The organism is Cupriavidus sp. F041 (assembly GCF_057814235.1).
Window position 1 is genome coordinate 625,575 of record NZ_JBVASY010000001.1, and the last position, 55,756, is coordinate 681,330.

Annotated in this window: 52 protein-coding genes and 1 pseudogene (2 of these 53 only partly in view); 21 read left to right on the plus strand and 32 right to left on the minus strand. The window is 66.3% G+C overall.

The features are described 5' to 3' along the window. From ACZY0R_RS02830 to ACZY0R_RS02840, 3 genes are all read left to right on the plus strand, one after another. Positions 1-752, plus strand: partial view of a Bug family tripartite tricarboxylate transporter substrate binding protein gene (locus tag ACZY0R_RS02830; protein ID WP_488859483.1) — the 3' portion only. It extends 178 nt beyond the left edge of the window; the window shows 752 of its 930 coding nt (coding positions 179-930); its start codon lies beyond the left edge, outside the window; the stop codon is at positions 750-752. Between the two features lie 96 nt (positions 753-848). After that, positions 849-2,048 (plus strand): CaiB/BaiF CoA transferase family protein, encoded by a 1,200-nt coding sequence (locus ACZY0R_RS02835; RefSeq protein WP_488857034.1) that lies wholly within the window; start codon positions 849-851, stop codon positions 2,046-2,048. Beyond that, positions 2,045-2,884, plus strand: a complete 840-nt coding sequence (locus ACZY0R_RS02840; RefSeq protein WP_488857035.1) for a citryl-CoA lyase — start codon at positions 2,045-2,047, stop codon at positions 2,882-2,884. Before ACZY0R_RS02835 ends, ACZY0R_RS02840 begins: the two co-directional genes overlap by 4 nt. Positions 2,885-2,893: 9 nt before the next feature. Here ACZY0R_RS02840 and ACZY0R_RS02845 read toward each other — a convergent pair whose 3' ends face one another. The 8 genes from ACZY0R_RS02845 to ACZY0R_RS02880 all read right to left on the minus strand — a co-directional run bounded on the left by ACZY0R_RS02845 (position 2,894) and on the right by ACZY0R_RS02880 (position 9,784). Then, the gene (locus tag ACZY0R_RS02845; protein ID WP_488857036.1) at positions 2,894-4,123 is read right to left on the minus strand and encodes a GGDEF domain-containing protein; all 1,230 of its coding nucleotides are present in this window, start codon (positions 4,121-4,123) and stop codon (positions 2,894-2,896) included. A 278-nt stretch (positions 4,124-4,401) separates the two neighbouring features. Continuing rightward, a complete protein-coding gene (locus tag ACZY0R_RS02850) occupies positions 4,402-5,130 on the minus strand; it encodes an IclR family transcriptional regulator (RefSeq protein ID WP_045239828.1) in 729 nt (242 codons plus the stop codon). A 101-nt stretch (positions 5,131-5,231) separates the two neighbouring features. Beyond that, a complete protein-coding gene (locus ACZY0R_RS02855; protein WP_488857037.1) occupies positions 5,232-6,845 on the minus strand; it encodes an FAD-binding oxidoreductase in 1,614 nt (537 codons plus the stop codon). Positions 6,846-6,866: 21 nt separating this feature from the next. After that, positions 6,867-7,334, minus strand: a complete 468-nt coding sequence (locus ACZY0R_RS02860) for a hypothetical protein (protein WP_488857038.1) — start codon at positions 7,332-7,334, stop codon at positions 6,867-6,869. Positions 7,335-7,546: 212 nt separating this feature from the next. Beyond that, positions 7,547-8,329, minus strand: a complete 783-nt coding sequence (locus ACZY0R_RS02865; protein WP_488857039.1) for an anti-sigma factor family protein — start codon at positions 8,327-8,329, stop codon at positions 7,547-7,549. Further along, entirely contained in the window at positions 8,326-8,865 is a 540-nt protein-coding gene (locus ACZY0R_RS02870) for a sigma-70 family RNA polymerase sigma factor (protein WP_488859484.1), read from the minus strand. Before ACZY0R_RS02870 ends, ACZY0R_RS02865 begins: the two co-directional genes overlap by 4 nt. Before the next feature lie 46 nt (positions 8,866-8,911). Beyond that, the gene (locus ACZY0R_RS02875; RefSeq protein ID WP_200876776.1) at positions 8,912-9,067 is read right to left on the minus strand and encodes a hypothetical protein; all 156 of its coding nucleotides are present in this window, start codon (positions 9,065-9,067) and stop codon (positions 8,912-8,914) included. Positions 9,068-9,427: 360 nt separating this feature from the next. Next, the gene (locus ACZY0R_RS02880) at positions 9,428-9,784 is read right to left on the minus strand and encodes a hypothetical protein (protein WP_488857040.1); all 357 of its coding nucleotides are present in this window, start codon (positions 9,782-9,784) and stop codon (positions 9,428-9,430) included. A 45-nt stretch (positions 9,785-9,829) separates the two neighbouring features. Here ACZY0R_RS02880 and ACZY0R_RS02885 point away from each other — a divergent pair, with 45 nt between their 5' ends. Genes ACZY0R_RS02885 through ACZY0R_RS02895 form a run of 3 tightly spaced genes read left to right on the plus strand, consistent with a single transcriptional unit; the run spans position 9,830 to position 15,812 of the window. Further along, the gene (locus tag ACZY0R_RS02885; protein ID WP_488857041.1) at positions 9,830-11,080 is read left to right on the plus strand and encodes an efflux RND transporter periplasmic adaptor subunit; all 1,251 of its coding nucleotides are present in this window, start codon (positions 9,830-9,832) and stop codon (positions 11,078-11,080) included. A 15-nt stretch (positions 11,081-11,095) separates the two neighbouring features. Beyond that, entirely contained in the window at positions 11,096-14,296 is a 3,201-nt protein-coding gene (locus ACZY0R_RS02890; protein ID WP_488857042.1) for an efflux RND transporter permease subunit, read from the plus strand. Between the two features lies 1 nt (position 14,297). Next, the gene (locus tag ACZY0R_RS02895) at positions 14,298-15,812 is read left to right on the plus strand and encodes an efflux transporter outer membrane subunit (RefSeq protein ID WP_488857043.1); all 1,515 of its coding nucleotides are present in this window, start codon (positions 14,298-14,300) and stop codon (positions 15,810-15,812) included. A 32-nt stretch (positions 15,813-15,844) separates the two neighbouring features. Here ACZY0R_RS02895 and ACZY0R_RS02900 read toward each other — a convergent pair whose 3' ends face one another. The 3 genes from ACZY0R_RS02900 to ACZY0R_RS02910 form a co-directional block, all read right to left on the minus strand. After that, positions 15,845-16,615: a class I SAM-dependent methyltransferase gene (locus ACZY0R_RS02900; RefSeq protein ID WP_488857044.1), complete on the minus strand. Its 771-nt coding sequence runs from the start codon at positions 16,613-16,615 to the stop codon at positions 15,845-15,847. 197 nt (positions 16,616-16,812) lie between these two features. Then, positions 16,813-17,808, minus strand: a complete 996-nt coding sequence (locus ACZY0R_RS02905) for a hypothetical protein (protein ID WP_488857045.1) — start codon at positions 17,806-17,808, stop codon at positions 16,813-16,815. 216 nt (positions 17,809-18,024) lie between these two features. Then, positions 18,025-19,164 (minus strand): 4-hydroxyphenylpyruvate dioxygenase family protein, encoded by a 1,140-nt coding sequence (locus tag ACZY0R_RS02910; protein ID WP_488857046.1) that lies wholly within the window; start codon positions 19,162-19,164, stop codon positions 18,025-18,027. 407 nt (positions 19,165-19,571) lie between these two features. Between ACZY0R_RS02910 and ACZY0R_RS02915 the strand changes: the two genes are divergently transcribed. Both ACZY0R_RS02915 and ACZY0R_RS02920 read left to right on the plus strand, forming a co-directional pair. Further along, positions 19,572-20,405 (plus strand): shikimate dehydrogenase family protein, encoded by an 834-nt coding sequence (locus tag ACZY0R_RS02915; RefSeq protein WP_488857047.1) that lies wholly within the window; start codon positions 19,572-19,574, stop codon positions 20,403-20,405. Positions 20,406-20,510: 105 nt separating this feature from the next. Continuing rightward, a complete protein-coding gene (locus ACZY0R_RS02920) occupies positions 20,511-21,860 on the plus strand; it encodes an MFS transporter (RefSeq protein ID WP_488857048.1) in 1,350 nt (449 codons plus the stop codon). Positions 21,861-21,915: 55 nt separating this feature from the next. On the opposite strand, the gene aroQ is transcribed toward ACZY0R_RS02920, so the two are convergent. The 3 genes from aroQ to ACZY0R_RS02935 form a co-directional block, all read right to left on the minus strand. Continuing rightward, positions 21,916-22,368 (minus strand): type II 3-dehydroquinate dehydratase, encoded by a 453-nt coding sequence (gene aroQ / locus ACZY0R_RS02925; protein ID WP_488857049.1) that lies wholly within the window; start codon positions 22,366-22,368, stop codon positions 21,916-21,918. Positions 22,369-22,437: 69 nt separating this feature from the next. Then, positions 22,438-22,680: a Gfo/Idh/MocA family oxidoreductase gene (locus ACZY0R_RS02930; RefSeq protein WP_488857050.1), complete on the minus strand. Its 243-nt coding sequence runs from the start codon at positions 22,678-22,680 to the stop codon at positions 22,438-22,440. A gap of 146 nt (positions 22,681-22,826) precedes the next feature. Then, positions 22,827-23,594, minus strand: a complete 768-nt coding sequence (locus tag ACZY0R_RS02935; RefSeq protein ID WP_035866654.1) for an IclR family transcriptional regulator domain-containing protein — start codon at positions 23,592-23,594, stop codon at positions 22,827-22,829. Between the two features lie 131 nt (positions 23,595-23,725). Here ACZY0R_RS02935 and ACZY0R_RS02940 point away from each other — a divergent pair, with 131 nt between their 5' ends. The 3 genes from ACZY0R_RS02940 to ACZY0R_RS02950 all read left to right on the plus strand — a co-directional run bounded on the left by ACZY0R_RS02940 (position 23,726) and on the right by ACZY0R_RS02950 (position 27,136). After that, the gene (locus ACZY0R_RS02940) at positions 23,726-25,609 is read left to right on the plus strand and encodes a bifunctional sugar phosphate isomerase/epimerase/4-hydroxyphenylpyruvate dioxygenase family protein (RefSeq protein WP_488857051.1); all 1,884 of its coding nucleotides are present in this window, start codon (positions 23,726-23,728) and stop codon (positions 25,607-25,609) included. A 33-nt stretch (positions 25,610-25,642) separates the two neighbouring features. Then, positions 25,643-26,464 (plus strand): 3-oxoadipate:acetyl-CoA acetyltransferase, encoded by an 822-nt coding sequence (locus tag ACZY0R_RS02945; RefSeq protein WP_488857052.1) that lies wholly within the window; start codon positions 25,643-25,645, stop codon positions 26,462-26,464. Between the two features lie 150 nt (positions 26,465-26,614). Further along, the gene (locus tag ACZY0R_RS02950; protein WP_051648559.1) at positions 26,615-27,136 is read left to right on the plus strand and encodes a shikimate kinase; all 522 of its coding nucleotides are present in this window, start codon (positions 26,615-26,617) and stop codon (positions 27,134-27,136) included. Positions 27,137-27,240: 104 nt separating this feature from the next. Here ACZY0R_RS02950 and ACZY0R_RS02955 read toward each other — a convergent pair whose 3' ends face one another. The 8 genes from ACZY0R_RS02955 to ACZY0R_RS02990 form a co-directional block, all read right to left on the minus strand. Beyond that, positions 27,241-28,128, minus strand: coding sequence for an ABC transporter permease (locus tag ACZY0R_RS02955; protein WP_488857053.1), 888 nt, complete (start codon positions 28,126-28,128; stop codon positions 27,241-27,243). A gap of 19 nt (positions 28,129-28,147) precedes the next feature. Beyond that, on the minus strand, positions 28,148-28,999 hold the full coding sequence (locus ACZY0R_RS02960) for an ABC transporter ATP-binding protein (protein ID WP_035866662.1): 852 nt from the start codon (positions 28,997-28,999) through the stop codon (positions 28,148-28,150). Position 29,000: 1 nt separating this feature from the next. Then, positions 29,001-30,035, minus strand: a complete 1,035-nt coding sequence (locus tag ACZY0R_RS02965; protein ID WP_488857054.1) for an ABC transporter substrate-binding protein — start codon at positions 30,033-30,035, stop codon at positions 29,001-29,003. A gap of 63 nt (positions 30,036-30,098) precedes the next feature. Next, a complete protein-coding gene (locus ACZY0R_RS02970; protein WP_488857055.1) occupies positions 30,099-31,025 on the minus strand; it encodes a TauD/TfdA dioxygenase family protein in 927 nt (308 codons plus the stop codon). A 268-nt stretch (positions 31,026-31,293) separates the two neighbouring features. Continuing rightward, a complete protein-coding gene (locus tag ACZY0R_RS02975; protein ID WP_488857056.1) occupies positions 31,294-33,033 on the minus strand; it encodes an IS1634 family transposase in 1,740 nt (579 codons plus the stop codon). A gap of 166 nt (positions 33,034-33,199) precedes the next feature. Next, the gene (locus ACZY0R_RS02980) at positions 33,200-33,796 is read right to left on the minus strand and encodes a c-type cytochrome (RefSeq protein WP_488857057.1); all 597 of its coding nucleotides are present in this window, start codon (positions 33,794-33,796) and stop codon (positions 33,200-33,202) included. Then, a complete protein-coding gene (soxC, locus tag ACZY0R_RS02985; protein WP_488857058.1) occupies positions 33,783-35,063 on the minus strand; it encodes a sulfite dehydrogenase in 1,281 nt (426 codons plus the stop codon). The genes ACZY0R_RS02980 and soxC overlap by 14 nt, the downstream gene beginning before the upstream one ends. An 81-nt stretch (positions 35,064-35,144) precedes the next feature. Then, a complete protein-coding gene (locus tag ACZY0R_RS02990) occupies positions 35,145-35,492 on the minus strand; it encodes a hypothetical protein (protein WP_488857059.1) in 348 nt (115 codons plus the stop codon). Between ACZY0R_RS02990 and ACZY0R_RS02995 the strand changes: the two genes are divergently transcribed. The 5 genes and pseudogenes from ACZY0R_RS02995 to ACZY0R_RS03015 all read left to right on the plus strand — a co-directional run bounded on the left by ACZY0R_RS02995 (position 35,485) and on the right by ACZY0R_RS03015 (position 39,661). After that, a complete protein-coding gene (locus ACZY0R_RS02995; protein WP_488857060.1) occupies positions 35,485-36,405 on the plus strand; it encodes an ABC transporter substrate-binding protein in 921 nt (306 codons plus the stop codon). The genes ACZY0R_RS02990 and ACZY0R_RS02995 overlap by 8 nt on opposite strands. Positions 36,406-36,409: 4 nt before the next feature. Then, entirely contained in the window at positions 36,410-37,264 is an 855-nt protein-coding gene (locus ACZY0R_RS03000) for an ABC transporter permease (protein WP_488857061.1), read from the plus strand. 24 nt (positions 37,265-37,288) lie between these two features. Continuing rightward, positions 37,289-38,110 (plus strand): ABC transporter permease, encoded by an 822-nt coding sequence (locus ACZY0R_RS03005; RefSeq protein WP_488857062.1) that lies wholly within the window; start codon positions 37,289-37,291, stop codon positions 38,108-38,110. A 40-nt stretch (positions 38,111-38,150) separates the two neighbouring features. Continuing rightward, the gene (locus ACZY0R_RS03010) at positions 38,151-38,993 is read left to right on the plus strand and encodes an ABC transporter ATP-binding protein (RefSeq protein WP_488857063.1); all 843 of its coding nucleotides are present in this window, start codon (positions 38,151-38,153) and stop codon (positions 38,991-38,993) included. Between the two features lie 61 nt (positions 38,994-39,054). Next, positions 39,055-39,661 (plus strand): annotated as a pseudogene (locus ACZY0R_RS03015) (TauD/TfdA dioxygenase family protein). 56 nt (positions 39,662-39,717) lie between these two features. Here the strand turns inward: ACZY0R_RS03015 and ACZY0R_RS03020 are convergent. The 5 genes from ACZY0R_RS03020 to cyoA all read right to left on the minus strand — a co-directional run bounded on the left by ACZY0R_RS03020 (position 39,718) and on the right by cyoA (position 44,975). Next, positions 39,718-40,830: a substrate-binding protein gene (locus ACZY0R_RS03020; protein WP_488857064.1), complete on the minus strand. Its 1,113-nt coding sequence runs from the start codon at positions 40,828-40,830 to the stop codon at positions 39,718-39,720. A gap of 182 nt (positions 40,831-41,012) precedes the next feature. Continuing rightward, positions 41,013-41,378, minus strand: coding sequence for a cytochrome o ubiquinol oxidase subunit IV (locus tag ACZY0R_RS03025; protein WP_035866677.1), 366 nt, complete (start codon positions 41,376-41,378; stop codon positions 41,013-41,015). Continuing rightward, positions 41,378-42,016, minus strand: a complete 639-nt coding sequence (cyoC, locus tag ACZY0R_RS03030) for a cytochrome o ubiquinol oxidase subunit III (protein ID WP_035866678.1) — start codon at positions 42,014-42,016, stop codon at positions 41,378-41,380. The genes ACZY0R_RS03025 and cyoC overlap by 1 nt, the downstream gene beginning before the upstream one ends. Positions 42,017-42,024: 8 nt before the next feature. After that, positions 42,025-44,001 carry a cytochrome o ubiquinol oxidase subunit I gene (cyoB, locus tag ACZY0R_RS03035; RefSeq protein WP_488857065.1) on the minus strand — a complete coding sequence of 659 codons (1,977 nt, stop codon included), beginning with the start codon at positions 43,999-44,001 and terminating at the stop codon, positions 42,025-42,027. An 8-nt stretch (positions 44,002-44,009) separates the two neighbouring features. After that, positions 44,010-44,975, minus strand: coding sequence for a ubiquinol oxidase subunit II (gene cyoA / locus ACZY0R_RS03040; protein ID WP_045239859.1), 966 nt, complete (start codon positions 44,973-44,975; stop codon positions 44,010-44,012). A gap of 636 nt (positions 44,976-45,611) precedes the next feature. Here cyoA and ACZY0R_RS03045 point away from each other — a divergent pair. Together ACZY0R_RS03045 and ACZY0R_RS03050 are read left to right on the plus strand one after the other, a co-directional pair. Continuing rightward, positions 45,612-46,580, plus strand: coding sequence for an aliphatic sulfonate ABC transporter substrate-binding protein (locus ACZY0R_RS03045; protein WP_488857066.1), 969 nt, complete (start codon positions 45,612-45,614; stop codon positions 46,578-46,580). A 110-nt stretch (positions 46,581-46,690) separates the two neighbouring features. Further along, complete coding sequence (locus ACZY0R_RS03050; RefSeq protein WP_488857067.1) at positions 46,691-47,965, plus strand: O-acetylhomoserine aminocarboxypropyltransferase/cysteine synthase family protein; 1,275 nt, start codon at positions 46,691-46,693, stop codon at positions 47,963-47,965. A 109-nt stretch (positions 47,966-48,074) separates the two neighbouring features. Here ACZY0R_RS03050 and ACZY0R_RS03055 read toward each other — a convergent pair whose 3' ends face one another. Next, positions 48,075-48,875, minus strand: coding sequence for an HAD-IIB family hydrolase (locus tag ACZY0R_RS03055; RefSeq protein ID WP_488857068.1), 801 nt, complete (start codon positions 48,873-48,875; stop codon positions 48,075-48,077). Positions 48,876-49,195: 320 nt separating this feature from the next. On the opposite strand from ACZY0R_RS03055, the gene ACZY0R_RS03060 reads away from it, so the two are divergent. Next, the gene (locus ACZY0R_RS03060) at positions 49,196-50,008 is read left to right on the plus strand and encodes a MetQ/NlpA family ABC transporter substrate-binding protein (RefSeq protein WP_488857069.1); all 813 of its coding nucleotides are present in this window, start codon (positions 49,196-49,198) and stop codon (positions 50,006-50,008) included. A gap of 130 nt (positions 50,009-50,138) precedes the next feature. Here ACZY0R_RS03060 and ACZY0R_RS03065 read toward each other — a convergent pair whose 3' ends face one another. Continuing rightward, positions 50,139-50,555: an NUDIX hydrolase gene (locus ACZY0R_RS03065; protein ID WP_488857070.1), complete on the minus strand. Its 417-nt coding sequence runs from the start codon at positions 50,553-50,555 to the stop codon at positions 50,139-50,141. Between the two features lie 258 nt (positions 50,556-50,813). On the opposite strand from ACZY0R_RS03065, the gene ACZY0R_RS03070 reads away from it, so the two are divergent. Next, on the plus strand, positions 50,814-51,812 hold the full coding sequence (locus tag ACZY0R_RS03070) for an aliphatic sulfonate ABC transporter substrate-binding protein (protein ID WP_488857071.1): 999 nt from the start codon (positions 50,814-50,816) through the stop codon (positions 51,810-51,812). Between the two features lie 49 nt (positions 51,813-51,861). Here ACZY0R_RS03070 and ACZY0R_RS03075 read toward each other — a convergent pair whose 3' ends face one another. After that, positions 51,862-52,716 carry an SDR family NAD(P)-dependent oxidoreductase gene (locus ACZY0R_RS03075; RefSeq protein ID WP_488857072.1) on the minus strand — a complete coding sequence of 285 codons (855 nt, stop codon included), beginning with the start codon at positions 52,714-52,716 and terminating at the stop codon, positions 51,862-51,864. 117 nt (positions 52,717-52,833) lie between these two features. Between ACZY0R_RS03075 and ACZY0R_RS03080 the strand changes: the two genes are divergently transcribed. Further along, positions 52,834-53,787 (plus strand): GlxA family transcriptional regulator, encoded by a 954-nt coding sequence (locus tag ACZY0R_RS03080; RefSeq protein ID WP_488857073.1) that lies wholly within the window; start codon positions 52,834-52,836, stop codon positions 53,785-53,787. Between the two features lie 37 nt (positions 53,788-53,824). On the opposite strand, the gene dmpG is transcribed toward ACZY0R_RS03080, so the two are convergent. Both dmpG and ACZY0R_RS03090 read right to left on the minus strand, forming a co-directional pair. Further along, positions 53,825-54,877 carry a 4-hydroxy-2-oxovalerate aldolase gene (dmpG, locus tag ACZY0R_RS03085; protein ID WP_441629372.1) on the minus strand — a complete coding sequence of 351 codons (1,053 nt, stop codon included), beginning with the start codon at positions 54,875-54,877 and terminating at the stop codon, positions 53,825-53,827. A 24-nt stretch (positions 54,878-54,901) separates the two neighbouring features. Next, positions 54,902-55,756, minus strand: the 3' portion of a protein-coding gene (locus ACZY0R_RS03090; RefSeq protein ID WP_045239865.1) for an acetaldehyde dehydrogenase (acetylating). The gene runs 111 nt beyond the window's last position; only the last 855 of its 966 coding nucleotides appear in the window; the start codon falls outside the window, past its right edge; its stop codon occupies positions 54,902-54,904.

The following is a 55,756-nucleotide window of genomic DNA, read 5'->3' on the forward strand; positions in this document are numbered from 1 at the left end:
GCAATATCGGCATGGACGCAGTAGCCAAGGCCCGTCCGGACGGCTACACGCTGGGCATGGGCCAGACCGCCAACCTGGCGATCAACCCCACCCTGTATCCCAAAATGCCCTACGACGCGATCAAGGATTTCACGCCAGTGGCGCTGGTTTCCGCGCAGCCGCTGGTGCTGATCGTGCGCAAGGATGCGCCATACAAGAACGTGGCTGACCTCGTTGCCGCTGGCAAGGGCAAGCAGCTCTCGATGGCCTCGGCCGGCACCGGCACCGTGGGCCACCTCACCGGCGAGATGTTTGCCCGCCGTACCGGCATCAAGATGTTGCATGTGCCGTACAAGGGCGCCTCCCCGGCACTGACCGACCTGCTTGGCGGCCAGACCGATTTCTACTTCGCCACGCCGCCCATCGCGCTGCCGATGATCAAGGCCGGCAAGCTGCGTGCCCTGGCGGTGACTTCGGCCAAGCGCCTGCCGCTGCTGGCCGACGTGCCCACCGTGATCGAAGGCGGCTACGCCGGCTTCCAGGCGGAAGACTGGAAGGCGCTGGTGGCGCCGGCCGGCACGCCGGCGGACGTGGTCAAGCGCGTCAACGAAGAAATCAACAAGGCCATCACCCAGCCCGACACCATCGCCAAGATGCGCGAGGAAGGCAGCGAGCCGCGCGGCGGCAGCCCTGCCGACCTGGCCGCGTTCATGAAGGCGGAAAACACCCGTTGGGGCACCATCGTGCGCCAGTCCGGCGCCAAGGTAGAGTAAAACCTCCCGGTCTCTACCGCCCCGACCGCTCCGCACCCCGGGGGCGGCTTCGCTGCCATGAAGCCGCCGCCGGCACTGATACCTGGAATCCGCGCCATGCAAAAACCGCTACGCCACATCCGCGTCCTCGATCTCACCAATGTGCTGGCCGGCCCTTTCTGCTGCCACCAGCTGGCCCATATGGGCGCCGAAGTCATCAAGGTGGAAACGCCGGGCACCGGCGACCTCGCCCGCCAGCTCGGTGCCGACGCCGAACTCAACCGCCGGCTGATGGGTGTGTCCTTCCTGGCGCAGAACCCCGGCAAGCGCTCCATTACCGTCAACCTCAAGCACGCACGCGGCAAGGAAGTGTTCCGCAAGCTGGTGGAGAGCGCCGACGTGCTGGTGGAGAACTTCCGCCCCGGCGTGATGGACCGGCTGGGGCTGGGCTTCGACGCGCTCAAGGTGATCAATCCCAAGCTGATCTACTGCGCGATCTCCGGCTTCGGGCAGGATGGCCCGCTCTCGGACCTGCCGGCGTACGACCAGATCATCCAGGGCATGTCCGGCGTGATGAGCATCACCGGCGACCCGCAGACCGCGCCTTACCGCGTGGGATATCCGGTTTCGGACACCATCGGCGGCATCACCGCGGCCTTTGCCGTGGCCGCCGCGCTGGCCGACCACCAGCGTACCGAGGGCTATTTCATCGATGTGTCGATGCTCGAGGCCACCCTCGCCACCATGGGCTGGGTGGTCTCCAACTACCTGATCGCCGGCAAGACTCCGGCGCCGATGGGCAACGAGAACATGACGGCCAGCCCGTCGGGAGCCTTCCACACTGGCGAGGGCCTGATCAATATCGCCGCCAACAAGCAGGAACAGTTCGAAGCGGTATGCCGCGTGGTGGGCCGCCCGGAACTCGCCACCGACGCGCGCTTCGCGGAACGCCAGGCGCGGCTGGCCAACCGCGCCGAGCTGACGCGCGAGCTGGAAGCCGAGCTGGCGAAGAAGTCCGCCGACGCATGGTGGCAGTTGTTCAACGAGGCCGGCGTGCCGGCCGGCCCGGTCTACAGCGTGCCGCAAACGCTGGACCATCCGCAGGTCAGCGGGCGCGGCATGATCGGCGACTTTGCCGACGTGCCCGGCGTGGGCCGCGATATCCGGCTGGTGCGCACGGGCTTCAAGCTCAATGGCGAGGCGCCGTCGGTCGATACGCCGCCGCCGGAACTCGGCCAGCACACCCGCGAAATCCTCGCCCAGCTCGGCTATGGCGAGGCTGACATCGAAACCCTGCAACAGGAGCGTGCGGTATGAGCGAACCCATCAACGAAGGCCAGCGGCTGTCCCAGGACTGGTGGCGCACGGAAATCATCGACATGCAGCCCGGCGAGATCCGCTACCGCGGCTATCCCATCGAGCAGCTGATCGGGCAGGTGTCATTCGCGCAGATGATCTGGCTGATGCTGCGGGGCGATCTGCCGGGCCGCGGTCAGGGCGAGTTGCTGGATGCCGCGCTGATGTCGGCGGTGGACCACGGCCCGCAGGCGCCCAGCATCGCCATCGCCCGCATGGCTGCCACTTGCGGTGTGGGGCTGAACAACGCCATGGCTTCGGCCGTCAACGTGCTGGGCGACGTGCACGGCGGCGCCGGCGAGCAGGCGGTGGAGTTGTACCAGGATGTGGCGCGGCGCGTCGACGGCGGACAAACGCAAGAAGAAGCGGTCAAGGGTGCGCTGGCTGATTACCGCGACAACCACGGCAAGTTCGTGTCCGGCTTCGGCCACCGCTTCCATCCGCTGGACCCGCGCGCCCCGCGCCTGCTGGCACTGGTGGACAAGGCCGCGGCCGAAGGCGTGGTTTCGGGCCGCTTCGCCGGCATCGCGCGCGCGGTGGAGGCCGAACTGGGCGCGGGCCGCAGCAAACCCATCCCCATGAATATCGACGGCGCCACGGCCGTGATCTATGCCGAACTGGGTTTCCCTGCCCCCCTGGCGCGCGGGCTGTTCTGCCTGTCGCGCTCCGTCGGCATCCTGGCCCACGCATGGGAGCAAACCCAGCAAGGCGGCCGCAACAAGGGCCCGATCCCGCGCCAGTACATCTGGACCTATGACGGCCATCCGCTGCGGGACGTGCCGCCCGCGGCGGACTGAGCGGAAGAACTACCGGCTCGGCGCGTGGGCTGAGTCGCCCACGTCGCCAGGTACCGGCCGCGTGGCCGGCGCCATCCAGGACGCCAGCGCATAGCGGTCCCGGCCGAACTCCTTGGCCGCATAGAGGGCTCGGTCGGCCGCAGCGAACAGCGCGCGCCACAGGCCTTCCACCCCCGCCGCCCCGCCCCGCAGTTCGGCCACGCCAATGCTCACGCTGGCGAAGGCCGTCCCGTCGCCGGGCAGCGGGATGGCACGCACTTTCTTCAGGATGCGGTTGGCCAGCGCCGTGGCCTGGCCTTCATCGGTATGCGGGCAGAGGATGCAGAACTCCTCGCCGCCGTAGCGGCCGGCCACATCGGAGGCGCGCCGCGAATTGTCGATGGCCTCCGCAATCAGCTTGAGCACGCTGTCGCCGGCATGGTGGCCGTTACGGTCGTTGACCTGCTTGAAATGATCGACGTCGATCACCAGGCACGACAAGGGCTGGCCGTGGCGCTCCCATGCCGCCACCAGGCTGGTAGCCGCCTTGTCGAGCGCGCCGCGGTTGAGCAGGCGCGTCAGCGCGTCCAGCCGGGCGCCGTCTTCCTTGGCGGCGATAACCTGCTCCATCGCCATCAGCGTGAAGCCGAACAGCCCCAGCAAGGTAGCCACAAGCGGCGTCAGCAGCAGGAATCCGTCCGCACTGCTGGCGTAGAACGGCCCCGAGGCCACCGCGCCGTTCACACCGGCGGCGAAGCCGGCCAGTTGCGTCGTCAGATGCATCAGGCTGGCGACCACCACCAGCGGCGTGCCGATGCTGCGCCGGCCGCCGTGGGCGCACAGCAGGGTGACCGCAGTCAGCGCGGCCACCAGGGCCAGGCAGCCATAGCCGATCACGTGCATGCGCGCCTGGCTGTTGGCCATGCCGGCGACCCCGAGCAGCGCCAGCCCGGCCACCGACACGCCCACTGCCAGCGAGCGGTCCCACGAGACCAGGCCGCAGTAGATCCGCACGCCACGGTAGATCAGCAGCCTGCCGGCGATAAACGTCGCCGCGCCCGCGGCGCTGACATAAACCAGGCGCGCCGACGCATTGGCGGCCAGCACCAGTCCGGCCGCCGACACCAGCAGGTGCCCCCATGCCCACAGGCGCCCGGCGGCGCTGGGACGCAAGGCCGCCAGGAGGCCCGCCGAAATGGCCAGCGCGCTGGCGTACACAACCACCATGACGACGACGATCGTTTGCTGGTCTAACTGCACGGGATTCCTTTGAAGATACCGTGTTGCCGGTGACGTTGACGGGAATGTGCGGGGGCGGGGGCGGCCTGGATACCGGGTCAATTTCGCAAAGGCGCATGATAACGTCACGGGGCCCCACAGGGCACCCCCGACAAGCCGGGCATGGTTGTCCCTGACAAACATCGTTGGTTTCGTGTCAGGTTCGGATGGAGAAAGTGATGCCGCGCTAACAGCGAACCGGCGCGCGACCGGCGACCGTGGCAAGTGGCAAGCGCCAGCGAGGGCTGGATCCCCGGGTATCAGACAGGAAACGGGAAGGTGCCCCCCAGCGCCACGGTCAGGTCACGCGCCGCAAGCAGCACATGCGGGCGAAAACCCTCGTCAAAGCGCGGCGTGGGGCAAGTCAGCGTCAGCGCGCCCTTGAGCTGGCCGTCCGGACCGAACACGGGCGATGACACGCCGGCAATGTCCGGGATCCGGTCGCCGACCAGCGCGGCAACGCCCTCTTCCCGGATCTTCTGGTAGATCTCTCCCCGCGCGCCGCTGAATGCGCGCAGCACACGGCCGCCGGCGCCGCGGTTGCGCGGCAGCAGCTCGCCCGCCTTGGCGTGGTCGCGCACCGGCTGCGGCGAATCGACACGGTACAGGCACAGGCGATGCTCGCCCTGCTCGACGTGGAAGGCGGCGCTCTCGCGCGTGGCCTGCACCAGTTGGCGCAGCACGGGCATCACCACCATCTCCAGCGAGAAGGAGGCGGAATACACCGAGTGCAGGCGCGCCACTTCGGGCCCCAACCCATAGCGGCCATCGGTATGGCGCAGGATCAGCCGCGCATGTTCGAGCGACGCCAGCAAGCGCAGCAGCGTGCTTTTGTACAGGCCCGTACGCTGTGCCAGTTCGACCAGGCTCAGCGTGGTGTCCCCAAGATGAAACGCGGAGAGCACATAGAGGGCCCGGTCCACGGCTACGGCGCCGCCTTCCGCGGCATGTTTGTCGGCTTCGGATAGCTGGGCAGCTTTACGTGGCATGTATGTTGAAACAGGAAACAGGACAGGAAAGATTGGAAGTGGCAGGCGAAGGAACGGCATATCCGCACACGGTTCCACGGTATAGAACGGTACCAGCCTTGTCAATTGCCCCCGCCGCCCTGCGCGCGGGGACGCCGCCCGCGTGGCCAGATGCCCTGCTTCCCCGGCGCCAGCGTGCCCGCCGGGTCGAGCGCATCCTTGACCCGCTCGACCAGCCGCAGCATGGCATGCCCGTTGAAATCCTGCTGTGCCGCCACGCGGTCCATCAGGTCCAGATGGGCGCGGTACAGGCCGTAGCCTGCGGCGCCCAGTTCGCCCGCCAGCCGGTGCGCAAGCGCGCGCGCCTGGCTGCGCTGATGCGGGTCGGCACGATCAAAGATGGCGGCGAAGATGTGATGCAGGCACCGTGGCGCCGCGGTGAAGCCACCGTAGTAGTCGAAGCCGTGCACCGCCGCGCGATCGCGCACCAGCAGGTATTGCCGCATGGCATCGGCACCGGTGGCCGGGCACAGTGGCGAGATATCGAGGTGCGCGCCGTCGCCGCCGCACCACGCCAGCATGCGCATGGCCGACAGGCCGGGCACGCCGAGCAGGCCCAGCGCGCCTGCGCTGTCCGGCGGCGCGCTGGCCACGCCGGCGGCGTCGTACGGCCAGGCCCGCAGGCGCGCGCCGCGAATCGCGCCGAATGCCTTGCGCGCGATGCGCCAGCGCGCCTGCACCAGCGCGGCCGGTCCGTACAAGCCGAAACGCAAGTTCCACCAGCCGATGTCCAGCGTGCGGATCATGGCTTGCAGCGCTGTTGCCGGCATGGGGCCGGCACCGTCATACCAGTCGCTGCGCGCCGACACGCCGGCGGCCCAGCGCACGGCGCTTTCGATCACCGCCGGCCCGTGCACGACCTCGGCCAGCCGCAGCGGGCGCAGCGTCTCAACCACCCGTTCCAGGTCGGATTCGCGGGCAAAGCTGGCCTGGCACAGCAAGACCGTCTCCGGCGCGGGCATCAGCCAGATGCCCATCTTGGTGACAATGCCGAGATTGGACTGCATGAACAGGCCATCGATGCCAGGGCCATAGCCGTCCCGCTGCAATTGCCAGGCCATGCCGCCGGACAGCGCACCCATGCCGGTGCGCACGATCTCCCCGCTGGCCAGCACCACTTCCATGCCGCACTGCATGGCGGCGTGATCGCCATAGGGCGTGACGCCAAACCCGCGCTCCAGCGTATTGCCGATCACGCTGCCCCAGCCGACCGCCGGCGGATCGATCCACAGCGCAATGCCTTCGCGGCGCAAATGCGCGTGGAGATCGAAATAGCTGACGCCCGGCTCCACCAGCGCATAGGCCAGCGCTGGGTTCACTTCGAGAATGCGGTTCATGCGCCGCAGGTCGAGCACCAGCGTGCCGCGCTGCCGCGGCGCGGCGCCGCCGTAGCCCAGGTTGCGGCCAATGGAAACCGGCCAGAGCGCAAGGCCCGCGGCGCTTGCCACGCGCAGCGCGTCCTGCACTTGGGCAACGCTGGCCGGCAGCAGCACGGCGGAGGGGGCGAAGGCCCCCGGACCTTCATCGGGCAGTGGCGAGTAGGGATCGAGATAGGCGGCGAGGTCGGAGGGCGCGGACAATACCGCGCCCTCCCCGAGCACCGAGGCGAAATCATCCAGGGCCCGCGCGAACCGCGCCGCGGAACAGTCCGGCGGAAGCACCTGTTTCGCATTCACGTCCGGCGCCGGCCTCCCTCCTTAATGGTGGCGGCCACCGCCACCGCCGCCCCCATGGAATCCACCCTGGAATCCACCGTGGAACCCGCCCTGAAAGCCACCGCGCATGCCGCCATGGAAGCCGCCCCCCGCGTGCGCGAAGGACATGTGGTGCATGTGGTGAAAGTGATGAAAGCGGTCAACGAAGATAAAGCTCGCGCCAAAGCCGACACCGACCGGCGCCCAGTACCACGGATCGACGTAGTAAGCCGGCTGCGTATAGATCATCGTGCCGCCGGAGCTTTCCACCATCTGCCAGGAACCGTCCGGTTGCAGGCAGGCCAGCCCGACCACTTGCTGCAGGTAGCCATCGATCTCCACCTGTCCCGCCATCTGCTGGCAGGGCGAGGAATAGCCGTTCCATGCGTCAGTGGCCATCTGCGCTGCGGCCGGCACGCTCAAGCCGAGGCCGGCAAGCAATGCCGCCACGGCACCCAGAGCTTTTCCCATGATGTCATCCCAGGGAACGAACGCCCGACGTTTGCGACGCGCCAGGGCAATGCCCAAGACACATCCCGCGGCACATCGGTTTGCCTGCAGGACCCGCTGGCGCGGCTGGCGCACGCGCCGGCCGCGCCTGCACTACGTAAACGGATTGGCGCCCCCGTTTATTCCCCTGTTCATGCCACGCTGCCTGCGTCGTCAAAGCGCGCCGCGGATCGCTATCGCCACGCCTCCGGATGCCCTCCCAGGCTGGCGCAGACATCGCCGGCGATGGCGCGCAGGCGAGCTTCGCCCAGTTGGCCTGACAGCGCATAGCCGGCCCCGCCGCTGACCCAGTAATAGGTGCGGCGGTCCGCCTGGCGCAGCAGGCCGAGCGAGGCCGAAGCCGGCGCGGCCGGCGTGATGTACAGCGTGAGCCGCTCGCCGGCCGCGTTCTGGTACATCAGTTGCGCAGCCGGGCCGGCGTCGCCCACAAGCAGCCGGCCACCCAGCAGCGCGAATCCGTATTCGTCCAGCGACGGGATGGTCAGCGTGCGCGCGAGCCGGCGCGACAGCCAGGTCTGCAAGTGTGGCTGGTCGGCAGCCGCCACCTCGACCGGATGGCGCTGCTCGGGCGCGAACACCGCGTAGGCGGCATCGGCGTGGCGCGCGAACTCGCGGGGATCGGCGCTCGCACCGGGAAGCCAGGCCACGCCAAGGGCCAGTGCCAGTCCGGCCAGCGCCCAGCCCATCGCGGCAAGGGCACGGCGCCACCAGCGCGGCCGCGCCCTGACCAGCACATAACGCAGGTCGGCTGGCAGCGGAAACAAGGCCTTGAGCGCGGCATTCTGCTGGCGATAGTGCTCCGCCAGCATTGACGCCTGCGCGTCATGCGCCAGCGCCGCGCGGGCGGCCGCCGCTTCGGACTCCGGCAGTTCGCCGTCCACCAGCGCGCACAAGCGCGCTATCGCCTCGATATCCGGTGCGGGTTGGCCGGAGCCAGTTTCCCGATCGTCGTTCATGGCGTATTTCTCACCACCCTGAGCGGCACGTGCCGCTCGCTGTTTCCACCTGCGCCGCCGGTGCCATCGCCAAGCCATGCGCGCAAGTGCTCCCGCGCCCGCGACAGGCGCGACATCACGGTGCCAGGCGGCACCTGCAATACCGCGGCGGCCTCCTGGTAGCTCAAGCCCTCCAGCACGATCAGCAGCAGCACTTCACGCTGCTCTGCCGGCAGCCGGTACAGCGCGCGTTGCACATCGCGCAGCAAGAGCCCGTCGATTTCGCCTGCCGGGGCCTCCTGCCGCTGCCACAGCGGGTCGGCCTCGTCCACGGCCACTTCGCGGCGGTGGCGCAACTGATCGATATAGAGGTGGCGCAGCACGGTCAGCATCCAGGCCCTGACGTTGCTGCCCGCGCGCAGGCGGCTGCCCTGGGCGATCGCGCGCTCCGCTGTGTCCTGCACCAGGTCGTCCGCCCACGCGGCGTCGCCGGTGAGGGCGCGCGCATAGCGCCGCAGTTGCGGAAGCCAGACCGCTATGTCATCGCCAAAGCTCACAGCTGACAAGACATGGGGCACGCATCCCGATGCATCCGCGCGGATCTCAGTACCCGCCGCCGCCCATGCCGCCGGTGCCGCTCGTGCTACGGCTGCCGTCGCGCGAGGCCGATGACTGGCCGGACCCGCCGCCATCCGAAGAGCAGGCCGCCACCGCCATCAACGCCAGCAGCAATGCTGAAACCAGTCGGAGCGCTTTCATGTTGGTCTCCTTGGCGGCAGGCCACGCGGCGGCGGCATCGGCCGATGCCGCATGCGCCACGTCCGGCTGCGCGCATGCCGCCGCCGGTCCTGCCCAACAGGTAAACGCATGGCGCCCCGGTTTTATTCCACCACAGGGGGGTGCGTCGCTGTCCGCCGCCGCAATCGCGGCGTATCGCCGACTTCCGCACCAGGCTCGTGCGGCCCGCGATACGTCGCGACGTTCCTTGCATTGTCATGCAAGTGATCTAGAGTGATGTGATGCGCCATTTCGCCCCGCCGTTCCGCCCCATCCTGCCCTGCTGTGACGGTGAATAAATTGTCACAGCGCTTCACGGCATGACGGCATGACGGCATGACGTCACGATGATGTGATCGAGCAATGGTTGGATTGAGTGCACTGACACAGGCTCGCATTCAGTTTGCGGAAATCACCTTCCTCCACCTCGTTCGCCCTGCCATTTCCCATGGCCAGGTCAGGCATCAAAGCTCTCACGGCCTTTCCCGCGCGCCGTGCGAGGCCTCCGGCCATCGCCGCCGTCCTGATCGCGGCCACGACCGATAGCCGAACCTTCAACGATGGCCTTGCGCCGCGCAAAGCCGGAATGGCTGCCGCGTTGCTTCCCCGGCGCCGGCCAGCGCCCCGCCGCGCCGCATCCGTCACCGTGCCGTCAAGCCGCGCTGCCGGCCCGGTCCGGCGGGCATCCGGCGCATGCATGTATTCGTGTCTCCAGTCCCCTACTACCGATTCCGAGGTTCTTTCATGCGCATCGAGCGGGTTCCATTTCGCCATATCAGTGCGGTGACGATTGCCTTAGTGCTTGCTGCGTGCGGACAGAAGCCAGCTGCGCCGCCGCCCCCGCCGCTTGAAGTCGGCGTCGTCACCGTCAAGCCGGCCTCCGTGCCTGTCACGACCGAATTGCCCGGCCGCACCAGCGCGTTCCTGGTAGCGCAGGTGCGCGCGCGGGTCGATGGCATCGTGCAGCGCCGGGAATTTACCGAAGGCTCCGACGTCAAGGCCGGACAGCGCCTATACAAGATCGACCCGATGCCCTACATTGCCGCGCTCAACAATGCCAAGGCAGCGCTGGCGAAGGCGCAGGCCAACGTCGGCACGCAGCAAGCGCTGGTCCAGCGCTACAAGATACTGGTGGGGGCAAACGCCGTGAGCAAGCAGGACTACGACAACGCCGTTGCCGCACTGGGCCAGGCGGTGGCCGACGCGGCAGCGGGCAAGGCGGGCGTGGAAACGGCGCAGATCAACCTGGGCTACACCGATGTCACCTCGCCGATCACCGGGCGCAGCGGCGTGTCGCAGGTCACGCCGGGCGCTTACGTGCAGACCAGCCAGGCCACCCTGCTGACCACCGTGCAGCAAATGGACCCGATCTACGTCAACCTGACGCAATCGAGCGTGGACGGCCTGCGGCTGCGCCGCCAGATCCAGGAAGGCCGGCTGCAGACCAGCGGCGCCAACGCCGCCAAGGTCACACTGCTGCTCGAAGACGGCCGCACCTACCCGCAGACAGGCCAGATCCAGTTCACCGACGTGAGCGTCGACCAGGGCACGGGCTCCGTCACGGTGCGCGCGATCTTTCCGAACCAGGACCGGGTGCTGCTGCCGGGCATGTTCGTGCGCGCACGCATCGACGAGGGCATAAACGACAAGGCCGTCGTCGTGCCCCAGATCGGTGTCACGCATGACCAGAAGGGACAGGCGATAGTGCTCGTCGTCGGCCAGGACAACAAGGTGGCGCAACGCCAGATCGCCACTTCGGGCACGTTCGGCAATGCCTGGGTGGTGGACAGCGGCCTGCAGCCGGGCGATCGCGTGATCGTGAACGGCGTGGAAAAGGCAAAACCCGGCATGACGGTCAAGCCAGTCGAGGCCCAGGTGCCGGCGCAGCCGGCCTCCGCCGCGCAGGCAATGCCACCCGCGAGCGCACCCGCGGGATCCGCTACAGCGGCGCCATCGACGGCGTCATCCCCGTCTTCCGCCCCGGCCGCGCGATAAAAGGGAGCCGCCTTCATGGCAAATTTCTTTATTGACCGGCCGATCTTTGCGTGGGTGATCGCCATCATCCTGATGCTGGCAGGCCTGGCCGCCACCGTCACGCTGCCGATTGCCCAATACCCGACGATTGCCCCGCCTGCCGTCCAGATCAGCGCCACCTATCCCGGCGCTTCCGCGAAAACCGTCGAAGATACCGTCACGCAGGTGATCGAGCAGCAGATGAGCGGCCTCGATCACCTGCTCTACCTGTCCTCCACCAGCGACGACTCCGGCACGGCCACCATCACGCTGACTTTCGCGGCCGGCACCAATCCGGACATTGCGCAGGTCCAGGTACAGAACAAGCTGCAACTCGCGACGCCGCTGTTGCCGCAAGCCGTGCAGCAGCTGGGCACCAAGGTCACGAAATCGAGCAGCAGCTTCTTGCTGATCCTCGCCTTTGTGTCCAGGGACGGCAGCATGGGACGCTACGACCTCGCCAACTACGTGGCTTCGAAGGTGCTGGACCCGGTCAGCCGGATCGACGGCGTCGGTACGGTGACGCTGTTCGGCACGCAATACGCGATGCGCATCTGGCTGGACGCTACCAAGCTGAACAACTACAGCCTGACACCGATCGATGTCAGGAACGCGGTCGCGGCACAGAACGTGCAGGTAGCCGGCGGCAGCCTGGGCGGCACGCCGTCGGTGCCTGGCCAGATGCTGCAGGCCACCATCACGGAAGCCACGCTGCTGCAAACCCCTGCGCAGTTCGGCAATATCCTGCTGAAAGTGAATACCGACGGCTCGCAGGTGCGCCTGAAGGATGTGGCGCGGATCGATCTTGGCGGCGAGAACTTCAACTTCGACACCAAGTACAACGGCCAGCCGACCGCGGCCTTCGGTATCCAGCTCGCCACCGGCGCCAACGCAATCAGCACGGCAAACGCGGTACGCGCCAAGATGACCGAGCTGCTGCGGTACGCGCCGCAGGGCGTGGTGGTGGAGTATCCGTACGACATCACGCCGTTCATTACGCAGTCGATCGAGGAAGTGATCAAGACCCTGATCGAGGGCATCGTGCTGGTGTTCCTGGTCATGTACCTGTTCCTGCAGAACCTGCGCGCCACGCTGATCCCGACGATCGCGGTGCCGGTGGTGCTGCTGGGGACGTTCGCGGTGATGTCGGTGGTGGGGTTTTCAATCAACACGCTGTCGATGTTCGGCATGGTGCTGGCCATCGGCCTGCTGGTGGACGATGCGATCGTGGTGGTCGAGAACGTCGAGCGGATCATGGCCGAGGAAGGCCTGTCGCCGCGCGACGCGACGCGCAAGGCCATGGAGCAGATCACCGGCGCGCTGGTCGGCGTGGCCCTGGTGCTGTCCGCGGTGTTCGTGCCGGTGGCCTTCTCCGGCGGCTCGGTGGGCGCGATCTACCGGCAGTTCTCGCTGACCATCGTCTCCGCCATGGTGCTGTCCGTGATGGTCGCGCTGATCCTGACGCCGGCGCTGTGCGCGAGCATGCTCGAGCCGATCCCGAAGGGCCATCACGATGAAAAGACCGGCTTCTTCGGCTGGTTCAACCGTACGTTCGCGAAGAGCCAGCAAAAATACCGTGGCGGCGTGGTGCTCGTGATCCGGCGCTCCGGCCGCTGGCTGATCATCTACCTGATGGTGATCCTGATAGTGGGCTTCCTGTTCGTGCGGCTGCCCAAGGCGTTCCTGCCGGAGGAGGACCAGGGCACGATGTTCGTGCTGGTGCAGGCGCCGGTGGGATCCACGCAGGAGCGCACCGCCAAGGTGCTGCTGGATGTGCAGCAGTACCTGCTTACCAGCGAGAAAGACGCGGTCGAGGCAGTGCTGACGGTGAACGGCTTCAGCTTCGCCGGCCGGGGGCAGAACTCCGGCCTGGTGTTCGTGCGGCTGAAGGACTACACGCAGCGCCAGTCCGCGAACCTCAAAGCCCCCGCCCTGGTCAAGCGGATCTTCGGACATTTCGCCGGGTACAAGGACGCCAACGTGTTCCCGTTGAATCCACCGTCGATCCCGGAGCTCGGCACGGCCGCGGGTTTCGACTTCGAGTTGCAGGATCGTGCCGGCCTGGGCCACGAAAAACTGATGCAGGCGCGCGGTATGCTGCTCGGCATGGCGGCGCAGGACCCGATGCTCGCGCAGGTTCGCCCGAACGGCCTGAACGACACACCACAGTTCAAGGTCAACATCGACCGCGAAAAAGCCAATGCGCTCGGTGTCAGCGCCGCGGACATCGACCAGACTTTCTCGTCGGCATGGGCTTCGCTGTACATCAACAACTTCCTCGATACCGACAACCGGATCAAGAAGGTCTACGTGCAGGGGGAGCCAAGGTTCCGCATGAATCCCGAGGACCTGAACAGCTGGTACGTGCGCAACGCGTCCGGCGGGATGGTGCCGTTCGGGGCCTTCGGTTCGGGGGCCTGGATCTATGGCTCTCCCAAGCTGGAACGCTTCAACGGCATTCCGGCGATCGAGATCCAGGGTGCGGCCGCTTCCGGCAAATCCACCGGCCAGGCGATGAACGCCGTGGAAGCCATCGCCGCCAAACTGCCGCCCGGCATCGGTTACGAATGGACTGGCCTGTCGTACCAGGAGCGCCAGTCCGGTTCACAGGCGCCGATCCTCTATGGCATTTCGATTCTGTTCGTGTTCCTGTGCCTGGCCGCGCTGTATGAAAGCTGGTCGATCCCGTTCTCTGTGATCATGGTCGTGCCGCTCGGCGTCCTGGGCGCGCTGTTGGCCGCCACCCTGCGCGGGCTCGAGAACGATGTGTTCTTCCAGGTCGGCCTGCTGACCACGGTGGGCCTGTCGGCCAAGAACGCCATCCTGATCGTGGAATTCGCCCGCGACCTGCGCGACCAGGGCATGAGCACCATCAATGCGGCGGTGGAGGCGTCCCGCCTGCGCCTGCGCCCGATCCTGATGACATCGCTCGCCTTCATCCTTGGCGTGTTGCCGCTTGCGCTCAGCAACGGCGCGGGCTCGGGCAGCCAGCATGCGATCGGCACCGGCGTGATCGGCGGGATGCTAACGGCGACCTTCCTGGCCATCTTCATGATCCCGATGTTCTTCGTCGTGATCGGCAAGTTCAGCAAGACCAAGGCAACGCCGGGGACACCTCCCCCGCCATCGCCGTCGTCCGGCCAGCCTGACCAGCCGGACAGCAACGGCGACGCCGGCATGCACAGGGAAGGACACTGAGATGCCCAGATTCGCCTCGATCACGACCGCCGTGGCCATACTGGCCGCCGGCTGCACGCTCCAGCCACACTACGAGCGCCCGGCTGCCCCCGTTGCCCCGGCCTTCCCCACCGGCGGCGCCTACGGCCAGCAGCCCGCCGCGAGCGACACAGGGAGCGGCGCGGCGGCGGCGCCGGCAACCGATATCGGCTGGCGGGATTTCTTTGCCGATCCGCGTCTTCAGCGCCTGCTCGAGCTGGCGCTGAAGAACAACCGCGACCTGCGCGTGTCGGTACTGAACATAGAAGCGGCGCGGGCACAGTACCAGATCACGCGCGCTGCGTTGTTCCCCTCGGTCAACGCGGTGGCCTCGGAAACCCGGGCGCGCACGCCGGCGAACCTGACGGCCGCGGGCAGGACCATTGTGGCCCAATATTCGGTCGGCCTAAACGCGTCGTGGGAAATCGACTTTTTCGGCCGTATCCGCAGCCTTTCGGACCAGGCGCTCGCGCAGTACCTGTCGCTGGCGGAAAGCCGCAAGGCGGCGGAGCTTGCCCTGCTGTCTTCGGTGGCGAACCAGTATCTCGCCATGCTCGCCTTCGACGATGCGCTCGCCGTCACGCGCGCCACGCTGGTGACGGCCGAGGAGTCGTTGCGCATCACCAGCCTGAAGTTTGATGTAGGGACCGGCTCGGAGCTTGACCTGCGGCAGTCCGAAGGCGTCGTCGAGCAGGCGCGCGCCAACCTGGAAACGGAAGCCCGGCTGCGCGCGCAGGCGGAGAACGGGCTGGTGCTGCTAGTGGGAGAGCCATTGCCGGAGGACCTGCCGCCGGGCCTGCCGCTCAACAGCCAGGCCCTGCTCGCCGATATCCCGGCGGGCCTGCCGTCCGACCTGCTGACGCGGCGCCCCGACATTGCCGCCGCGGAGCAATTGCTGCTGGCCGCCAACGCGAACATCGGCGCGGCGCGCGCGGCGTTTTTCCCGCGCGTGACGCTCACGGGCAATGCGGGCACGCTCTCGCCGACGCTCGGGGGCTTGTTCAAGCCCGGTTCCGGTGCGTGGTCGTTCGCGCCGCAGATTACCCTGCCGATCTTTCAGGGCGGCCAGAACGTGGCGGCCCTGGACCTGGCGCAGGTACAGAAACGCATCGAGATCGCCAGCTACGAGAAAGCCATCCAGACCGCCTTTCGCGAAGTGTCCGATGGCCTGGCCGCGCGCGGCACCTTCGACAACCAGATCAAGTCACTGGAACGCTTCACCGGCTCGCAGGAGCGCCGGCTGGTGCTGTCGGACCTGCGCTATCGCAACGGGGTGGACAGCTACCTGAGCGTGCTGACCGCGCAAAACGACCTCTACAGCGCGCAGTTGCTGCTGATCAACGCGCGGCTGCAGCGGTTGACGAACCTGGTCGATCTCTACCAGTTCCTCGGCGGCGGCTGGATCGAACGTGCGGGCGACACGCCGCGCCCGGCCGACGCGCCGGCCGACTACAGCATGACCGCACCGGCCCCGGCGCCAGGGGCGGCCAACCCATAAGCTACCCCTGGCCCGCGACCGGCCCGCGCCTGCTACCCCAGCCGCTGGCAGCTATACGCCTCGGTCCGGTAGGGAAACGCCACGCTCGGCTTGCCGGCCAGCGCCGGGCTGCCGTCGATCACGGCCTGCAGCCGTGCGCGCACCGCATCCTGCTGCGCCGGCGGCAGCGAGGCAATGAAACTGACCGACATCACGCGGTCCACGACCACCTGCTGCGCGGGACCGGCATGCTCGTAGGGGAAGGCGGACAGGGACAGTTCGCCAAAGCCGGCCGCCGGAAAGACCGCCTTCCAGTCGCCTTTGTAGAAGCGCGGCGCATCGCCCTCGAACGGCGTCATGATGGCGGTGAGCCGCGCCACCCAGTCGACCGATTCGTCGCGTACGTTCCAGACCAGGCCGAGCTTGCCGCCCGGGCGCAGCACACGGCCGATCTCGGCCATGGCGGCGCTGTTGGCGAACCAGTGGAACGCTTGCGCGCAGACCACCGCATCGACGCTGGCGCCGGGCAGAGGGATGGCCTCGGCGGTGCCCTCTAGCGCCTGCACCGAGGGCAGCGCGGCGCTGAGCCGGGCACGCATGGCCGCAACCGGCTCGACCGCGATCACAGTGGCGCCGGTAGCCAGCAGCAGGCGGCTGAACTTGCCAGTGCCCGCGCCCAGGTCCAGCACGGTCTTGCCGGCCCGCAGGCCAAGTTCCTGTTCCAGCCAGGCGCCAAGCGCCGGCGGATAGTCGGGGCGGCCGCGGGCGTAGGTATCGGCCTGGCTGGAAAAACCCTGGGCGGCGGCGTGATGGATGTCGGTCATGGGTGCGCGATTCTCTGAGTGCGTGGGACGGGCACTCCGGAGCGCCGGCAAGCGTGCAGGCGCGGCTCGGGAAGTGGCGGCACCGGGCGGCGCGCGGTCAGGACCGTGGGAGTCTTGCCGTCGCGGCGGCGGCAAGCCGACAAGCTACGCCTTCCGCGCCCCGCCCGCAAGCACCGGTGCGCACCGGCTTGGGATGCTCAGAAAGAGGGAACCGGGTTCTGGCCCTGGCTCACCAGGTACCTGCCGTCCTGGAAGCGATAGCGCACCACCGCGTCCAGCGAGCGGCGCCGGGGCTTGGCCGCGCCGCCGGGCACCTTGACCTCCTCGCCCTGGAACGTCAGCGTGAGCTCCCCCGGCGCATCCGTGCCGAGCGCGAAGGCCGGCTTGCCCTCCACCTCGTAGCAGACCTGCTCGCCATCGTCCTGGCTGTCCGTGCCGCGTTCGGCGGGCGCGAGCGGCTTGCCGGCGAGCGCGTCCGCGCAAGGTTCAAGCGCACCGCTGTTTTCCGCGCTCATTGCCACGCTGCCCAGCAAGGTCGATATCTGCCCCGGCGCCAGGCGATAGACGGAGGCCCAGCTGCCGCAATAGCCCTGCCAGCAACTGCCCCAGGTCTGGGTCAGCGCGAAATCCGTGGCTGAGATCTTCGTGACGGATGACTGTCCCAGCGAGCCTTCCACGCCGGTGTAGTCATAGCCGTCGACGCGCCGCTCCAGTTGCCAGGCTTCACCGTTGCGCGTGAAAAAATACGCGCCCAGCCAGGCGCCCGCGCCGTGGCTGTCGTTGCGCGTGCCGCCTTCATCCACGGTCACGCCTTCGGTCAGCATCACGGCGTGGGTGTCGTCCAGCCGGATTACCTGGATCGGCTTGACGTCGATGGTGTCATCCACCAGCGGCGCCTCGCCCTTGCCCTTGTACTCCTGGTCCGGCAACCGGGCGCGCACCACGCGGCCCTTGTCGTCGTCGCGCCAGCCGGGAAAGGCGAGCCGGATCAGGGCCTCGCGCTTGAGGCTGTCGGCCTGCGCGACGGCCGCGGAGGCCGGCCTGGCCTCGGCGGACGAGGCGCCGGCCGCTGCGGGCGGGGTGTCATGCCGGGAGCACGCGGGCAAGCCGAGGCAAAGTGCCAGGGCCGGCGCCAGCATCAGCCGGGCAAGGGTTGGGCATGCCGGAAAGACAGCGGGAGGGCGAAGATTCATGTGACGGCGAACGCGAGGGCCGCGGCTGCACGGCCTGAAACAAGGGAGGAGAGAGCTGGGACGACACCGGCGCCGCGCTGAGCACGGGATGCCGGGAACCGCACTATCCGCGAGCAGGTCCCTGCCGTCAAGCCAGTGCGCGCATCGCCGTCGACGGCCTGGCGTGGCCGCTGGCACTGCGCGGCCATCCGCAGGCCGGTCAGGTCGCCATGGCCGTCACGCCGGCGACCTGGGCGCGCTGGCCATGGCCGCTTCCAACGCCGGCAGGTTGCCCTCGCCGAAACCGTGGTAGCCGTCGCGCTGGACGATCTCGAAGAAGAATTCGCCGGCCTCGCGCCGGGCGAAGGCTTGCAGGAAGCGCTCGCGCGTCCCGTCGTCGCGCTGCGCGCCATCCACCAGGATGCCGTAGCGCCGCAACGCGGCCAGATCCAGCCCGTGGCCGGGCACGCGCGCGTCCACGGTTTCGTAATAGGCCGGGGGCGGCTCGACGAAACACACGCCGTTGCGTTCCAGCGCGGCCGCGCTGGCCACCAGGTCATCGGTCGCCAGCGCAATATGCTGGATGCCCTCGCCGTGATGGCCGGACAGGTAGTGTTCCATCTGATCGTGGCGCTGCGTGCCCTTCTCGTAGATCGGGATGCGGATCAGGCCACAGGGCGAGAGCAGTACGCGTGAATCGCTGGCGACATGCCAGCCGGCGTTGACTTCGTGGATCTCGCGAAACCCGAGCACCTTGCGGTAGAAATCGAGCCACTCGTCCAGGTGGCCCGGATCGACCGCCTGCGTCAGATGGTCCACGCGGGTCAGGCCGGCTGCGGTGGTAGACGCGGCGGCGTCCGCGGCCGCATGGGACAGTGAGCGGAAATCGACGTCGTAGATGGAGATGTCGCCGACATCGCCGGGCCGGCCTTCCTTGCCGCGCCAGCGGTCGATGAAGTAGATGATCGACTGTCCGATGCCCTGGATAGCGGGGATGTTCAGTTCCATGGGCCCCACCGTCCCGCCCTCGAACGGCCATGCGCCCGCATCGATCGCGCGCGCGAAGGCCGTTGCCGCATCGTTCACGCGAATGCCGACCGCACAGATCGACAGGCCGTATTCGGACGCATAGCGGGTAGCGAAGGAATCCGGCTCCGCGTCGACGATGAAGTTCATCTCGCCTTGCCGGAACAGCTTCACGTTCTTGTGCCGGTGCTGGGCAATGGCATGGAAGCCGAACCGCTCGAAGGTGCGCCCGAGCGCCCCGGGGTCGGGAGACGCGAATTCGATGAACTCATAACCCACGATGCCCAGCGGATTCTCCCAAGGCTGGAAATCGTCGCCGCGCGGGGAAAAAGCGTCTGCCGACCGGCTCATGTCTGTGCTCCTTTCTGTAATCCGTGGTGGCTGCGGGTGTGGCGTCATTCATCATAGCAAGGGCCCCGGCTTCGCTCTAGCCCGGCCGCAAGACCCGCGCGCGCCGGACCGGGTGGGCGCGGCGGCAGCCGAAGCGTATCCGCCGCCCCCGCCGCCAACAATGGCAACAGCCCCGGCCCGCCACGTTAGTCGTGCGCGGGCGAACGATGAACGCACGAAACTGGTGTAAACCCTTGCCTCGCCATGCCTCTTTGCCTGGGTGAGCGGGGCACTCGGGGCAAACCCGAATTTCGATCCATAAGCGCGCACCTTCGTCCAGCTATCGCGCATTATGCCGATTGACTCTCTTGGAACAAGCCACTTGAGCCCCTAAGCTTCGGCTATCGACATCGAACCCGGTCCACATCATGATCAACGGCAAGACCACCCTCATCGCCCATATCGGCTACCCCACCGAGTCCTTCAAGGCGCCGATGATCTACAACCCGTGGTTCGAGCAGCGCGGCATCAATGCCGTGGTGGTGCCCATGGGCCTGAAAGCCGAGGACTTCGCGAGCGGATTCCGCGCGCTGTTCCGGCTGACCAATATCCGCGGCGCGCTGATCACCATGCCGCACAAGGTCGCCACCATGGAACTGGTGGACGCGCTCACCCCGACCGCGCGCATCGCCGGCGCCTGCAACGCCGTGCTGCTGCGCGAGGACGGCACCCTGCTGGGCGACCAGTTCGACGGCGCCGGATTCGTGCGCGGCATCCAGCGCAAGGGCTGCCGGCTGGAGGGCGCCAGCGTGCTGGTCTCGGGCTGCGGCGGCGTCGGTTCGGCCATCGCCGCGTCGCTGGCTGCCGCCGGTGTGGCGCGGCTGGGGCTGTTCGACGCGCGCGAAGCGTCCGCGCAAGCGCTGGCGGCACGCCTGCAGTCGCACTATCCGGGCCTGCAGGTCAGCGTGGGCGCCAACGACCCCGCCGGCTACGAGGTGGTGGTCAACGCCACGCCGCTGGGCATGAACGAGACGGATCCCCTGCCCTTCGACGTATCGCGCATCGATCCGCAGGCATGGGTTGGCGAGGTGGTGATGAAGACCGAATACACGCCCTTGCTGCGCGCCGCCATGGCGCGCGGCTGCAAGGTCCAGGTCGGCACCGACATGCTGTTCGAAATGATTCCGGCCTACCTGGAATTCTTCGGCTTCGGCACGGCAACGGCCGATGCGTTACGCGCCGTGGCAAGGATCGCCTATTGAGCGGCGCGCTCGCCGGCCACGCAGCGGGCACGCTGCCGCAAAAAGCACAGACGCCATGCCACGGCAAGGGCGCAAGACAGAATGGAAATCCCCGGAGACACCCCCATGACTACGACACATAAGGACCTTGTCACGCCACTCGCCGTGCATGGCACGATTGGCGACAAGATACGCTCGGCCTTCGCCGTCGGGCGCATGCGCTGGGGCATGCTGGCCCTGGTGTTCTTTGCCACCACGCTGAACTACATCGACCGCGCGGCGCTGGGCGTGATGCAGCCGGTGCTGGCCAAGGCCATGAACTGGACAGCCCAGGACTACGCCAATATCAACTTCTGGTTCCAGGTTGGCTATGCCGTGGGCTTCGGGGCGCAGGGGCGCTTTATCGACAAGGTCGGCGTGAAGCGCGCGTTCCTGATCGCGGTGCTGCTGTGGAGCGTCGCCGCCGGCGCGCACGGCCTGGCAGTGTCGGCCGTCGGCTTCATGGTTTGCCGCTTCTTCCTTGGCCTGACCGAAGCCGCCAACTATCCCGCCTGCGTCAAGACCACGCGGCTGTGGTTTCCGGCGGGCGAGCGTGCCGTGGCCACGGGCCTGTTCAATGCCGGCACCAACGTCGGCGCCATGGTCGCGCCGGTCATGCTGCCGCTGATCCTCGTGGCCTGGGGCTGGCAGGCCGCCTTCTTCTGCATCGGCGCGCTCGGCCTCATCTGGGTGGTGTTCTGGGTGCGCAACTACTACGACCCCGAGCAGCACCCGCGCGTCAGCCAGGGCGAGCTGCGCTACGTACAGCAAGGCGTGGAACCCGCGCCGCAGAAGGTGCCGTACTCGCGCATCCTGCGCATGCGCGGCACCTGGGCCTTCGCGCTGGCCTATACCATCACGGCCCCCGTATTCTGGTTCTATCTCTACTGGCTGCCGCCGTTTCTCAACCAGCAGTACAACCTCGGCATCAACGTGACGCAGATGGGCATTCCGCTGATCGTCATCTACCTCGCCGCCGATCTCGGCAGCGTTGGCGGCGGCGCGCTGTCGTCGCTGTTGATCGGCCGGGGCATGGCGCCGGTGAAGGCACGGCTGCTGTCGATGCTGCTCTTCGCCGCCTGCATCACCATGATCGTGTTCGCCGCCGGCGCCAGCAGCCTGTGGATGGCGGTGGCCGCGATCTCGATCGCCATCGGCGCGCACCAGGCCTGGACCGCGAACATCTGGAGCATGGTGATGGACTACACGCCCAAGGAAGTCATCAGCTCCGTGTTCGGCTTCGGCGGCATGATGGGCGCCGTCGGCGGCATGTTCATGACCCAGCTCGTCGGCTACGTGCTGACCAGGACGCACAACAACTACTCGGTGCTGTTCACCATGATTCCCTGCGCGTACTTCCTCGCGCTGGCCTGGATGTACTTCATGGCGCCGCGCGCTGTCCCTGGCGCGATCGAGGACCAGTCCCCCGCTCACTGAAACGCATGACGGCGCGAGGCGCGGCCCGGCGGTTTTCCGCCGGGCCGCGCCGCTTTCATTTAACCGGCGTGGCTTTCAGCTTCGCGCCGATGAACTGCAGCGCGAGGCCATAGCCCTGCGTGCCGAAGCCTGCCATCACAGCCTCCGCGATATCGGACAGGTAGGAATGGTGGCGGAACGCCTCGCGCTTGTGCACATTCGAGATATGCACCTCCACGAAGGGAATCGCCACGCCGGCGAAGGCATCGCGGATCGCCACGCTGGTGTGCGTGAACGCGCCGGGATTGATCAGGATGTAGCTGACGCCCTCGGTGCGCGCCGCGTGGATGCGGTCGACGATGGCGCCTTCGTGGTTGCTCTGGAAGCAGTCCAGCGACAAGCCCATTCCGGTGGCCTGCTGCTTCAGGGCCGCCTCGACGTCCGCCAGCGTGGTCGAGCCATAGATCTGCGGCTCGCGCGTGCCCAGCAGGTTCAGGTTGGGGCCGTTGATGACGAGTACGGATTGCATGTTGTTTCCTCTTTCCTGGTGTTCTTGACGGTCGTTTGATCGTTGCCGCCTTCCTGGCGGATGCCCTGCTCAGGCGTCCACCGTTCCGACAATGCGGCCTGTACGCGCAGCCTCGGCGATGGCCTCGGTGACGCGCAGATTCTGCAGCCCATCCTGCACGGTGACAAGAGGCTTTGCGGTGCCGCGGATCACGTCGCAGAAATGCGCGAGCTGCCATTCGAGCGGGTCCTCGCGCACCAGTCCGGCCACGCTGGCCTGGAACGGTTTTAACCATGAGCGGTCCTCGTCGCGCGCGTAGGTCTTGAGGCGCATGGTCGGCAAGGGCAGCGATCCGTGCGTGCCACGGTGGTCAATGATAGTCAGCGATTTCCACGTCGTAAGCGTCGCCGTTTTTCCATACCCTAACGCGCTGCACCTAACGTCAAACGTTAAATCCCTCCTGCGGCGCGCCTGGTTGCTCAAAGCACCCTCATCACCGATATCGCCGTATCCTGCAGCACCTGCAACACCCGCTCCAGCGCCTGCTCCGCGCTCTCCTCCCCAATCTGCATATTCACGCTCAGCGCGGCGATCACTTTCCCATGGCGATCCCGCAGCGGCACGGCCACCCCCCGCACGCCAATCTGCAACTGCTGCTCGACCAGCGCGTAACCCTGCGCGCCCGCCTTCCTGATCTCGGCCAGCAGCCGGTCCTGCTGCATGATCGTGTACGGCGTGTACGGCGTCAGCACGACGTCTTCCAGCCACGCCTTGACCTTATCCTCAGGCTCCGAGGCCAGCATCATCACCCCGGCGGAAGCCAGCGGCGCCGGCACGCGCGCCCCCAGCACAAAGCCCGTATTCATCACCCGGCTCGTACCCGTGCGGCAGATAAACACCAGTTCCCATGCATCCAGCACGCTCAGGTATGCCGGCTCGCCGACCGCCGCCGTGATCTGCTGCAGGAAAGGCTGCACCGCGCGCGGCAGGCGCGCCGAGTCGAAATAGGACCAGCCCACCTTGAGCACGCGCGGGGTCAGGCTGAATAGCGTGCCGTCGCTGGTGGTATAGCCCAGGTGTTCAAGCGTGAGCAGGTAACGTCGTGCCGCGGTACGCGTGAGGCCCGTCAGCTGGGCCGCCTGCGTCGGCGTCAGGCGCGGATGATCGTTATCGAAGGCCTCCAGGATGGCCAGCCCCTTTTCCAGTCCGGCAATCCAGTCGCGCCGGTTCAGCGGTTCTTTATCCATAGCGATAACCCTAGTTCCGAGCGCCAGTCACTCTCAATGGCGCGATTATCGCACGTATGCGCGCGGATTTCGCTTGTTGATGCGTCAGATCGGTCCTAACCTTCCCCTACACGAAGCACGCAGGATCTGACATGCAAACCGCAGCCTGGCGCCATCCGAAATCGATCGCCACCGTATCGCTGTCCGGCACCTTGCCGGAAAAACTGGAAGCGGCCGCCGCGGCCGGTTTCGACGGCGTCGAAATCTTCGAGAACGACCTGTTGAATTTCGATGGCTCCCCTGCCGATGTGCGCCGCATCGCGGCCGACCTCGGCCTGGACATCCCGCTGTACCAGCCCTTCCGCGATTTCGAGGCGATGCCAGACGAATTCCGCGCCCGCAACATGGCGCGCGCCGAACGCAAGTTCGACGTGATGGAGGAACTGGGCGCGCGCATGGTGCTGGTCTGCAGCAATGTGCAGGGCATCGCCATCGACGATCCCGCGCGTGCCGCCGCCGACCTGCGCGCCATGGCCGAAGCCGCGGCGAAGCGCGGGCTCCTGGTGGGCTTCGAGGCGCTGGCCTGGGCCCGCCACACCAGGCTGTGGCGGCAGGCGTGGAACATCGTGCGGCAGGCCGACCACCCCGCGCTGGGCCTGATCCTGGACAGCTTCCACACGCTCTCGCTGGGCGACACGCTGGAAGGCATCGACGCGGTGCCGGCGGAGAAGCTGTTCTTCGTGCAACTGGCCGATGCGCCCCGCATGAGCATGGACGTGCTGTCGTGGAGCCGGCACTATCGCAACTTTCCCGGCCAGGGTGATCTCGCCGTGACCGAGTTTGCGCGCGCGGCCATCGGCGCGGGTTATCGCGGACCGCTGTCGCTGGAGATCTTCAACGACGAATTCCGCGCGGCGCCCGCGCGCCTGACCGCGCAGGATGGGCTGCGCTCTCTGATCTGGCTCGAATCCGAAGCCGGAGGCCCCGCCCTGCCAGCCGCGCCGCATTTTGGCGGCGTCGACTTCCTGGAGTTCGCGGTGGATTACGTAGCCGGACGGGAACTGGGTACGCGGCTGCGTTCGCTGGGCTTCAGCCACGCCGGCCGCCACCGCTCCAAAGCCGTGGACCTGTACCGCCAGGGCGGCGTCAATATCATCCTCAACGCCGAGCAGGACAGCGCCGCCGCGGAGCACTTCCAGCTTCACGGGCCTTCCGTCTGCGCGCTCGGGCTGAAGGTGGACGACGCCCAGCGCGCCGTCTCGCGTGCGCGTGCCTTGCTGTGCAAGGAATGGCGCGAGCGCATCGGTCCGGACGAGCGCAGCATTCCCGCGGTGCGCGCGCCGGACGGCATGCTGTTCTACCTGATCGACGAGAAGGACTCGGACCGCAGCATCTACGAGAGCGACTTCGTGCTGGAACCCGGCAGCGCAGACGACACGGGCGCGGGCCTCACGGCCATCGACCATATCGCCCAGGCCCTGCCGCCGCACCGGCTCGACAGCTTCGTACTGTTCTACAAAACGGTGTTCGGCCTGCAGGCCGAGGCCCTCCACGAAATCGCCGACCCGTACGGCCTGGTGAAAAGCCGCGCCATGGTCAGCCCGGAGCAAAACATCCGGATTCCGCTCAACGTCTCGGAAAGCAGCCGCACGGCCACCGGCAGGTTCGTCACCGCCTATGCCGGCTCGGGCATCCACCACATTGCCTTCCGTACGCCCGGCCTGAGCGCCACGCTGGAGCGGATCGTCCCCGCCGAAGCCGCCATGCTCCATGTGCCCGACAACTACTACGACGATGTCGGCGCGCGGCTCGGGCTGGACGACGCGCTGCTGGAACGCCTGCACCGGCAGCAACTGCTCTACGACAAGGATGCCGGCGGCGAATTCCTGCACGCCTACACCGAGCCCTTCCACGACCGCTTTTTCTTCGAGCTGGTGCAGCGCGACGGCTACCTCGGCTTCGGCGCGGCCAACGCCTCGCTGCGCATGGCGGCGCACGCCCTGGCCAGCCGCAACCACAAGGCCCGGCCCGCCTGAGGCGGGCACCGCAATCGTTTCCTGGAGTTTCAAATGCAAGATCCCTGCATCATCTCGGTGGCCATCACCGGCTCTGTCCCCCGCAAGAAAGACAATCCCGCCATCCCCCTCTCCGTTGCCGAACAGATTGAGAGCACGCACGAGAGCTTCGAGGCTGGCGCGACGCTGGTCCACCTGCACGTGCGCGACGATGCCGGGAACTCCAGTTCGGACCCCGCGCGTTTCGCGCAATTGCAGGACGGCATCCGCAAGCACTGCCCCGGCATGATCGTGCAGTTCTCCACCGGCGGGCGCGGACGCGCCATGGAGCAGCGCGGCGCCATGCTCGACCTGCGCCCCGACATGGCCTCGCTGGCCACCGGCTCGGTCAACTTCCCCACCACGGTCTACGAAAACCCGCCCGACTTCGTGCGCGCGCTGGCCAAGGCCATGCGCGATTACCACATCAAGCCCGAGATCGAGATTTTCGATCTGGCGATGCTCTACAACACGGCGGACCTGGTCAGGGAAGGGTTGCTGCTGCCCCCCGTGCATGTGCAGTTCGTGTTCGGTATCAAGAACGCGCTGCCGGCGCGCAAGGAGATCCTGGAATTCCAGGTGGAGCAACTGAAGAAGGTGCTGCCCGGCGCGACCTGGACCGCGGCGGGCATCGGCCGCCACCAGCTGGAAGTCAACCACTGGACGCTGCAGCTCGGCGGCCACTGCCGCACCGGCCTGGAAGACAACGTGCGCTGGGACAAGGACACGCTGGCCGCCAGCAATGCGCAACTGGTCGGCCGCGTGGCGCAGCTGTGCGCGGAGTACGGCCGCGCCGTGGCCACGCCCGCGCAGGCGCGGCAGCTGCTCGGTCTGTGAAGCCCCTTGTACCGAACCCGCCGAACCATCGGAACACCGTGCCGTTTTGAGCGGCGCCCATCTCGTGCTAACGTAGAGAAGACCGAATCCGGAGCCTGCGGCTGGCTCCCCCCACACTTGGACTTCGAAAACCTCTTCTTCGTCGGCTTCATGGGCGCCGGTAAGACCACCATTGGCCGGACGGTGGCGCGCCGGCTGGGGCTGCCTTTTTTCGATACGGATCACGAAATCGAGGCGCGTTGCGGTGTGCGCATTCCTACCATCTTCGAGCTGGAAGGCGAGGAAGGCTTCCGCCAGCGCGAAACCCGCACGCTCGACGAACTGACCCAGCGTAAAGGCATCGTGCTGGCCACCGGCGGCGGCGCCGTGCTGCGCCCGGAAAACCGCGAGATGCTGCGCTCGCGCGGCTACGTGATCTACCTGAGCGCTTCACCCGCCGAGCTGTGGCAGCGCACCCGGCGCGGCCGCAACCGCCCGCTGCTGCAAGGCCCCAACCCGCGCGCCACGCTGGAAGCCCTTTACCGGGTACGCGATCCGCTCTATCGCGAGGCGGCGCACCTGGTCATGCCCCCGCACGGCGACAGCGTGGCGAATGCCGCCGGACGCGTGCTCGAGCGGCTGGGATTGAGCGACCGGCCACTGCGGCCTCAAGAGGAACCCAAGCCAGGCTGAACGGCCCTGGTTGCCTGTAGCGCTGCCTGTGGCGTTGCCTGTGGCATTGCCTGAAGCGTGACGCGTGTGCCGTAAGCCGCACTATCGATCCGGCCAAGCGCAACTCAGTGCTGCATGCCCCAGCGGCGCACGGTCACGCGTTCCAGCGTCTTGAACACCAGGTTCTCCACCAGCAGGCCGATCAGGATCACCATGGCCAGGCCGACGAACACGCGGTCGGTGTACAGCTCGTTGCGGTTCTGGAAGATATACCAGCCCAGCCCGCCCTTGCCCGACGACGCGCCAAACACCAGCTCGGCCGCGATCAACGTGCGCCACGCGAAGGCCCAGCCGATCTTCAGACCGGACAGGATGGCGGGCAGCGCGGCCGGCACCAGGATCAGCAGCACATAGCGCAAGCCGCGCAGCCCGTAGTTGCGCCCGGCCATGCGCAGGGTGTCGGGGACCCCGCGAAAGCCCGCATAGGTGTTCAGCGCCAGCGGCCACAGCACCGAATGCACCAGCACGAACACCAGGCTCTTGCTGCCCAGCCCGAACCACAGCAGCGCCAGCGGCAGCAGCGCGATGGCCGGCAGCGGGTTGAACATGGAGGTGAGCGTGTCCAGCACATCGCGCCCCAGTTCGGTCGAGACCGCCAGCGTGGTCAGCACGAAGGCCAGCACGATGCCGCCGGCGTAGCCTTGCAGCAGCACCGACATGGAGATGCCCGCCTTGGTCAGCAGCTCGCCATTGCCGATGCCTTCGGCAATGGCGCGCGCGGTGGCGAGAAAGCCCGGCAACAGCAGGTCGTTGTCCTGCACGCGCGCAATGATTTCCCACAGGCAGGCCAGCACCGCCAGGATCAGCGCCTTGCGCAGCCAGCCTTGCTGCCACAGGCGTTGCGGCCAGGGCAAGGCGCGTGCCACCGGCAAGGCGGTGAAGGGCTCGAGCTTGCGCTCGTATTCGGCGCGGACCACCGTGGTGGACGGAAAAGATGACGTGCTTGTGCTCATGGTCGATCCTGGCAGGGGCTCAGCGCGCCTGCGCGGTGCGTGCCGGCGACGGCGCCGCGTGCGGCGGCTCGTCGAACAGCAGATGATGGATGCGTTGCGCGGTAGCCTGGAACTCCGCCCCGCCCTGGCTGGCCAGGTCGTACTGGTGGCTGTTGAGTTCGGCGCGCACGCGCCCCGGATGCGGCGACAGCAGCAGGATGCGGCTGCCGACCACCAGCGCTTCCTCGATCGAATGCGTGACGAACAGCAGCGTGAAGGCGGCGTCATTCCACAGCGCCAGCAATTCCTCCTGCATGCGCCGGCGCGTCAGCGCGTCGAGCGCGGCAAAGGGCTCGTCCATCAGCAGCACCTTGGGCCGCATCGCCAGCGCGCGGGCAATCGCCACGCGCTGTTTCATGCCGCCGGACAAGGTGTGCGGATAGGCGTCGGCGAAGTTCGCCAGCCCGACCTTGTCGAGAAAATGCAGCGCGCATGCCGAGGCCTCGCGCCGTGACATGCCGCGTGAGCGCACCAGCGGGAACATCACGTTCTGCCGCACCGTCTTCCAGGGCGGCAACTGGTCGAACTCCTGGAACACCACGATGCGGTCGGGACCGGGCGCGCTGACGGGCACGCCCTCCAGCCGGATCTCGCCCTCGCACGGCGGCACGAAGCCCGCCACCGCCTTGAGCAGGGTCGACTTGCCGCAGCCCGAAGGGCCGAGCAGCACAAAGCGATCGGCGGCATGGACATCAAAGCTGACCTGGTGGGTGGCCCGCACCACGCGCTCGCGGGTGCGGTACTCCAGCGAAACGCCGTCGACCTGCAACAGCGGCGCGGCCGCGGCGGGGCGCGCGGAAACCACGCGTAGCGGGGAAGGCTGCGCGGCCATGTCAGCTACCCTGGGCAGTGGCCGGGTCCTGGAAGAAATAGTCCTGCCAGGATTTCGGCTGGTTGCGGATGGCGCCCACCCGGTGCATGAACTCGGCCAGCGCGAACGTGTTCTGCGGCGTGACCTTGAACTGCACCTGCGGGTTCTTCAGGATCTTGACCAGCAGCGCGCGGTCGATCCTGGCTTTGTTCACGCGGATATACAGGTCGGCCGCCGCTTCCGGGTTCGCGGTGGCGAACCTGGCCGCCTCCGCCAGCGCATCGACAAAGGCGCGGTAGGTCTTGGGATTGTCATTGCGGAATTTCTCGGTGGCATACAGCACCGTGGCCGAGCTGGGGCCGCCCAGCACGTCATACGAGTTCAGCACGATGCGCGCATTGGGGTTGCCGGCCAGTTCCTGTTCCTGGAACGGCGGGTTGCCGAAGTGGCCGCTGATCTCGGTGCCGCCGGCGATGATGGCCGCCGCCGCATCCGGGTGCGGCACCGCCACGGTCCACTTGTCCAGGCGGTTGAATTCCTTGTCGCCCCACTGCCTGGCGGCGGCAAGCTGCAGCACGCGCGACTGCACCGAGACCGACACCGCGGGCAGCGCGATGCGGTCCTTGTCGGTGAAATCGGCAATGGTCTTGACCTTGGGATTATTGCTGACCAGGTAGTACGGGAAGTTGCCCAGCGACGCCACGCCCTTCACATTCTGCTTGCCGTGCGTGCGATCCCAAATCGTCAGCAAGGGCCCCACGCCGGCGCCGGCGATATCGATCGCGCCGGACAGCAGCGCATCGTTGACGGCCGCGCCGCCGGACAACTGCGTCCATTCCACCCTGACGTCGACGCCCTGCTGCCTGCCATGCTTCTCGATCAGTTGCTGGTCGCGCGCCACGTTGAGCAGCAGGTAGACCACGCCGAACTGCTCGGCGATGCGGATCTTCCCTTCCGCACGGGCCGCGCCGGACATCGCCATGCAGGCAGCCAGCGCGAGCGCGACGGCGCCACGCGGCCAGCGGGCGGAGAAGAGACGGGAACGAAGCAGGGACATGCGGAACTCCGGTGGATTCAGTGGATTCGGTATGGAACAAGATGATCCGGACGCGCGTGCCGGTCAGGCCGGCAGGTCGCCCTCGATCGTGGTGCGATACATCACGCGGCGCAGCGATTCCGGGCAGCCGGCGGCCAGGTGCAGCAGCGAGCGGTTGTCCCAGAACACCAGGTCGTGCTCCTGCCATGCGTGGCGATAGATATGATCCGGCTTCACGCTGTGCGCGAACAGTTGCGCCAGCAGGTCGCGGCTTTCATCCTCGGGCAGCCCGGCGATGCGCGTGGTGAAATGCTCGCTGACGAACAGCGCGCGGCGGCCGGTCTCCGGATGCGTGCGCACCACCGGCTGCAGCACCGGCGCCACCTGCGCGATCTGCCCGGGCGTCAGGTTGGGACGCCACGGGCTGCGCTGCTGCAACTCGGCGTACCTGGCCAGGTAGGTGTGCTCGGCATTGCGCCCTTCCACAGCGGTCTTCAGGTGCCCGGACAGCGTCTCCCAGGCCAGGTGCATGTTGGCGAACAGCGTATCGCCGCCCTCGGCCGGAAGCTCCTGCGCATGCAGCAGCGAGCCCAGGCTGGGCTTTTCCTTGTACGAGAGATCGGAATGCCAGAAATGCCCGGCGTCGCCCAGGCCGATCGGCTTGCCGTCCTTGAGCACATTCGAGACGATCAGTATCTCGGGATGACCGGCGAGCTGGAACTGATGCAGCACATGGATCTGCAACGGCCCGAAGCGGCGGCTGAAGGCGATCTGCTGTTCCGGCGTGATGCGCTGGTCGCGGAACACCACCACGTGATAGTCGAGATGCGCACGATGGATGCGCGCGAAGTCTTCCGCGGACAGCGGCTCGGACAAGTCCAGGCCGACGATCTCCGCGCCGAGCGGCGCATCGAAGGGACGGATCTCGAAAGCGGCGCTGCCGGAAGCAGCGGCTGAAACGGCGGGGGCGGCAGCAAGCGTGAATGAGGCAGTGTGGGTTCCAATCGTCATGACAGGCTCTTAAGCGGGGGACCTAAAGCGGAAGACCTAAAGTGCGGATCCGATATCGGATCCAGGTGCGATGCCGTTTCCGGCAAAAGCCGGGCCCTGCACCGCTCGTTCTCAAGCTTTGCACTGTAGAGATCCGGGCCTGAAGCGGTCAACGAATGAAATCGCTGCCGCTTATCCGTTTAACCCTAACTTTGAGTTCAGGCCAGCGTAAGGTGTTGATTTCACGCGGTTATGCGAGTGCGTAGCGAGGGCTGACTGGGTACAGGTGCTACGGCAGGGCTGCCGGGCTGATGCCCAGGAGGCGGAAGGCGCGGTCCTGAAGGGGCGTTGGCCGCGTGGTCATGATGATCTTGGCGTCCGGATTCAGCGGCGTGTGGCAGATGTTGTAGGTGAGCGTGGCCAGATCACCGAGCAACGTGCGCAAGCTGTGGACCGGCAGATCATCCTCGGTGCGCTTGGTGGCGTCCTTGGCTTTCGCCTGTTCCGAACGCCGTGCCTTGGCCACGGGCGAGGCACGGGAAGCGCGCGCTAGCTCGATGTATTCATCGTCAAAGAGCATCGGTTTTAATTTTTCGCGCATGTGCCATTCGACGTAGTAGGCCAGCATGCACAGAAAGACATGAGCACGCACGCGCTCGGCATTCCAATGGAATACGGGGCGCACGTGCAAGTCCATGGTCTTGAGCGAACGAAACGCTCGCTCGACCGCCGCCAAGCCCTTGTAGGCCGACACGGCCGCCTCGGCTGACAGTTGCGCTGCCGGCAAACTCGTGCGCACCACATACAGGCCATCGAGTGCCGCCTCTTGCTCGATCTGTAGCGTCTTGCGCGCCCAGGCAAAGCTGGTGTCGGTGATGGTCAGTTCGAAGTGCTTGGCCATCTTGAAGCGCTCGATGACCCGGCCCACGCGCAGGGCAATCGCCTCCGTGCCCTTGAGCCGGTTGCGCGCGCGCGTGGTGGCCTCGGCAATCTTGTTGAGCTCCTGTTCGGTGGCCTGCAACAGCGCCTCGCGTTTCCTGGCCCGTTCGTCGGCCAGCAGCGGATTGCGGCACACCACCAGTCGCTCGCCAGGAAACGTTTCGCTGGTGAGTTCGATGAGGTTGCGTTCATCGAACAGCGAGGGCTGAAAGGGGCCTTGTTCGCGGGCGAGTTCAGCTACCTGCGGGGCGCGCAGGCTACTCACCCAGTCCAGTCCTGCCGGGCGCAACAGCGTGTCGATACGGGCTTGCGTCAGCATCCCCCGGTCCCCTACCCAGGCGAGCTTCTCGATGCCGAAACGGTCTTTGAGCTTCTCCACCTGAGACGCCACCGTGCTCGGATCGGCAGTGTTGCCGGCGAAGACTTCGACCGCCACCGGACACCCTTGCGGCGTACAGACCAGACCGAACACGATCTGCGGCTCGTGACGCTTGCCATCGCGGCTGTAGCCGTAGGCCGCCAGGTCGCAGCAGCGCCCGGTCAGCCAGGTGGAAGTGAGGTCATAGAGCACCAGGGTGCCACCAGCCAGATGCTGCTTCGCCAGGCGCTTCTCGATGGCTTCCTGGGCCTCTCCCAGCCAGTCCAGCGCGGCGTACAACTCCTCGGGCTCCACATCGCCGATGCCGAGCATGCGCGACAGCGAATGGGCCGCGGTCTCTTGCTGCAGCATGCGGTGCGTGGCCAGCTTGGAGGCGGGCGAAATCAGGCGTGCCACCAGCAGCGCCATGACCAGGGATGGCACGCGGCCCGGCGCCGCCGCGAACCAGTGTTGCGCGCCACAGGCGCGGGCCGTACCGAGCGCGGCGGCCACATGGCCGTGCGGCAGACTGCGCTCGATCACCAGGGCCTCATCGGCCGAGGCCACGGCCGCCCCGCCGCGCAGCAAGACCTTCAAGCCCTCGATCACCTCGGGCGGCAGTGCGGACAAATTCGCCAGGGTGCGTTTCTTGACCTTGTTGCCTTCGCGATAGGACTCGCGCAGCAGGATCGCCGGCGGGGAATTGCGGTTGGGGACGTGTTCGATATACATGAACACCATTATTGGACATATTCAGCAAAAAACAAGGCTAATATAATGTATTTACATGGGTACATATGCACCCCAAAAAATAGCCGAAACCCAACGGTGGCGCGGGTTCCGGCGAGTTCAGGGACCAAAGTTAGGTTTAACGCATATCCATGTCTTTACATTGGGGTCAGGGTCGCGCGGCACAGGCGTTGCGGCATGGCACGTTGGCGGTGTCGGGCCGGCCGTCGGCAACGAAGCCATCGCGGTTTGGCATCCGCACCTGCGGCAAGGTCCGCGCATCGAGCACAGCCTCCGCGGGCAGAATGCCGTTCAGATGCAGCAGGTAGGCCGTGACCGCATAAACCTCGTCCGCTTTCAGGCTCTGCGGCGCGTTGTAAGGCATTGCGCGATTGATGAAATCGAACACCGTGGTCGCATACGGCCAGAAGCTGCCGATGGTCTTGAGCGCCGGCTTGCCATTCGCGTGCGCGCTCTTCAGGCTCCCCTGCCCGCCCACCAGCGCATCGGCCGGTTTGCCCTCGCCCTTGATACCGTGGCACGCGGCGCATGAGTTTTCGTAGACCTGTTTGCCGCGCGCCGCGCTGCCGCTGCCCGCCGGCAGGCCGGCGCCATCGGGCGTGACGTCGATGTTCCATGCGGCGAGATCGCGCTCGCTGGCCAGCAGGCCCAGGCCATAGGTCTGCGCCTGTGCCTGCTGGCACACCGCGGCCATCGCCAGCAGGACAGCACCAAGGGATCTACGGAGAGTGTCAGGCGCGCGCATTGGCAATCCTCCCGTCGGCGCCCACGCGCCACGCCTGGATGGCGTTGTAGTGATAGGTGGACTCGTAGCCGCGCGCTGCCACCAGTTGATCCGGCAAGGGCTGCACATTGCCGGCCTCGTCGATGGCGCGGCTTTGCAGCACCGCGGGGCCGCCATCCCAGCGCCACGACAGCCGGAAACGCGTGAGCGCACGGTCAAGCACGGGATCCTGCAACTTTGCCTCGCGCCAGCTGCGGCCGCCGTCCACGGATACGTCCACACGCCGGATGCGGCCATGGCCGGACCACGCGAGCCCGGAGATTTCATGGAAGCCCCTGTCGCACAGCACGTGATCCGGCGCGGGAAACGTGATCACCGATTTCACGTCCATCAGGAAGGTGAACTGGCACGCGCTACCGTCGGGCAGCGAGTCGGTGTACTTGGCGGTTTCCTCGCGCGTCATGAACGGCTCGCGCCCGAGCTTGAGGCGGCGCAGCCACTTGATGCTCATATTGCCTTCAAAGCCCGGCAGGAACAGCCGCAGCGGATAGCCGTGCTCGGGCCGCAGCATCTCGCCGTTCTGCGCGTAGACGAGCAGCGCGTCCTCCAGCGGCTTGGCCATCGGCACGCTGCGCGTCATCGCCGCGGAATCGGCGCCCTCCGCCAGCACCCAGGCCGCTTCCGGATGCACGCCCACCTCTTCCAGCACGACGGAGAGCGGCACGCCGGTCCACTCGCAGCACGACAGCAAGCCGTGGCTGATCTGTACCGAAGTGGCGCTCGGCGCGCGCCATTCGCGCCCGGTATTGCCGGAGCATTCGAGAAAGTGAATGCGCGACACCGATGGCAGCCGCACCAGGTCGTCCATGGTGAAGATGCGCGGACGATCCACCAGCCCATGCACGGCCAGGCGGTGCAGGGCCGGATCGATCAGCGGGATGCCGGCGTGGTGGCGCTCGAATACCAGGCCCGTGGGCGTGATGATGCCGCGCAGGTCCTGCAGCGGCGTCATCGATGAGTTGGCGCCGGGCATCGGCGCGGCGCCACGGTTGCGCCGGATCACGTTCTTCTCGAACTCGGCGGGCTGGCCGTAGGCGCGCCACAGCACCGGCTCGCCGGGCGCGCGCGTCCACGGCGGCACCGTCAGGGCTTCGGCACGCGCCGTGGCTGGCGCACCCGCGGCCAGGGCACCAGCGCCAAGCGCCACGCCGCCCAGTCCTGCACCCTGGCGCAGGAAACGGCGCCGGCCGGATTGCGGCTGCGCGTTCTTCTCGTTCTTGTTCGTCATGGGCTCGCCAAGGTCGCGTATCGAAAATGGCGCACTCTATGCCACCCCGCTGCCTCGCGGAACGAAGGAAAACGCATTCCCTTATGCGTGGCGGCGCAAGCATTGCCACCTGCGGCGCATATGCGCGCAGCCCATAACCAAAGCCAAAAACATTCCTTCTGCCGCGCCGGCAACGCCGCGTATCTTGAGAGCCGTCGATTCATTCTTCACCGCTTTGCACAGGGATACAGCCAAGATGGCATTCACGCGACGAACCCTTCTCAAACGCCTTGCCGTATCCAGCCTGGGTGCCGCCGCCTCCGCCAGCCCATTAAGCGCATTAAGCGCATTCAGCGCCAGCGGCGCCGCCAGGCCCGATGTGATCCGCATCGGCGTGGCGCAGCCGGCCACCGGGACGCCGCCGAGTTTCGCGGGCAGTTCGATGGCCATCGCCCATGCGCGCGGATGGCTGGAGGAAGCGTTCAAGCCCACGGGCACGCGTATCGAATGGCTCTTCTTCAAAGGCGCGGGCCCGGCCGTGAACGAGGCCATCAGCACCAATCAGCTCGACTTCGCCATGCAGGGCGACCTGCCCGCCATCGTGGCGCGCGCCGCGGGCCTGAAGACACGGCTGGTGCTGGCCACGGGCGTGCGCACCAATATCTATATCGGTGTACCGCCCGACTCCCCGCTCAAGACGGTGGCGGACCTGCGCGGCAAGCGCGTGTCGCTGTTCAAGGGCACCAACATGCATCTGCCGGCATTGCGCCTGCTCGAGGCCAACGGCCTCGCCGAGAAAGACCTGCGGCTGCTGAACCTGGACACCGCCGGCTACCTGGCCGCGCTGACGACACGCGATATCGACGGCGCCATCGGCGCGATGGACATCCTGCGCCTGCGCGACAATGGCGCGGTGCGCATCCTTTACTCCAGCAAGAACCAGTCGCCGATCTACACGCGCCAGAGCCATGTGCTGGTGACCGACGCCTTCGCCAGCAAGTATCCGGAAGCCACCCAGCAGCTCGTCAAGGCGGCGGTGCAGGCCGCGCGCTGGGCCTCCGACGAGAAGAACCGCGAAGACGTGCTGCGCGCCTGGGCGCGCGCCGGCACCCCTTACGAGCACTGGAAAGAAGACTACGAAGGCGAACCGCTGCGTGTGCGGCTGAACCCGAACTTCGACCCCTTCCTGGTCAGCCGCTACAAGGACGCCACCGAGCAGGCCTACCGCCTGCGCCTGTCGCGCGCCAGGTTCGATGTCGACCAGTGGATCGATACGAGCTTCCTCAAGAACGCGCTGAACGACCTGAGCCTGCAGAGCTACTGGCCGGTCTACCAGCCGAACGGCAAGATTCTCGGAGCCTGACGCGATGGCTGCCAACGATTCCCTTGCGCTGCCCCGGCCTGCTTCCGCCGGGGCAGCGCCCGAGCACGGCGGCAAGGCGCAACGCAACTGGCGCCCCGGCCTGCATCACGCCGCCTGGCTGCTGGCCTGGCCGGTGCCGCTGGCGCTGCTGCTGGCCTGGTACGTGGCGGCACGCTTCGCATGGATCCCGCCGCAGGTCCTGCCCGCGCCCGACGCGGTCTGGCACACGCTCGCCGAGCTGTACCAGAGCGGCGAGCTGCAGGCCAACCTGGCCGTCAGCGCGCTGCGGGTGGCGGGCGGCTTTGCCCTGGGCCTGGCCGGCGGCCTGGCGCTGGGCGTGGCGATGGGCCTGTCGCCCGCTTTCCGCGATTACGTCTATCCCACCTTCAAGGCCTTCAGCCAGGTGCCCGTGCTGGGCTGGCTGCCGCTGCTGATGCTGCTGGTAGGCATCGACGAAGCGCTCAAGATCATCCTGATCGCCAAGGCATCGCTGGTGCCGATCGCGCTCAATACCTACAAGGGCATCCAGAACGTGCCCACGCGCTATATCGAAGTGGCGCGGGTGCTGAAGTTCACGCGCTGGCAACTGCTGTCGCGGGTGGTGTTTCCCGCCGCGGCCGCGCCGGTCTGGAATGGCATCCGCTATGGGCTGACGCACGCCTGGCTGGCGCTGGTGGTGGTGGAGCTGCTCGCGTCATCCGAAGGGCTCGGCTACATGATCGTTTATGGCAGGCAACTGTTCCAGCTCGATATGGTGATTGCCGCGGTGATCGTGGTGGGCGCGGTCGGGTTCGCGCTGGACAAGCTGCTGGCGCTGGCCGAGCGCGCGGTGCTGCGCTGGCGCAAGCCGGGCCTTTGATCGCGGCAATACAAGGAAAACAAGATGGCTGATGCAATCACGACGCCGACCACCCGATCCGCCGGCGCACGTCCCGTGCGCATGCCTCGCGCGCTGCGCGGCTGGGTCCTGCCGGTCGCGCTGATCGTCCTCTGGTGGGCCTCGGTGCGCTTCGGCTGGAGCACCTCGCCGCTGCTGGTGCCGGTTTCCAAGGTCTGGGACACGGCGGTGCAGCAGGTGCGCAGCGGCGCCCTCTTCGTGGCGCTCTCCGCCAGCCTGTGGCGCGACCTGGCGGGCTTCGCGCTCGGCGCCAGCGTGGGCCTGGTATTCGGCACCGCGCTGGGGCTGTCGCGGCTGTTCGAGCAATTGTTCGGCCCGACCTTCCACACCATCAAGCAGATCTCGCTGTTTGCGTGGATTCCGCTGATCTCGGTGTGGTTCGGCCTGGGCGACACCGCCAAGGTGGTGTTCCTGTCGCTGGCGGCGTTCTTCCCCGTGGTGCTCAATACCTTCGAAGGCATCCGCGGCGTGCCCGCGGACCTGCTGGAAGTGGCCCGCGTGCTGAAGTACTCGCGCTGGCAGGTGCTGCTGCGCGTGGTGCTGCCGTCGGCCTCGCCGTCGATCTTTGCCGGCATCCACCTGGCCCTGATCTACGCATGGCTGGCCACGCTCGGCGCCGAGTACATGCTGGTCTCCGGCAAAGGCATCGGCAATACCATGACCGATGGCCGCGAGAATTTCTGGATGGACCTGGTGATCTTCGGCGTGATCGTGGTCGGGCTGGTCGGCTTCACGCTGAACTGGATCGCCAGCCGTATCGAAAGCCGCCTGCTGGCGTGGCGCGGCCGCTCCGTCGCCGCGTTCTGAATCGCCGGCTCTCCCAACAACTCACTGGAGAAACCCGCTCATGGCCCATGCCGGCACGCTCAGCATCGAGCACCTGCGCAAGCAATATGAAGTCAAGGGCGAGCCCTTGCCCGTACTGGAAGACATCACCCTCTCGATTGCGCCCGGCGAGTTCGTCAGCATCGTCGGCGCCAGCGGCTGCGGCAAATCCACGCTGCTGCGGCTGGTGGTGGGCCTGGAGGAGGACTACAAAGGCGAGATCCTGCTCGACGGCAAGCGCGTGGCCGGCACCAGCCTGGACCGCGGCATCGTGTTCCAGGAGCACCGGCTGTTTCCCTGGCTGACGGTGGAGCAGAACATCCGCACGGCGCTGCTCAACACCGACCTGACCGACACCGGGAAACGCCGCACCGTGCGCGAGCATATCGGGCTGGTCGGGCTGGCCGGCTTCGAGACCGCGTTTCCGCATCAGCTCTCCGGCGGCATGTCGCAGCGCGTGGCCATCGCCCGCGCGCTGGTCACGCGCCCGGAGATCCTGCTGCTGGACGAACCCTTCGGCGCGCTCGATGCGCTGACCCGCGCCTACCTGCAACAGGAGCTGCACCGCATCTGGCAGGCCGAGGGCATCACCATGATCCTGGTCACGCACGATGTGGAGGAAGCCATCTACCTGGGCGACCGCGTGGTGGTGATGGAGCCGCGCCCCGGCCGCATCCGCCGCATCCTGCCGGTGCCGCTGGCGCATCCGCGCGACCGCGCGGCGCTGTCCTTCGCGCGGGTCAAGGACGATGTGCTGCAGGAATTCACCGGGCGCCCGGCCGACCTGGCCGAAGCGCCCATCCGGCGCCTGCCGGATCCCGACGCCGGCGGCGGGCTGCCGCCGCATATCCGGTTCGCGATCTGATTCGCACACTTGATCGCGCACGCAAACGCGCCCTTTATTGCCACCCACAGGAGAATCCCAGATGACCCAGCAGCAATCCGCAGCCCAAGTCACACTAGACATCGACCCGGTAGCGGGGCGCATCGGCGCCGAGATCCGCGGGCTAAAGCTGGCGCCGGACCTCGATGCCGCCACCTTCGGCGCCGTGCGCGCAGCGCTGTTGCGCCACAAGGTGCTGTTCTTCCGCGGCCAGGACCACCTCGACGATGCCGCGCAGGAAGGCTTCGCCCACTTCCGCCATCTACGAAACCGAGCACCCGGTGGTGCGCGTGCATCCGGAGACCGGCGAGCGCACGCTGGTGCTGGGGCATTTCGTCAGGAAGCTGCTGGGCTACTCATCGTCCGATTCGCAGCACCTGGTTTCCGTTCTGCAGGATCACGTGCATCGCCTGGAAAACACCGTGCGCTGGCGCTGGCGCGCGAACGACGTGGCGATCTGGGATAACCGCGCCACACAGCACTATGCGATCAACGACTACGGCGACGCGCACCGCGTAGTGCGCCGTGTGACCATAGCGGGCGATGTACCGGTCAGCGTGGATGGGCGGCGGAGCGTGGCGGTGAAGTCGGGGGCGTCCAAGCACGGCGAACCGGCTAATCACACCGCCCTGGCACGCGCGGCGGCATAGGGCAGCGGCATGCGGGTCCGCGCCGGGCGGTTTCGGGCCCGGTCCCTTCACATTGCCTACCTTATGCCTTGCATGCACTCCTTCGGATCGACGACCCCCAGGCTTTTGACAATCCTGAAGCTGCCGTTGCTTGCCTGTGCGATGTACATGTTCATGCGAACGTGATGCTGGCCGGGCACCATTTCGGCCGGACCACCCGGCCCTTCAGCGATCCTTGCGTGGTCTAGCGCCTTGATGACATCCTCCTGCTTCAGCGAGCCCGCCTCCTTGACCGCAGTCTCCCAGAGCCTCAGGCCCCGGTACATGCCCGAACACGCGCTGCCGGCAGTGAACCTGGCAGTGCCCGGATAGCGCTTGTCGTACTGATCGATCAGTGTCTTGCTGAAGGCATCGCTGACGTTCTGGTAGTAGTCGAGGCAACTGTACAGGCCCTCCACATGCGCGGCCGGCACCAGGTTCAGGAAGTTCTCGTCGAAGTACGTGCAGACTATGTATCCGCCTCGCTGCGTGAAACCGGCGCGGTAGAGCTGCTCGAGGAACGGCGTGAGCCCGGGAGGGACGATGGTATTGAATACCACCTCTGCGCCGGTGGATGCGATCTGGTCGATTGTCTTGCCATAGTCGGCGTGATCGAGGGGAAAGTACTCCTCTCCGACAATCGAGCCACCGTGGGCCGTGACAACCTGACGAACCTTCTTGTTCATCGTGCGCGGCCAGATATAGTCCGCTGACGACAGGTAGAATTTCTTCGCCCCCGTTTGCTGCATCAGCCAGGGTATGAGAGGCTCAACCTGCTGCGCTGGCACCGGGCCTGTGCAGAAGATCAGCGGGTCACATTCCTGTCCCTCGTATTGCTCCGGGTAAATGTAGAGCTTCTTGCCGTTCACTACGGCAGGAGCCTTGATCGCCTGCCGCGTGGAGCTGTAAATGCCACCGAAGAGCACATCGACCTGATCCTGCTGGATGAGCTTGGCAGCTTTGGCTTCCGCTACGCTGTCCGTGGTCGCGCTGTCCTCAAGGTACAGATCTATCTGCCGCCCCAGCAAGCCACCCGTTGCATTGATGTCATCGATCACCATCCTGGCCACGTTCGCATTGGCGATTCCCGCGAACGAGAGTGGCCCCGTCTGGTCCGTGATGACGCCCACCTTGATGGATGATTCCTTCATGGCGCATCCCTCCTCTCAAGGATGCTGGCGGTAACGGCGCTCGCCAATCCTTGCTGCTGTCCTTCGCACTCAACCAGCATAGGTCAATTCAGGACCGTCCCGCCAGGATCGCGCCCATGCCGGGCGCAAAACGACAAAGGCGGCCCGGAGGCCGCCTTTGTCAGCGCTGATGCGTAGATCGCTCAGTGCACCATCATATTGCTGTTCATGTTGTGCATGATCCACAGCGAGCCCGCCACCACGATCAGCAGGATCAGCGCGGTGAAGGCCAGCGCCATCACGTTCCAGCGCTGCTCCGAGGAGCTGTCCAAGTGCAGGAAGTAGACCAGGTGCACAACGATCTGCACCACGGCCAGACCGAGGATCACGGCCAGCGTGGTGGAGGCTTCCAGCGTGCCGCCCATCACCAGCTTGAACGGGATGACGGTCAGGATCACCGCCAGCACAAAGCCGATCACATAGGACTTGACGCTGCCGTGGCTGGCGCCGGCGGACGTGGTGCCATGCGCGTCGTGAGCGCCGGCGGTAGAAACGTTGCTGTGTTCCATTACATCGCTCCCATCAGGTAGACCACGGTGAACACGCCGATCCAGACGATGTCCAGAAAGTGCCAGAACAGCGCGAAGCAGGCCAGGCGCTTGGTCATGGTGGCGGTCAGGCCCTTGCGGGAGATCTGCCACATCAGCACGGCCATCCACAGCAGGCCGCTGGCCACGTGCAGGCCGTGGGTGCCCACCAGCGTGAAGAAGGAGGACAGGAACGCGCTGCGTTCCGGACCCGCGCCTTCGGCGATCATGTGATGGAACTCGTTGATTTCCATGCCGATGAACGCCACGCCCAGCAGGAAGGTCACGCCGAGCCAGAACTGCAGGCGCGCGCGCTGGCCGTTGTGCAGCGCGATCATCGCCATGCCGGAGGTCAGGCTGCTGAACAACAGCAGGAAGGTCTCGACCAGGACGTAGTTCAGTTCGAACAGTTCCTTGCCCGAGGGGCCGCCCGCCACTTCGCCGCGCAGCACCGCGAAAGCGGCGAACAGTCCGGCGAAGATGATGCAGTCGCTCATCAGGTACACCCAGAAACCGAACACCGTGTTGGCGCTGGTGTCGTGGTGGGCGTGGTCGTGCGAGTGGGCATGCGCCGCGTCGGCGGCATGCGCAGGATAACGATGTAGAGCTTCAGTCGTCATGATTCGATTCAGGCCTGTGACGCGATGCGCTGGAAATGGCTCGACTCAACCGCCTCGACTTCGCGTGCGGGCACGTAGTAGTCGATATGGTCGTCGTTGCTGCGGAAGATGAAGCTGACGATCATGCCCACCAGGCCAACCGCCGCCAGCCACCAGATGTGCCAGGTCAGGGCGAAGCCGAGCGCCAGGCTGAAGGCACCGATGTAGAAGCCAGCGCCGGTGTTCTTCGGCATGTGGATCTGCTCGTAGTGCGCCTGCATCTGCGGCAGCTCGCCGCGTGCCTTCATGTCGGCGAAGGCGTCGAGGTCACGCACCACCGGGGTGTGCGCGAAGTTGTAGAACGGCGGCGGCGACGAAGTTGCCCACTCCAGGGTACGGCCACCCCAGGGATCGCCGGTGACGTCGCGCAGTTCGTTGCGGCGGCGCACGCTGACAACGATCTGCAGGACCTGGAACACGATGCCGAGGCCGACAAACAGCGCACCCACCACGGCCACATAAAGGTACGGGTTCCACGCAGGGTTGTCGGTATGGTTCAGGCGGCGCGTCATGCCCATGAAGCCCAGCGCGTACAGCGGCATGAAGGCCAGGTAGAAGCCGATGATCCAGCACCAGAACGCGCACTTGCCGAGGCCTTCGTCCAGCTTGAAGCCGAACGCCTTCGGGAACCAGTAGGTAATGCCGGCCAGGTAGCCGAACAGCACGCCGCCGATGATCACGTTGTGGAAGTGGGCAATCAGGAACAGGCTGTTGTGCAGCACGAAGTCAGCCGCCGGCACTGCCATCAGCACGCCGGTCATGCCGCCGATCACGAAGGTGACCATGAAGCCCAGCGTCCACAGCACGGGCGTGGTCATCTGCACGCGGCCGCGGTACATGGTGAACAGCCAGTTGAAGATCTTCACCCCGGTCGGGATGGAGATGATCATCGTGGTGATGCCGAAGAACGCGTTGACGTTGGCGCCCGAACCCATCGTGAAGAAGTGGTGCAGCCAGACCAGGAACGACAGCACCATGATGGCGCTGGTCGCGTAGACCATGCCCTTGTAGCCGAACAGCTTCTTGCCCGAGAACGTCGAGATGATTTCCGAGAAGATGCCGAACGCCGGCAGGATCAGGATGTACACCTCGGGGTGGCCCCAGATCCAGATCAGGTTCACGTACATCATGGCGTTGCCGCCCATCTCATTGGTAAAGAAATGCATACCGAGATAGCGGTCCAGGCCCAGCAGGCCCAGCGTGACGGTCAGCACCGGGAAAGCGGCGATGATCAGCACGTTGGTGCACAGGGCGGTCCAGGTGAACACCGGCATGCGCATCAGGGTCATGCCCGGCGCGCGCATCTTGAGGATGGTCACCAGGAAGTTGACGCCAGTCAGCAAGGTGCCGAGACCCGAGATCTGCAAGCTCCAGAGGTAGTAGTCCACCCCCACCCCGGGGCTGTACGCAATCCCGGACAGCGGCGGGTAGGCCAGCCAGCCGGTACGCGCGAACTCGCCGACGCCCAGAGAGACGTTGACCAGCATGGCGCCGGCCACGAACAGCCAGAAGCTCAGCGTGTTGAGGAACGGGAAGGCCACGTCGCGCGCGCCGATCTGCAGCGGCACTACAAGGTTCATCAGGCCCGTCATCAGCGGCATCGCCACGAAGAAGATCATGATCACGCCGTGGGCGGTGAAGATCTGGTCGTAGTGCTCGGGCGGCAGGATGCCGGTGGCGCCGTTGGTGGACAGGGCCAGCTGGGTACGCATCATGATGGCGTCGGCAAAGCCGCGCAGCAGCATGATCAGCGAGACCGCGGCGTACATGATGCCGATCTTCTTATGGTCGACCGAGGTGAACCAGTCGTTCCACAACCACTTCCACTTGCCGAAATAGGTGATCAGCGCGCATAGCGCCACCCCACCCAGTGCCACCATCGACAACGTGCCCATGATGATGGGCTCGTGGAACGGGATGGCATCCAAACTCAATTTGCCAAACATCTTAACTCCTAGGAATTCGAGCCCGGCGCCGGCGTAGCGGGCGCGGCCATGGACACCTGGCTCACGCCGAGGGTGTTGCGCGAGGTGCAGACAGGACCGAACGACGTGCCGTTACCGGCGATCGCGCCGCCTGCGCCGTCCATGTACTTGTGCAGGATGCCGTGGTACAGCTGCGGATCGACCTTGGCGTAGAGGGCCACGGGATTCGCCTCGCTGGGCTTGGCCAGTTCGCTGTAGTCGGCCAGGGTCAGCTGGTTCGACGAAGCGCGAACCTGCTTGACCCATTGTTCGAAGTCGTAGTTGGAGACCGCCTTGGCCTTGAACTTCATGCCGGAGAAGCCGCCGCCGCTGTAGTTGGCCGACATGCCGTCAAAGATGCCGTTCTCGTTGGCGATCAGGTGCAGCTTGGTCTCCATGCCCGCCATGGCGTACACCTGGCTGCCCAGTTGCGGGATGAAGAAGGAGTTCATGATCGAATCGGACGTGATCTTGAAGTTCACCGGCGTGTTGACCGGGAACGCGATCTCGTTGACCGTGGCGATACCCAGGTCCGGATAAATGAACAGCCACTTCCAGTTCATCGCCACGGCCTCGATGGTGACGGGCTTGACGTTGGATTCGATGGGCTTGTACGGGTCCAGGTCGTGCGAGGACTTCCACGTGATGATGCCCAGTACCAGGATGATCAGGCAGGGAATCAGCCACACCACCACTTCGATACCGGTGGAGTGCGACCAGTCCGGCTCGTAGCGGGCCGACTTATTGCTGGCGCGGTACTTCCAGGCGAAGGTGAAGACCAGGACGATCACCGGAATCACGACCAGCAGCATCAGCCAGGTCGCGATCAGGATGATGTTTTTGACGTCGGCGCCAATCTGGCCCTTCGGATCTAGCACGGTCATGTTGCATCCGGCCAGCAGCAGGGCGGCGCAAGGCAGTAACCGCGTCCAACGCGGAAGTTTGGGTATCTTCATGTCACGACTGGTTGAGTTGGCCACGGAACGACGGCGCGGCGCGGTTTTGCTGCCGGATGCGGGAGCAAGCGGCAGGCTTAAGGCTGGGGGAAACTGGGTCAGATCCGGGTCAAGCGCCCTGTGTGCCAGGCGACGCACCGATCAGGGGCAGGCTGGCTTGGTCCTTGTGGGACGGATCATTGTGGGACTGCGGTGGTCCACACAGGAGGATGTCGGCACGGCGACGCCCGGTATGTTCGCCCGGCGGGCAAACAGGGTATTCAGGTGAGGGTCGCGGTACGTCTGACATCGTGGCGCGAAATCTACCGCATCGCAGCATTGAGGGTAAACCCGTGAGCTAGAACACACTGTTCAGTAAATCGGACAATGCAGCTTCTCCGCCCATCCCGCCTTCAACTCAGCACTAGTTCAGGATAATCTTGCCTGCGGCAAGGTGTCGCAGGGGTGCGCACCCTTGAAAGCAGCTGCACCAATCCGGGAAGGGGCGCCACCGCAAGCGGAGCGTTACATCAATCACATTTATGGATGTCACCGGGCGCCGTTCTATCCAAATGCAATAAGCTTCGTTCCCCTCCCGGCGCGATTTCGCAACCATAGAGCCGCAGACAAACCAAGACCCTTCCCGGAGAAATCGCAATGCATCCTTTCCGCCGCTGGCTGCCCTTCGCGGGCCGCGCCCTGGCAATCGCCGCGCTGTCCTGGTCCGCCGCCGGCCATGCCGCCGACCCGGCCGTGCGCGTGGGCTACCAGAAGGCCGGCCTGCTTGCTGTGCTAAAGGCCCAGGGCTCGCTGGAGAAAAAGCTTGCCCCGCTCGGCTTCAAGGTCGAGTGGAAGGAATTCCCCGCCGGCCCGCAACTGCTCGAAGCGCTCAACGCCGGCGGCATCGATTTTGGCTACACCGGCGCGCCGCCGGCTGTCTTCGCCCAGGCCGCGCGCGCCAACTTCGTCTACGTCGGCGCCGAGCCCGGCGGCAAGACCAACGAGGCGCTGTTCGTGCCGGAGAAATCCTCCATCCGCTCCGTGGCCGATCTCAGGGGCAAGCGCATCGCCCTGCAGAAGGGCTCCAGTTCCAACTACCTGCTTGTGCAGTTGCTGAAGAAGCACGGCCTCAGCCTGCAAGACATCCAGCCCATCTACCTGCCGCCGGCCGATGCGCGCGCCGCCTTCGAGAGCGGCAGCGTGGACGCGTGGGTGGTCTGGGACCCGTACTACGCGCTGGCGCAAAAGGCGCTGAAGGTGCGCACCATCGCCGACTACGAAGGCGTGCCCTCGCCCTTCAACTTCTACGAAGCCGCCAACGGCTTCGCCAAGGCGCAGCCGCAGATCGTCAACGCCATCCTGGAGCAACTGCGCACAACCGGCCTGTGGGTGGTGAAGAACCCCGGCGAGACCGCCGCCCTGCTGGCGCCCGCCGTGGGCCTGGACGTACAGGTAGTCGAAGCCTGGCTCAAGCGCGTGCCGTACGGCGCCACGCCGGTGACGCCGGAGGTGATCGCCGTCCAGCAGCAGGTGGCCGACCTGTTCCATGAGCAAAAGCTGATCCCCGCCGCCGTCAAGGTGAAGGACAACATCTGGCAGGCGAGCTTCCCGCTGGCCAGCCACTGAGCGGATCCGCGGCGGCCCGGCCACGGTCCGCCACGGTGACATGCGGGAGCCGCCACTGCTACCATGCCTGCTCCTGAGCGCCATCATTCCAACAAGAAGACAACGACATCATGAAAATCGAGACAATTGCCGTTCACGGCGGCTACTCCCCGGACCCGACCACCCGTGCGGTGGCCGTGCCCATCTACCAGACCGTGGCCTATGCGTTCGACAACGCGCAGCACGGCGCCGACCTGTTCGACCTCAAGGTGCCCGGCAATATCTACAGCCGCATCATGAACCCCACCAACGACGTGCTTGAGCAGCGCCTGGCCGCGCTCGAGGGCGGCGTGGGCGCGCTGGCGCTGGCGTCCGGCATGGCGGCCATCACCTACGCCATCCAGACCATCGCCGAGGCCGGCGACAACATCATCTCGGCCAGCCAGCTCTACGGCGGCACCTACAACCTGTTTGCCCACACGCTGCCGCTGTCCGGCATCGAGACCCGCTTTGCCGACGGCCGCAATCCCGCCGCCTTCGGCGACCTGGTGGACGCGCGCACCAAGGCGATCTTCGTCGAATCCGTGGGGAATCCGCTGGGAAATATCGTCGACATCGAAGCCATTGCCAAGGTGGCGCACAACCACGGCATCCCGCTGATCGTCGATAACACCGTGCCGTCGCCCTACCTGTGCCGGCCTTTTGAACACGGCGCCGACATCGTCGTGCACTCGCTCACCAAATACCTGGGCGGCCATGGCAACAGCGTGGGCGGCGCCATCGTCGACAGCGGCAAGTTCCCGTGGGCCGAGCACAAGGCACGCTTCAAGCGCCTGAACGAACCCGACGTGTCCTACCACGGCGTGGTCTACACCGAAGCGCTCGGCGCCGCCGCCTATATCGGCCGCGCGCGCGTGGTGCCGCTGCGCAACACCGGCGCGGCGCTGTCGCCGTTCAATGCCTTCCTGATCCTGCAAGGCATCGAGACGCTCGCGCTGCGGCTGGACCGTATCACCGAGAACGCGCTGGCGGTGGCGCGTCACCTGAAGGCCAGCCCGAAGGTGGAATGGGTCAACTTCGCCGGCCTGCCCGAGCACCCGGACCACTCGCTGGTACAGCGCTACCTGGGCGGACGCGGGCCGGGCATTTTGTCGTTTGGCCTGAAGAGCGGCGGCCGCGAAGCCGGTGCGCGCTTCCTCGATGCGTTGCAGCTGTTCACGCGCCTGGTCAACATCGGCGACGCCAAGTCGCTGGCGACGCATCCGGCATCGACCACGCACCGCCAGCTCGACGCGGCGGAACTGAAGGCCGCCGGCGTCAGCGAAGACATGGTGCGGCTGTCGATCGGCATCGAGCATATCGACGATCTGCTGGAAGACCTGGAGCGGGCGCTGGCTGCGGCCTGAGTCCTGCATGGGTAGCGCCGCGCCGCGGTGCTGGCAAGAAAGGCCGGTGGCATGGTGCTACCGGCCTTTTTCCTTTCTGCCGCCCGGTTTCCGCGCGTTGGTCTTGATGTCACTCCGGAATCCGCGACGCTTGCTCCCTGTCGCGCAGCACCGCCTCCGCCGCCTCAACAAACCCGGCGCCGCCCGGGCCATTCGCAATCCACCTGGGCGGCACGGGCAACTGATCAACGTAGTCAATCACGGTACTGACGCCCACGGTGTGCCTGAAGTATTCGAACATCGGCCCGTCGTTGGTCGAATCGCCGACATACATGAGCTGGTCGCCCACGGCGTCGAGCTCCAGGCTGTATAGCTCGCGCAGGCAGCGCTGCGTCATCGTCAGCTTGTCATAGCCGCCGAACCAGCCGAGCACCCACAGGGAGTTGACCGTCGCCCGGGCGCCCGCGGCGGCAAAGATCGACAAGATGGCCGATGCCGCCTCCGGATCGGCCGGGCGCGCAAACGCCAGTCCGGCCTGGCGGAAGGGCTGATCGCTCGCCACTCTCGCCCCCGGCACTGCGGCCAGCACCTGCTCACGCACGCGCTCCAGCCGTCGCGCCGAGTCGGCGCGCTCGTCCTCGCCGAGCCAGTAGCGGCGCTCCAGTTCATGACCGGCGGCATCACGCGCAAAGCAGAAGCCACCGTTCTCGCCGATCACCGCATCCACTGGCCACATGCGCGCCATCTGGTCGCACCAGCCGGCCGGCGCCGCGGTAACCGGAATCACCCGGATACCGGTAGCCTGCAGCCGCTCCAGTGCCGCATAGGTAGCCGCCGGCAAGCGTCCCCGATAGGTCAGCGTATCGTCCATATCGGTCAGGACAAAGCGAATAGCGCCGAAGGTGCCTGCGGAAGTCGAAAGCGCGCGCATGGAGAGGCCCAAATAAAAACGCCCGCGGGTTAAGCGGGCGCAAACCCAATTCCCCGGGGGGAATGGAGGAGACGTTTCAATACTAGCCGCAATCCCGGTTATCCCGCAACGACGCAATTGCCATATGCATATACCACCGCAGCGCAATAACAGAAGCCTGCACAAAGTGCCTGGAATCGCATACCTTGCTTATGCACCAGCGTTATATGACCATGCACATTTACTCGTTCCTTGAACGTATCAACCTCCCTACAATGGCCTGCTTGTTGGCGCTACGCCGGCACGCCACGATGCACATAATCCAATAAGGGGAGCTTTAGATGAAGATGGGTTTCGGGATTCGACTGATCGCCGCGGTGCTCGCGCTTGGCGTTATCCAGACGGCCGGCGCGGCCGATCCGGACAAGAAGGAAATCCGCTTCGGCGCCACCGCCGGTCCGTACTCCGACCAGATCCGCTACGGTATCAAGCCCCTGCTGGAAAAGAAGGGCTACAAGGTCACCTTCGTTGAATTCAGCGACTATGTGCAGCCCAACCTGGCGCTGGCCGATGGCGTCATCGACGCCAACGCGTTCCAGCACGTGGCCTACCTGAAGAAGTTCTCCGGCGACCGCAAGCTGCAACTGTCCGAAGTCATCAAGGTGCCCACCGCGCCGATCGGCATCTATAGCCGCAAGCACAAGTCGCTGACGGAAGTGAAGCCGGGCGCTTCGGTGTCGCTGCCCAACGATCCGTCCAACCTGGCGCGCGCCATCGCCATGCTGCAGCAGATCGGCTGGATCACGCTGAAGGCCGGCACCGACCCGATCCGCGCCAGCGAGCGCGATATCGAAGGCAATCCGCACAAGCTCAAGCTGATCCAGCTCGAAGCCGCGCAACTGCCGCGTTCTCTCGACGACGTGGACTACGCCTTCGTCAACGGCAACTTCGCGTTGTCCTCGGGCCTCAAGCTGACCGAGGCGCTGAGCCTGGAGAAGATCCCCGACTACTACATGAACCTGGTTGCCGTGCGCACCGCCGACACCGGCAAGCCGTTCGTCAAGGACATCCGCGACGCGTACCAGTCGCCGGAGTTCAAGGCCACCACGCAGCAGCGTTTTGCCGGCTTCCTGCCGCCGGCCTACCAGCGCTAAGCCAGGCCGCACACCGTGGCGCGGCGCTGCCAGGGAGCCCCCATGCGGGGCTCTTTTCTTTGGGCTCTTCGCCGATCTGCGTGATGAGGTGAGGGTCTCAAAACAACGCTAAGCGGAAGTTGGTCCGATGCTATACAAGCTCTGCGAGTCGTATTTCAATGGTCGAGAGTGCATTTCTGAACAGCCAATGCCACCGATCCGATGGAGCGTGACCTAGCGGATGCCAAAAGAACCTGAAGTCATGACCTCCATCGTCCTTTGCGTGATGCACCCAAGTGTTCGGTAGCAGACGGGCTGCCTCACAGAGGTGCAGAGACCATATCTGGTGTTCGTAACCGGATTGCCATAAGCCCAAGTCGACCGTAGCCACTCCATTTACACCAGACGCTTCGCACAGTTCGCGGACGGCAGCATCTGCGGGATGTTCATCGAACTCGATAGTGCCCTTGATAATCTGTAGACCGGCCAAGGGGTGCTCAAATGCCAGGATCTCAAGGCGGTTCTGCGCTGTTCTTAGCACGACAGGACATGCTTTGGTCGGTTTCATATGGGATTCTCTGCGAAAGGACCTTGTAGATATCAGAATCACAGCGTCGAGCTTGATGAAGTCTAACGCACCCGACCCAGCAGATATTCATTGGACCTTTCTTTGACGCGCCATCATGCACATCGGCACGCACCGGCGCCGGCTTATCCACACCTCCCCGCATAAGCAACTGCGGCATTCTTCGTTCCCCGCCCCCATGCCATGCCCTACGCTCTTGTGCTGATGATGGAGTCGGCGGAACACACGGGGAGAGCGACAATGACAAAGTTGACAAGGGCATTCGACAGGCGGCGCCGGCAAATCGTGGTGGGCGGCCTGGCCGCCGCGGGCACCGCGGCCACAATCGGCCTGGCCTTGCCCGCGCGCGCGCAGGCGCGGGCGCAAAAACACACGCTGCGCATCGGCTTCCAGAAATCGTCCACGCTGATGATCCTGCTGAAATCGCGCCAGACGCTGGAGAAGGCACTGGCGCCACTGGGCGCGTCGGTGCAATGGTATGAATTCACCTCCGGGCTGCCGCTGCTGGAGTCGCTCAATATCGGCAATCTCGACGTAAGCGCCGACGTGGCCGACGCGGTGCCGCCCTTCGCGCTCGCTGCCGGCGCCAACCTGACCTACTACGCCATCGAGACGCCCTCGCCCGAGGCGCAGGCAATCGTGGTGCGGCAGGATTCGCCGATCAGGGAAATCGCGCAGCTCAAGGGCCAGCGCATCGCTTTTGCCAAGGGGGCGGGCGCGCATTACCTGCTGCTCGAAGCCCTGGCCAGCGCGGGCCTGTCGATCCGCGACATCGAGCCCGCCTACCTGAGCCCGGCCGATGCGCGCGCCGCCTTCGAGCGCGGGAGCGTGGCCACATGGGTGATCTGGGACCCTTTCCTGGCAGCCGTGCAACGCCAGGCCAACGCCCGCATCCTGCGCGACGGCAAGGGCCTGTCGAGTTACCGGCGCTTCTACCTGGCCGCCACGCCTTATGCGCAGCGGCACGCGGACGTGCTGGCGGTGGTCTACGATGAGCTGCGCCGCGCCGGCGAATGGATCAAGCAAAATCCCGCCGTCGCCGCGCAATGGCAAGCACCGCTGATTGGCCTGGACGCACCCACCGTGGAAGCCGCCAACCGCCGCCGGACTTACCAGGTGCAGACCGTGGACGCGGCATCGCTCGACGAGCAGCAGCGCATTGCGGATGCCTTCACCAGCCAGAAGATCCTGCCGCGCAAGGTGGTGGTGGCGGAGTCCCCGGTGTGGCGGCGCGCCTGAGCTTTCGGGACGCCAGCCACTGAAGCTTGTGTCCCGGCCACCGTCAGCCTCAGCTTGCCGCAGCCACCTTGAAGCGCGCTGCCGGCACGCTGCGCGACAGGTTCGGCCCCAGCGCCGCGCGGGCGGCTTCGAAGGCGTCCCAGTCGGCCGCGTCCGGCAGCGACGGCAGCGTCACCACTTCGCCCTGGTCCAGCCCGGACAGAGCCGCGTCGACCAGGTCGTCCGCGCTCATCACCCACTCTTGCGGCAGGTTCTCCACCGGCTGCCCGGCCACATCCCAGAACTCCGTCCGGATCGCGCCGGGCAGCACAGCCTGCACCCGCACCCCCTTGTCCGCCAGCTCGTGCTGGAGCGACTGCGTAAAGGCCAGCACAAAGGCCTTCGATCCGCCGTACACGCCGTTGAGCAACTCGGGCGCCACCGCCACGATCGACGCAATGTTGATGATCGTCCCCCTGCCGCGGGCCACGAGTCCATGCGCGGCAGCGTAGGTCAGGCGGGTCAGCGCCGTGACATTGAGTGCAATCAGCGCCTGCATCTTGGCGGCATCGGACTCGAGCAACGGACCGGCGGCGCCGATGCCCGCATTGTTGACCAGCAATGTGATGCTGGCGTCGGTGCGCAGCAGCGTCTCAAGGCGGCCGACGTCGGCGTCCGCGCCAAGGTCCGCGGTCACGATCTCGACGGAGCGCCCGGTCTCGCTGGTCAGGCGGCTGGCCAGCCTGGCGAGCCGTTCGCGGTTGCGGGCGACCAGGATCAGGTCGTAGCCGCGCCGGGCAAGCCGGTCCGCGTAGACGGCGCCGATCCCCGAGGATGCCCCGGTAATCAAGGCCGTGCCGCGATGCGGCGTGTTTGCTACGGTTGCCGTGGTGGTTGCCGTGGTGGTTGCCGTGTTGGTTGCCATGTTCGTTCTCCGATGCCGCCGGCCCCATGCCGGCCTTCACGGAACGAAGATTAGGTGCATAATCCAGTGGCATCAATGTCATAGATGCCACCTTTTGTGCCATCGCCGGGATTCGCCATGCTACGTATCGGAATCGTCCTTTATCCAGGGTTCCAGGTCATGAACCTGGGCGTCACCACGGTCCTGGAGTTCGCCAACCTCACCGCCGGCAAGCCTCTATACGACGTCCGCCTGCTGTCCGAGCATGGCGGCCCGGTATCCGCCTCGGCCGGCTTTTCGGTCACTACCGAGCCATTCGGCGGTGAGGCGTTCGATACCCTGCTGGTAGTCGGCGACAACGATATCCAGCCCGCGTCGCCGGGCCTGGTGGCGTTCCTCCGGCAGGCGGCAACTTCCACCCGGCGCGTCTGCGCCACCTGCACCGGCGCGTTCAACCTTGCCGAAGCGGGCCTGCTCGACGGCCGCCGCGCCACCACCCACTGGTTCTATGCCGCCCGGTTGCGGCGTGCCTATCCAGGGGTCAGCGTGGAGGAAGACCGCATTTTCATCATCGACGGGCCGGTGTGGACCTCGGCAGGCATGACCGCCTGCATCGACCTGGCGCTCGCGCTGGTCGAGAAGGATGCCGGCGCCGTGATCGCGCGCCAGGTGGCGCGCAAGCTCGTGGTCTATCACCGCCGCGCCGGCGGGCAATCGCAGTTCTCCGCGCTGCTGGAACTCGAACCCAAATCCGATCGCATCCAGTCCGCCCTTGCCTTTGCCCGGCAAAACCTGCATGAAGGCTTATCCGTCGAGCAACTGGCCAACGCCGCGAACCTCAGCCCCCGCCAGTTCAGCCGCGCCTTCCGCGAGGAGACCGGGCAAACCCCGGCCAAGGCGGTGGAACACCTGCGCATCGAAGCCGCGCGGCTGATGATGGAGTCCGGCCGGCACCCGGTCGACGTGGTGGCGCGCGAGACCGGTTTCGGCGATCGCGAGCGGATGCGGCGGGCGTTCCTGCGGGCATTCGGGCAGCCGCCGCAGGCGATACGGCGGATGACGAGGGTGGAGGAGGAACCGGCGCAGGCTTGAGGGAAGCGGCGCCCGCGCCGGACGCGGGCGGCCGGCCTTACGCCGCGATCCGCGTTGCTCCCGCCTCGCGCCGCGCCACCAGATCCAGCGCGACATCGACAATCATGTCTTCCTGGCCGCCCACCATGCGGCGCTTGCCCAGTTCCACCAGGATGTCGACCGTCTTCAGCGCATAACGCGCGGCCGCGGCCTCGGCATGGCGCAGGAAGCTGGAATAGACGCCGGCATAGCCCAGCGCCAGCGTCTCGCGGTCCACCCGCACCGGGCGGTCCTGCAGCGGGCGCACGATCTCGTCGGCGGCATCCATCAGTGTGTAGAGGTCGCAGCCATGGTGCCAGCCCAGCCTGCTCGCCGCGGCGATGAATACCTCCAGCGGCGCGTTGCCGGCGCCCGCGCCCATGCCGGCCAGGCTGGCGTCGACGCGGTCGCACCCCTCCTCCACGGCGACGATGGAGTTGGCCACGCCCAGGCTCAGGTTGTGGTGCGCGTGCATGCCGGTCTGGGTTTCAGGCTTGAGCACATCCTTGAAGGCGCGGAAGCGGTCGCGCACATCGTTCATATTGAGCGCGCCGCCGGAATCCACCACATAGACAGTCTGCGCGCCATAGCTTTCCATCAGCCTGGCTTGCTGCGCCAGCGCGGCGGGCGTGGTCATGTGGCTCATCATCAGGAAGCCCACCGTGTCCATGCCCAGTTCGCGCGCGTACTCGATATGCTGGCGCGAGACATCGGCCTCGGTACAGTGCGTGGCAACCCGCACCACGCGCGCGCCTGCGTCGTACGCGGCGCGCAGGTCGTGCACGGTGCCCACGCCGGGCAGCAGCAGGGTGGCGACCTTTGCATGGCGTACCGTTTCGGCCGCGGCGGCGATCCATTCGAGATCGGTATGCGCGCCGAAGCCGTAGTTGAAGCTGGAGCCTGCCAGGCCATCGCCGTGCGCGACTTCGATCGAATCCACCCTGGCTGCGTCCAGCGCCGCCGCGATGCGGCGCACGTCGTCCAGGCTGTACTGGTGGCGGATGGCGTGGCTGCCGTCGCGCAGCGTGACATCCGAGATATAGAGTTTCTTCTGCGTGGCTTGCTGGGTCATGTGTTGTCTCCGTGCGCCCGCCGCTTACGCAGCCAGCCGGGTTTCCGCCAGGCGCTCGGCGCAGGCGAGCGCGGCGCTGGTCATGATGTCGAGGTTGCCGGCATAAGCGGGCAGGTAGTGGGCGGCGCCTTCCACTTCGAGGAAGATCGATGTCTTTAGTCCGCTCATCAGCCCCAGCCCCGGGATGTTCAACGGCGCGGACGGATCGATGCGCTCGAACTGCACGCGCTGCTTGAGCCGGTAGCCGGGCACATAGGCCTGCACCGCCTTCGCCATGGCTTCCACGCTGGCTTCTATCGCCGCTTCGTCGGCGTTCTCGGATAGCGTAAACACCGTGTCGCGCATCATCAGCGGCGGCTCCGCCGGGTTCAGCACGATGATGGCCTTGCCGCGCGCCGCGCCGCCTACCGAGCAGATCGCCTGGCTGGTGGTCTCGGTGAACTCGTCGATATTGGCGCGCGTGCCCGGCCCGGCCGACCTGCTGGAGATGGACGCGACGATCTCGGCATAGTGCACCTTCGCCACGCGCGATACCGCCGCCACCATCGGGATGGTGGCCTGGCCGCCGCAGGTGACCATATTGATATTGCTGGCGCCGAGCTGCTGGTCCAGGTTGACCACCGGCACAACGTAAGGCCCGATCGCGGCCGGGGTCAGGTCGATCACCTGGATGCCGTGTTGCTGCAGGATCTTGTTGTGGTGCGAATGCGCGCCGGCCGAGGTGGCATCGAAGGCGATGCGGATATCGCCGAAGCCGTCCATCTTCACCAGGCCTTCGATGCCCTCGGCCGTGGTGGGCACGCCCAGCCGCGCGGCCCGGGCCAGGCCGTCCGAGGCGGCGTCGATACCGACCATGGCGCCCATCTCCAGATGCCGGCC

Excerpts from the sequence above, each read along its gene's own strand:
- ACZY0R_RS02890 (WP_488857042.1), top strand. The coding sequence starts at position 11,096 with ATGGCAAATTTCTTTATTGACCGGCCGATCTTTGCGTGGGTGATCGCC.
- ACZY0R_RS02900 (WP_488857044.1), bottom strand. The coding sequence starts at position 16,615 with ATGACCGACATCCATCACGCCGCCGCCCAGGGTTTTTCCAGCCAGGCC.
- ACZY0R_RS02955 (WP_488857053.1), bottom strand. The coding sequence starts at position 28,128 with ATGAGCACAAGCACGTCATCTTTTCCGTCCACCACGGTGGTCCGCGCC.
- ACZY0R_RS03055 (WP_488857068.1), bottom strand. The coding sequence starts at position 48,875 with ATGCGCGCGCTTTCGACTTCCGCAGGCACCTTCGGCGCTATTCGCTTT.
- ACZY0R_RS02965 (WP_488857054.1), bottom strand. The coding sequence starts at position 30,035 with ATGTCCCTGCTTCGTTCCCGTCTCTTCTCCGCCCGCTGGCCGCGTGGC.
- cyoC (WP_035866678.1), bottom strand. The coding sequence starts at position 42,016 with ATGACGACTGAAGCTCTACATCGTTATCCTGCGCATGCCGCCGACGCG.
- ACZY0R_RS02875 (WP_200876776.1), bottom strand. The coding sequence starts at position 9,067 with ATGAAAGCGCTCCGACTGGTTTCAGCATTGCTGCTGGCGTTGATGGCG.
- ACZY0R_RS02975 (WP_488857056.1), bottom strand. The coding sequence starts at position 33,033 with ATGTATATCGAACACGTCCCCAACCGCAATTCCCCGCCGGCGATCCTG.
- ACZY0R_RS03060 (WP_488857069.1), top strand. The coding sequence starts at position 49,196 with ATGAAGATGGGTTTCGGGATTCGACTGATCGCCGCGGTGCTCGCGCTT.
- ACZY0R_RS03065 (WP_488857070.1), bottom strand. The coding sequence starts at position 50,555 with ATGAAACCGACCAAAGCATGTCCTGTCGTGCTAAGAACAGCGCAGAAC.
- ACZY0R_RS02915 (WP_488857047.1), top strand. The coding sequence starts at position 19,572 with ATGATCAACGGCAAGACCACCCTCATCGCCCATATCGGCTACCCCACC.
- ACZY0R_RS03000 (WP_488857061.1), top strand. The coding sequence starts at position 36,410 with ATGGCTGCCAACGATTCCCTTGCGCTGCCCCGGCCTGCTTCCGCCGGG.
- ACZY0R_RS03020 (WP_488857064.1), bottom strand. The coding sequence starts at position 40,830 with ATGAAGGAATCATCCATCAAGGTGGGCGTCATCACGGACCAGACGGGG.
- ACZY0R_RS02945 (WP_488857052.1), top strand. The coding sequence starts at position 25,643 with ATGCAAGATCCCTGCATCATCTCGGTGGCCATCACCGGCTCTGTCCCC.
- ACZY0R_RS02885 (WP_488857041.1), top strand. The coding sequence starts at position 9,830 with ATGCGCATCGAGCGGGTTCCATTTCGCCATATCAGTGCGGTGACGATT.
- ACZY0R_RS03070 (WP_488857071.1), top strand. The coding sequence starts at position 50,814 with ATGACAAAGTTGACAAGGGCATTCGACAGGCGGCGCCGGCAAATCGTG.
- ACZY0R_RS02930 (WP_488857050.1), bottom strand. The coding sequence starts at position 22,680 with ATGCGCCTCAAGACCTACGCGCGCGACGAGGACCGCTCATGGTTAAAA.
- ACZY0R_RS02860 (WP_488857038.1), bottom strand. The coding sequence starts at position 7,334 with ATGGGAAAAGCTCTGGGTGCCGTGGCGGCATTGCTTGCCGGCCTCGGC.
- ACZY0R_RS03050 (WP_488857067.1), top strand. The coding sequence starts at position 46,691 with ATGAAAATCGAGACAATTGCCGTTCACGGCGGCTACTCCCCGGACCCG.
- ACZY0R_RS03075 (WP_488857072.1), bottom strand. The coding sequence starts at position 52,716 with ATGGCAACCAACACGGCAACCACCACGGCAACCACCACGGCAACCGTA.
- ACZY0R_RS02950 (WP_051648559.1), top strand. The coding sequence starts at position 26,615 with ATGGGCGCCGGTAAGACCACCATTGGCCGGACGGTGGCGCGCCGGCTG.
- aroQ (WP_488857049.1), bottom strand. The coding sequence starts at position 22,368 with ATGCAATCCGTACTCGTCATCAACGGCCCCAACCTGAACCTGCTGGGC.
- ACZY0R_RS02865 (WP_488857039.1), bottom strand. The coding sequence starts at position 8,329 with ATGAACGACGATCGGGAAACTGGCTCCGGCCAACCCGCACCGGATATC.
- dmpG (WP_441629372.1), bottom strand. The coding sequence starts at position 54,877 with ATGACCCAGCAAGCCACGCAGAAGAAACTCTATATCTCGGATGTCACG.
- ACZY0R_RS02895 (WP_488857043.1), top strand. The coding sequence starts at position 14,298 with ATGCCCAGATTCGCCTCGATCACGACCGCCGTGGCCATACTGGCCGCC.
- cyoA (WP_045239859.1), bottom strand. The coding sequence starts at position 44,975 with ATGAAGATACCCAAACTTCCGCGTTGGACGCGGTTACTGCCTTGCGCC.
- ACZY0R_RS02835 (WP_488857034.1), top strand. The coding sequence starts at position 849 with ATGCAAAAACCGCTACGCCACATCCGCGTCCTCGATCTCACCAATGTG.
- ACZY0R_RS02940 (WP_488857051.1), top strand. The coding sequence starts at position 23,726 with ATGCAAACCGCAGCCTGGCGCCATCCGAAATCGATCGCCACCGTATCG.
- ACZY0R_RS02935 (WP_035866654.1), bottom strand. The coding sequence starts at position 23,594 with ATGGATAAAGAACCGCTGAACCGGCGCGACTGGATTGCCGGACTGGAA.
- ACZY0R_RS03080 (WP_488857073.1), top strand. The coding sequence starts at position 52,834 with ATGCTACGTATCGGAATCGTCCTTTATCCAGGGTTCCAGGTCATGAAC.
- ACZY0R_RS02980 (WP_488857057.1), bottom strand. The coding sequence starts at position 33,796 with ATGCGCGCGCCTGACACTCTCCGTAGATCCCTTGGTGCTGTCCTGCTG.
- ACZY0R_RS02840 (WP_488857035.1), top strand. The coding sequence starts at position 2,045 with ATGAGCGAACCCATCAACGAAGGCCAGCGGCTGTCCCAGGACTGGTGG.
- ACZY0R_RS03025 (WP_035866677.1), bottom strand. The coding sequence starts at position 41,378 with ATGGAACACAGCAACGTTTCTACCGCCGGCGCTCACGACGCGCATGGC.
- ACZY0R_RS02990 (WP_488857059.1), bottom strand. The coding sequence starts at position 35,492 with ATGGCCATCGAACTGCCCGCGAAACTCGGCGGCGTCCCGGTGGCCGGC.
- ACZY0R_RS02905 (WP_488857045.1), bottom strand. The coding sequence starts at position 17,808 with ATGAATCTTCGCCCTCCCGCTGTCTTTCCGGCATGCCCAACCCTTGCC.
- ACZY0R_RS03045 (WP_488857066.1), top strand. The coding sequence starts at position 45,612 with ATGCATCCTTTCCGCCGCTGGCTGCCCTTCGCGGGCCGCGCCCTGGCA.
- ACZY0R_RS02850 (WP_045239828.1), bottom strand. The coding sequence starts at position 5,130 with ATGCCACGTAAAGCTGCCCAGCTATCCGAAGCCGACAAACATGCCGCG.
- ACZY0R_RS02910 (WP_488857046.1), bottom strand. The coding sequence starts at position 19,164 with ATGAGCCGGTCGGCAGACGCTTTTTCCCCGCGCGGCGACGATTTCCAG.
- soxC (WP_488857058.1), bottom strand. The coding sequence starts at position 35,063 with ATGACGAACAAGAACGAGAAGAACGCGCAGCCGCAATCCGGCCGGCGC.
- ACZY0R_RS03010 (WP_488857063.1), top strand. The coding sequence starts at position 38,151 with ATGGCCCATGCCGGCACGCTCAGCATCGAGCACCTGCGCAAGCAATAT.
- ACZY0R_RS02970 (WP_488857055.1), bottom strand. The coding sequence starts at position 31,025 with ATGACGATTGGAACCCACACTGCCTCATTCACGCTTGCTGCCGCCCCC.
- cyoB (WP_488857065.1), bottom strand. The coding sequence starts at position 44,001 with ATGTTTGGCAAATTGAGTTTGGATGCCATCCCGTTCCACGAGCCCATC.
- ACZY0R_RS02920 (WP_488857048.1), top strand. The coding sequence starts at position 20,511 with ATGACTACGACACATAAGGACCTTGTCACGCCACTCGCCGTGCATGGC.
- ACZY0R_RS03005 (WP_488857062.1), top strand. The coding sequence starts at position 37,289 with ATGGCTGATGCAATCACGACGCCGACCACCCGATCCGCCGGCGCACGT.
- ACZY0R_RS02880 (WP_488857040.1), bottom strand. The coding sequence starts at position 9,784 with ATGCATGCGCCGGATGCCCGCCGGACCGGGCCGGCAGCGCGGCTTGAC.
- ACZY0R_RS02995 (WP_488857060.1), top strand. The coding sequence starts at position 35,485 with ATGGCCATCGCCCATGCGCGCGGATGGCTGGAGGAAGCGTTCAAGCCC.
- ACZY0R_RS02960 (WP_035866662.1), bottom strand. The coding sequence starts at position 28,999 with ATGGCCGCGCAGCCTTCCCCGCTACGCGTGGTTTCCGCGCGCCCCGCC.